This is a genomic window from Streptomyces kunmingensis, assembly GCF_039533535.1.
Lineage (GTDB): Bacteria > Actinomycetota > Actinomycetes > Streptomycetales > Streptomycetaceae > Streptomyces > Streptomyces kunmingensis.
On the sequence record NZ_BAAATS010000027.1, the window covers coordinates 67,626 to 125,296 of the forward strand.

General features: G+C 72.0%; 44 protein-coding genes (1 of these 44 only partly in view). 22 read left to right on the forward strand and 22 right to left on the reverse strand.

From position 1 onward, the window contains the following. The 5 genes from ABD366_RS28670 to ABD366_RS28690 all read right to left on the reverse strand — a co-directional run. Positions 1–340 (reverse strand): XdhC family protein (locus tag ABD366_RS28670; RefSeq protein ID WP_425576980.1); only part of this gene is annotated, 340 nt, incomplete at its 3' end. Between the two features lie 103 nt (positions 341–443). Then, positions 444–1,901 carry an NCS2 family permease gene (locus tag ABD366_RS28675; RefSeq protein ID WP_324767936.1) on the reverse strand — a complete coding sequence of 486 codons (1,458 nt, stop codon included), beginning with the start codon at positions 1,899–1,901 and terminating at the stop codon, positions 444–446. A 161-nt stretch (positions 1,902–2,062) separates the two neighbouring features. Then, a complete protein-coding gene (locus ABD366_RS28680; protein ID WP_324767935.1) occupies positions 2,063–4,465 on the reverse strand; it encodes a xanthine dehydrogenase family protein molybdopterin-binding subunit in 2,403 nt (800 codons plus the stop codon). A gap of 5 nt (positions 4,466–4,470) precedes the next feature. Then, the gene (locus tag ABD366_RS28685) at positions 4,471–5,061 is read right to left on the reverse strand and encodes a (2Fe-2S)-binding protein (protein WP_324767934.1); all 591 of its coding nucleotides are present in this window, start codon (positions 5,059–5,061) and stop codon (positions 4,471–4,473) included. Next, positions 5,061–5,960, reverse strand: coding sequence for an FAD binding domain-containing protein (locus tag ABD366_RS28690; protein ID WP_324767933.1), 900 nt, complete (start codon positions 5,958–5,960; stop codon positions 5,061–5,063). The genes ABD366_RS28685 and ABD366_RS28690 overlap by 1 nt, the downstream gene beginning before the upstream one ends. A gap of 272 nt (positions 5,961–6,232) precedes the next feature. On the opposite strand from ABD366_RS28690, the gene ABD366_RS28695 reads away from it, so the two are divergent. Further along, positions 6,233–7,909 (forward strand): PucR family transcriptional regulator, encoded by a 1,677-nt coding sequence (locus ABD366_RS28695; protein WP_324767932.1) that lies wholly within the window; start codon positions 6,233–6,235, stop codon positions 7,907–7,909. Between the two features lie 138 nt (positions 7,910–8,047). After that, a complete protein-coding gene (locus tag ABD366_RS28700) occupies positions 8,048–8,830 on the forward strand; it encodes a hypothetical protein (protein ID WP_324767931.1) in 783 nt (260 codons plus the stop codon). A 93-nt stretch (positions 8,831–8,923) separates the two neighbouring features. On the opposite strand, the gene ABD366_RS28705 is transcribed toward ABD366_RS28700, so the two are convergent. Then, positions 8,924–9,700, reverse strand: coding sequence for a GntR family transcriptional regulator (locus tag ABD366_RS28705; protein ID WP_411293671.1), 777 nt, complete (start codon positions 9,698–9,700; stop codon positions 8,924–8,926). Between the two features lie 146 nt (positions 9,701–9,846). Here ABD366_RS28705 and ABD366_RS28710 point away from each other — a divergent pair, with 146 nt between their 5' ends. Further along, positions 9,847–10,701, forward strand: a complete 855-nt coding sequence (locus ABD366_RS28710) for a (2Fe-2S)-binding protein (protein ID WP_324767929.1) — start codon at positions 9,847–9,849, stop codon at positions 10,699–10,701. A 208-nt stretch (positions 10,702–10,909) separates the two neighbouring features. Beyond that, on the forward strand, positions 10,910–12,001 hold the full coding sequence (locus ABD366_RS28715; protein ID WP_324767928.1) for a DUF2637 domain-containing protein: 1,092 nt from the start codon (positions 10,910–10,912) through the stop codon (positions 11,999–12,001). 51 nt (positions 12,002–12,052) lie between these two features. Here the strand turns inward: ABD366_RS28715 and ABD366_RS28720 are convergent, their stop codons facing one another. Beyond that, on the reverse strand, positions 12,053–12,499 hold the full coding sequence (locus ABD366_RS28720; protein WP_324767926.1) for an ATP-binding protein: 447 nt from the start codon (positions 12,497–12,499) through the stop codon (positions 12,053–12,055). A 254-nt stretch (positions 12,500–12,753) separates the two neighbouring features. Here ABD366_RS28720 and ABD366_RS28725 point away from each other — a divergent pair, with 254 nt between their 5' ends. Beyond that, entirely contained in the window at positions 12,754–15,816 is a 3,063-nt protein-coding gene (locus ABD366_RS28725) for an alpha-mannosidase (RefSeq protein ID WP_324767925.1), read from the forward strand. A 46-nt stretch (positions 15,817–15,862) separates the two neighbouring features. Here ABD366_RS28725 and ABD366_RS28730 read toward each other — a convergent pair whose 3' ends face one another. The 3 genes from ABD366_RS28730 to ABD366_RS28740 form a co-directional block, all read right to left on the reverse strand. Then, complete coding sequence (locus ABD366_RS28730; RefSeq protein WP_324767924.1) at positions 15,863–17,608, reverse strand: pyruvate dehydrogenase; 1,746 nt, start codon at positions 17,606–17,608, stop codon at positions 15,863–15,865. Positions 17,609–17,672: 64 nt separating this feature from the next. Continuing rightward, the gene (locus tag ABD366_RS28735) at positions 17,673–19,490 is read right to left on the reverse strand and encodes a protein phosphatase 2C domain-containing protein (protein WP_425576984.1); all 1,818 of its coding nucleotides are present in this window, start codon (positions 19,488–19,490) and stop codon (positions 17,673–17,675) included. A gap of 266 nt (positions 19,491–19,756) precedes the next feature. Then, the gene (locus ABD366_RS28740) at positions 19,757–23,521 is read right to left on the reverse strand and encodes a S8 family peptidase (RefSeq protein WP_324769709.1); all 3,765 of its coding nucleotides are present in this window, start codon (positions 23,519–23,521) and stop codon (positions 19,757–19,759) included. A 211-nt stretch (positions 23,522–23,732) separates the two neighbouring features. Between ABD366_RS28740 and ABD366_RS28745 the strand changes: the two genes are divergently transcribed. From ABD366_RS28745 to ABD366_RS28770, 6 genes are all read left to right on the forward strand, one after another. Next, positions 23,733–24,713: a helix-turn-helix transcriptional regulator gene (locus tag ABD366_RS28745; protein ID WP_324769710.1), complete on the forward strand. Its 981-nt coding sequence runs from the start codon at positions 23,733–23,735 to the stop codon at positions 24,711–24,713. A 145-nt stretch (positions 24,714–24,858) separates the two neighbouring features. Then, positions 24,859–25,341: a DUF456 domain-containing protein gene (locus ABD366_RS28750; protein ID WP_324769712.1), complete on the forward strand. Its 483-nt coding sequence runs from the start codon at positions 24,859–24,861 to the stop codon at positions 25,339–25,341. Between the two features lie 173 nt (positions 25,342–25,514). Continuing rightward, positions 25,515–26,198 carry a DedA family protein gene (locus tag ABD366_RS28755; protein WP_324769713.1) on the forward strand — a complete coding sequence of 228 codons (684 nt, stop codon included), beginning with the start codon at positions 25,515–25,517 and terminating at the stop codon, positions 26,196–26,198. Between the two features lie 11 nt (positions 26,199–26,209). Then, entirely contained in the window at positions 26,210–27,355 is a 1,146-nt protein-coding gene (locus ABD366_RS28760; RefSeq protein WP_324769715.1) for a sensor histidine kinase, read from the forward strand. Then, entirely contained in the window at positions 27,346–27,990 is a 645-nt protein-coding gene (locus ABD366_RS28765) for a response regulator transcription factor (RefSeq protein WP_324769716.1), read from the forward strand. The genes ABD366_RS28760 and ABD366_RS28765 overlap by 10 nt, the downstream gene beginning before the upstream one ends. 3 nt (positions 27,991–27,993) lie before the next feature. Then, positions 27,994–28,665: a 4'-phosphopantetheinyl transferase family protein gene (locus ABD366_RS28770; RefSeq protein WP_324769718.1), complete on the forward strand. Its 672-nt coding sequence runs from the start codon at positions 27,994–27,996 to the stop codon at positions 28,663–28,665. Positions 28,666–28,696: 31 nt separating this feature from the next. Here ABD366_RS28770 and ABD366_RS28775 read toward each other — a convergent pair whose 3' ends face one another. The 5 genes from ABD366_RS28775 to ABD366_RS28795 all read right to left on the reverse strand — a co-directional run bounded on the left by ABD366_RS28775 (position 28,697) and on the right by ABD366_RS28795 (position 33,892). Then, positions 28,697–29,224, reverse strand: a complete 528-nt coding sequence (locus ABD366_RS28775; RefSeq protein ID WP_324769719.1) for a methylated-DNA--[protein]-cysteine S-methyltransferase — start codon at positions 29,222–29,224, stop codon at positions 28,697–28,699. Next, a complete protein-coding gene (locus tag ABD366_RS28780; RefSeq protein WP_324769794.1) occupies positions 29,221–30,648 on the reverse strand; it encodes an Ada metal-binding domain-containing protein in 1,428 nt (475 codons plus the stop codon). Before ABD366_RS28780 ends, ABD366_RS28775 begins: the two co-directional genes overlap by 4 nt. 504 nt (positions 30,649–31,152) lie before the next feature. After that, positions 31,153–32,262: a ribosome small subunit-dependent GTPase A gene (gene rsgA, locus ABD366_RS28785; protein ID WP_324769720.1), complete on the reverse strand. Its 1,110-nt coding sequence runs from the start codon at positions 32,260–32,262 to the stop codon at positions 31,153–31,155. A 277-nt stretch (positions 32,263–32,539) separates the two neighbouring features. Continuing rightward, a complete protein-coding gene (locus ABD366_RS28790; RefSeq protein ID WP_324769722.1) occupies positions 32,540–33,346 on the reverse strand; it encodes an SDR family NAD(P)-dependent oxidoreductase in 807 nt (268 codons plus the stop codon). Positions 33,347–33,442: 96 nt separating this feature from the next. Further along, positions 33,443–33,892, reverse strand: a complete 450-nt coding sequence (locus ABD366_RS28795) for an Lrp/AsnC family transcriptional regulator (protein ID WP_324769724.1) — start codon at positions 33,890–33,892, stop codon at positions 33,443–33,445. Positions 33,893–34,042: 150 nt separating this feature from the next. Here ABD366_RS28795 and ABD366_RS28800 point away from each other — a divergent pair, with 150 nt between their 5' ends. Then, the gene (locus ABD366_RS28800) at positions 34,043–35,080 is read left to right on the forward strand and encodes an asparaginase (protein WP_324769725.1); all 1,038 of its coding nucleotides are present in this window, start codon (positions 34,043–34,045) and stop codon (positions 35,078–35,080) included. Positions 35,081–35,163: 83 nt separating this feature from the next. Here ABD366_RS28800 and ABD366_RS28805 read toward each other — a convergent pair whose 3' ends face one another. After that, the gene (locus tag ABD366_RS28805) at positions 35,164–36,486 is read right to left on the reverse strand and encodes a radical SAM protein (RefSeq protein ID WP_324769726.1); all 1,323 of its coding nucleotides are present in this window, start codon (positions 36,484–36,486) and stop codon (positions 35,164–35,166) included. Between the two features lie 102 nt (positions 36,487–36,588). Continuing rightward, the gene (locus tag ABD366_RS28810) at positions 36,589–36,762 is read right to left on the reverse strand and encodes a hypothetical protein (protein ID WP_411293726.1); all 174 of its coding nucleotides are present in this window, start codon (positions 36,760–36,762) and stop codon (positions 36,589–36,591) included. 439 nt (positions 36,763–37,201) lie between these two features. Between ABD366_RS28810 and ABD366_RS28815 the strand changes: the two genes are divergently transcribed. The 4 genes from ABD366_RS28815 (at position 37,202) to ABD366_RS28830 (ending at position 44,609) form a co-directional block, all read left to right on the forward strand. Next, positions 37,202–38,449, forward strand: coding sequence for an FAD-binding protein (locus ABD366_RS28815; protein ID WP_324769727.1), 1,248 nt, complete (start codon positions 37,202–37,204; stop codon positions 38,447–38,449). A gap of 163 nt (positions 38,450–38,612) precedes the next feature. Then, complete coding sequence (locus ABD366_RS28820) at positions 38,613–41,441, forward strand: glycoside hydrolase family 2 TIM barrel-domain containing protein (protein ID WP_324769729.1); 2,829 nt, start codon at positions 38,613–38,615, stop codon at positions 41,439–41,441. Between the two features lie 44 nt (positions 41,442–41,485). Then, positions 41,486–42,475 (forward strand): aminoglycoside phosphotransferase family protein, encoded by a 990-nt coding sequence (locus ABD366_RS28825; RefSeq protein WP_324769730.1) that lies wholly within the window; start codon positions 41,486–41,488, stop codon positions 42,473–42,475. Positions 42,476–42,560: 85 nt separating this feature from the next. Next, positions 42,561–44,609, forward strand: a complete 2,049-nt coding sequence (locus ABD366_RS28830) for an NAD(+) synthase (RefSeq protein ID WP_324769731.1) — start codon at positions 42,561–42,563, stop codon at positions 44,607–44,609. A gap of 21 nt (positions 44,610–44,630) precedes the next feature. On the opposite strand, the gene ABD366_RS28835 is transcribed toward ABD366_RS28830, so the two are convergent. After that, on the reverse strand, positions 44,631–45,611 hold the full coding sequence (locus ABD366_RS28835) for a GlxA family transcriptional regulator (protein WP_324769732.1): 981 nt from the start codon (positions 45,609–45,611) through the stop codon (positions 44,631–44,633). 69 nt (positions 45,612–45,680) lie between these two features. Here ABD366_RS28835 and ABD366_RS28840 point away from each other — a divergent pair, with 69 nt between their 5' ends. Both ABD366_RS28840 and ABD366_RS28845 read left to right on the forward strand, forming a co-directional pair. Next, positions 45,681–46,631, forward strand: a complete 951-nt coding sequence (locus ABD366_RS28840) for an NADP-dependent oxidoreductase (protein ID WP_324769733.1) — start codon at positions 45,681–45,683, stop codon at positions 46,629–46,631. A gap of 124 nt (positions 46,632–46,755) precedes the next feature. Further along, positions 46,756–47,625 (forward strand): SAM-dependent methyltransferase, encoded by an 870-nt coding sequence (locus ABD366_RS28845; RefSeq protein ID WP_324769734.1) that lies wholly within the window; start codon positions 46,756–46,758, stop codon positions 47,623–47,625. A 39-nt stretch (positions 47,626–47,664) separates the two neighbouring features. On the opposite strand, the gene ABD366_RS28850 is transcribed toward ABD366_RS28845, so the two are convergent. After that, positions 47,665–49,083 (reverse strand): RICIN domain-containing protein, encoded by a 1,419-nt coding sequence (locus tag ABD366_RS28850; RefSeq protein ID WP_324769736.1) that lies wholly within the window; start codon positions 49,081–49,083, stop codon positions 47,665–47,667. 153 nt (positions 49,084–49,236) lie between these two features. Here ABD366_RS28850 and mmuM point away from each other — a divergent pair, with 153 nt between their 5' ends. Then, entirely contained in the window at positions 49,237–50,136 is a 900-nt protein-coding gene (mmuM, locus tag ABD366_RS28855; RefSeq protein WP_324769737.1) for a homocysteine S-methyltransferase, read from the forward strand. 9 nt (positions 50,137–50,145) lie between these two features. Here the strand turns inward: mmuM and ABD366_RS28860 are convergent, their stop codons facing one another. Next, positions 50,146–50,274 (reverse strand): hypothetical protein, encoded by a 129-nt coding sequence (locus ABD366_RS28860; RefSeq protein WP_324769738.1) that lies wholly within the window; start codon positions 50,272–50,274, stop codon positions 50,146–50,148. Between the two features lie 97 nt (positions 50,275–50,371). Between ABD366_RS28860 and ABD366_RS28865 the strand changes: the two genes are divergently transcribed. Beyond that, positions 50,372–50,740 carry a VOC family protein gene (locus ABD366_RS28865; RefSeq protein WP_324769739.1) on the forward strand — a complete coding sequence of 123 codons (369 nt, stop codon included), beginning with the start codon at positions 50,372–50,374 and terminating at the stop codon, positions 50,738–50,740. A gap of 27 nt (positions 50,741–50,767) precedes the next feature. On the opposite strand, the gene ABD366_RS28870 is transcribed toward ABD366_RS28865, so the two are convergent. Continuing rightward, positions 50,768–51,463 (reverse strand): helix-turn-helix transcriptional regulator, encoded by a 696-nt coding sequence (locus tag ABD366_RS28870; protein WP_324769740.1) that lies wholly within the window; start codon positions 51,461–51,463, stop codon positions 50,768–50,770. A 35-nt stretch (positions 51,464–51,498) separates the two neighbouring features. Then, positions 51,499–52,653 carry a YihY/virulence factor BrkB family protein gene (locus ABD366_RS28875; protein ID WP_324769741.1) on the reverse strand — a complete coding sequence of 385 codons (1,155 nt, stop codon included), beginning with the start codon at positions 52,651–52,653 and terminating at the stop codon, positions 51,499–51,501. Between the two features lie 593 nt (positions 52,654–53,246). On the opposite strand from ABD366_RS28875, the gene ABD366_RS28880 reads away from it, so the two are divergent. Both ABD366_RS28880 and ABD366_RS28885 read left to right on the forward strand, forming a co-directional pair. Beyond that, positions 53,247–55,652, forward strand: a complete 2,406-nt coding sequence (locus ABD366_RS28880) for a Pls/PosA family non-ribosomal peptide synthetase (protein ID WP_324769743.1) — start codon at positions 53,247–53,249, stop codon at positions 55,650–55,652. A 4-nt stretch (positions 55,653–55,656) separates the two neighbouring features. Further along, positions 55,657–57,671 carry the 5' portion of a non-ribosomal peptide synthetase gene (locus tag ABD366_RS28885; protein ID WP_324769745.1) on the forward strand. The gene runs 55 nt beyond the window's last position, so only the first 2,015 of its 2,070 coding nucleotides appear in the window; its start codon is at positions 55,657–55,659; its stop codon lies off the right edge, out of view.

Below are 57,671 nucleotides of genomic sequence, written 5' to 3' on the forward strand. Positions count from 1 at the left end.
CCAGCACGCCGCGTACGGCCTCGTCCGAGGCGCGTACCGGCGTGACGAGGATGTCGATGACGCCGCCGCAGGTGAGACCCACGGCGAAGGCGTCGTCGTCGCTGTACCCGAAGCGTTCGAGGACGGGGGTGCCGTTCTCGAGCGCCTCGCGGCACAGTTCGTAGACCGCGCCCTCCACGCAGCCGCCGGAGACCGAGCCGATCGCGGTGCCCTCGCCGTCGACGGCGAGCGCCGCGCCCGGCTGGCGTGGCGCGCTGCCGCCTACGGCCACCACGGTGGCCACGGCGAAGTCGCGCCCCTGCTCGACCCACCGGTTGAGCTCTTCGGCGATGTCCAGCATGGGTCGGTCTCCTTAGCGGTTACGAGGGACGAGTCAGCGGTCACGAGGGACGAAGTCAGCGGTACGAGGGACGAGGGCCTTCGAGAGGCGAAGATCCGCCGCCTCAGTGGACGCCGAGCCAGCTCTCGATCGGGTTGAGGGCGAAGTACACCAGGAAGATCACCGTCAGGCCCCACATGAAGGCCCCGATCTCCCGCGCCTTGCCCTGGGCGATCTTGATGGCGGCCCAGGAGATGACACCCGCCGCGACACCGGTGGTGATGGTGTACGTGAAGGGCATCAGGACCACGGTCAGGAAGACCGGGATCGCGGTGGCGCGGTCGGCCCAGTCGACGTGCCGGGCGTTCATCATCATCATGGCGCCGATGACGACGAGCGCGGCGGACGCGACCTCCTGCGGGACGATCGCGGTGACCGGCGTGAAGAACAGGCAGGCCGCGAAGAACAGGCCGGTGACGGCGGAGGCGAGACCCGTGCGGGCTCCCTCCCCCACCCCGGTCGCCGACTCGACGAAGACGGTCTGGCCGGAGCCGCCCGCCACGCCGCCGATCGCGCCGCCCGCGCCGTCGATGAACAGCGCCTTGGACAGGCCCGGCATCCGGCCCTTGTCGTCGGCGAGCTTCGCCTCGGTGCCGACGCCGATGATGGTGGCCATCGCGTCGAAGAAGCCGGCGAGCACGAGCGTGAAGACGATCATGCCGACGGTCATCGCGCCGACCTCGCCCCAGCCGCCGAACTCGACGTGGCCGAAGAGCGAGAAGTCCGGCGTGGAGACCGCGCTGCCGTGCAGTTCGGGGGCGCCGTTCGCCCACTGCTTCGGGTCGATCACGTCGAGCGCGTTGAGGATCATCGCGGCGGCCGTGCCGGTGATGATGCCGATCAGGATCGCGCCGGGGGTGTTGCGCGCCTGGAGCATGAAGATCAGGAGGAGCGTGCCCGCGAAGAGCAGCACCGGCCAGCCGGCCAGTTCACCCGTAGCACCGAGCGCCAGCGGGGTCGCCTTGCCCACCTGCACGAAGCCGGACTTGTAGAGGCCGATCAACGCGATGAACAGGCCGATGCCCATGGTGATGCCGTGCTTGAGCGCCAGCGGGATCGCGTTCATGATCATTTCGCGGAGCCCGGTGACGACGAGCAGCATGATCACGACGCCGTACATCACGCACATGCCCATGGCCTGCGGCCAGGTCATCGTGGGGGCGACCTGCGAGGAGATCACACCGGAGACGGAGAGACCGGCAGCGAGGGCGAGCGGGACCTTGCCGACGAAGCCCATCAGGAGCGTGGTGAACGCGGCGGCGAAGGCGGTCGCGGTGATCAGGGCCTTCTGGCCCAGGGTGTCACCGGCGGCGTCCTTGCCGGACAGGATCAGGGGGTTGAGCAGGAGGATGTACGCCATGGCCATGAAGGTCGTGACGCCGCCGCGCACTTCACGCGCGACGGTCGATCCCCGGTCGGATATGTGGAAGTACCTGTCGAGCCAGGACCGGCCGGCCGGCTGACGCGAACCCGCGCCCGCGTCGTCGGCGGTGGTCCTGGGCTCCACGGACTGCTGGGTCATGGTGCCTCGTTTCCCAAGGTTCATAGGGGCACCCGCGAACTGCCTCTGCGCGTGCGGGTTTTGGGATGGCTGCACGACCCGGGGGACGGCCCGAGACGGACGGCGGTGAAGGGCGGGGGACGACGTCCAAGCGGCGTCCCCCGCGCCTGATCGAGCAAGGGCTACGCCGAAGCGGCCGTGCCCGTCAGGTGCTCGGGCCGGACAGGAGTCCGGTCGAGCGCCAGACCCGTCGCGTTGCGGACCGCCGCGAGGACGGCCGGGGTGGACGACAGGGTGGGGGCCTCGCCGATGCCGCGCAGCCCGTACGGGGCGTGCTCGTCGGCGAGTTCGAGCACGTCGACCGGGATGGTCGGCGTGTCGAGAATGGTGGGGAGCAGGTAGTCGGTGAAGGAGGGGTTCCTGACCTTCGCCGTCTTCGGGTCGACGACGATCTCCTCCATCACGGCGATACCCATGCCCTGGATGGTGCCGCCCTGGATCTGGCCGATCACGGAGAGCGGGTTGAGCGCCTTGCCGACGTCCTGCGCGCAGGCCAGTTCGATGACCTTGACCAGGCCGAGCTCGGTGTCGACCTCGACGACGGCGCGGTGCGCGGCGAACGAGTACTGCACGTGCCCGTTGCCCTGGCCCGTACGCAGGTCGAAGGGTTCGGTGGGCCGGTGGCGCCACTCCTCCTCGACCTCGACGGCCTCGCCTTCGAGGACGTCGACGAGGTCGCCGAGGACCTCGCCGCCGTCGGTGACGACCTTGCCGCCTTCGAGCAGCAGCTCGGCCGTCGCCCACGCCGGGTGGTAGGTGCCCATCTTGCGGCGCCCGATCTCCAGGACCTTCTCGCGCACCAGCTCACAGGCGTTCTTGACGGCGCCACCGGTGACGTATGTCTGGCGAGAAGCGGACGTCGAACCCGCCGATCCCACCTGCGTGTCGGCGGGCTGGATGGTGACCTGTGTGACGCCCAGCTCGGTGCGGGCGATCTGCGCGTGGACGGTGATGCCGCCCTGGCCGACCTCCGCCATGGCGGTGTGCACGGTGACCACGGGTTCGCCGTTGATGACCTCCATGCGCACCTTGGCGGTGGAGTAGTCGTCGAAGCCCTCGGAGAAGCCGACGTTCTTGATGCCGACCGCGTAGCCGACGCCGCGTACGACGCCTTCGCCGTGTGTGGTGTTGGAGAGTCCGCCGGGCAACTGGCGCACGTCGGAGCCCTCGCTGGACTCCCACTGGCGCTCGGGCGGCATCGGCATCGCCTTGATGCGGCGCAGCAGTTCGGCGACCGGGGCCGGCGAGTCGACCGGCTGCCCCGTCGGCATGAGCGTGCCCTGCTCCATGGCGTTGAGCTGGCGGAACTCGACCCGGTCCATGCCCAGCGCGTCGGCCACCTTGTCCATCTGCGCCTCGTAGGCGAAGCACGCCTGGACCGCGCCGAAGCCGCGCATGGCGCCGCAGGGCGGGTTGTTCGAGTAGAGCGCGATGGCCTCGATGTCGACGTCGTCGATCACGTACGGGCCGACCGCGAGGGACGAGGCGTTGCCGACGACGGCCGGGGACGCGGAGGCGTAGGCGCCGCCGTCGAGCACGATCCGGCACGACATGTGCGTGATCTTGCCGTCCTTGGTCGCCCCGTGCTCGTAGTGGAGCTTGGCGGGGTGGCGGTGGACGTGGCCGAAGAACGACTCGAACCGGTTGTAGACGATCTTGACCGGCTTGCCGGTGCGCAGCGCGAGCAGGCAGGCGTGGATCTGCATCGACAGGTCCTCGCGGCCGCCGAACGCGCCGCCGACACCGGACAGCGTCATGCGCACCTTGTCCTCGGGCAGGCCGAGGACGGGGGCGATCTGCTTGAGGTCCGAGTGCAGCCACTGGGTGGCGACGTAGAGGTCGACGCCGCCGTCCTCGGCCGGTACGGCGAGACCCGACTCGGGGCCGAGGAACGCCTGGTCCTGCATGCCGAAGTAGTAGTCGCCCTCGACGATGACGTCCGCGCGCTTGCGGGCCTCTTCGACATTGCCGCGCACGATCGGCTGGCGGTGCACGATGTTCGGGTGCGGGGCGTGGCCGATGTGGTGGTCGTCGCGGTTCTCGTGGACGAGGATCGCGCCGGGCGCGGTCGCGGACGTCTCGTCGGTGATGACGGGCAGTTCGCGGTAGTCGACCTTGATCTTGGCGGCGGCGCGGCGCGCGGTCTCCGGGTGGTCGGCGGCGACCAGCGCGACGGGTTCACCGTGGTGGCGGACCTTGCCGTGTGCGAGGACCGGCGTGTCCTGGATCTCCAGGCCGTAGTTCTTCACGTCGGTGGGCAGGTCGTCGTAGGTGAGGACCGCGTAGACGCCGGGCGTCGCGAGAGCCTCGCCGGTGTCGATGGAGACGATCTCGGCGTGCGCGACCGGGGAGCGCAGGATCTGGCCCCACAGCATGTCCTCGTGCCACATGTCGGAGGAGTACGCGAACTCGCCGGTGACCTTGAGGGTGCCGTCCGGGCGGAGCGTGGACTCGCCGATGCCGCCCTTGGTCTGGGAGCGCTGCGTGACATTGAACGGGATGCCGGTGGTACGTGTGTCGGCCATCTTCGTCAGACCCCCTGACCGGAAACGGGTGCGGACTGCCGCGCGGCGGCGAGCCGTACCGCGTCCATGATCTTCTCGTAGCCCGTGCAGCGGCACAGGTTGCCGGAGAGGGCCTCGCGGATGTCCGCGTCGGACGGGTTCGGGGTGCGCTCCAGCATCTCGTCGGCGGCGACCAGCAGACCCGGCGTGCAGAAGCCGCACTGGACGGCGCCGGCGTCGATGAACGCCTGCTGGATCGGGGCGAGTTCGGTGCCCTCGCCGGTCTGCGAGTCGGTACCCTCGGCGGCCTGCCAGCCCTGCGCGGACTGCAAAGAGGTCCCGCTCTCGTGACCGCCGCAGGCACGGTTCTTCGCGAAGTCGGCGAGGCCCTCGACGGTGACGACCTCGCGGCCCTCGACCTGTCCGGCGGCCACCAGACACGAACACACCGGCACACCGTCGAGCCGGACGGTGCAGGACCCGCACTCGCCCTGCTCACAGGCGTTCTTGGAACCGGGCAGGCCCATCCGCTCGCGCAGCACGTACAGCAGGGACTCGCCCTCCCACACGTCGTCGGCTTCCTGCTGACGGCCGTTGACCGTGAAATTGACGCGCATTACGCGACTCCCTCCGAATGAGCGGCGGTGCCGCGGTACGACTCCCAGGCCCAGGTCAGCGTGCGGCGGGCCATGATGCCGACCGCGTGGCGGCGGTACGAGGCGGTACCGCGCACATCGTCGATCGGGTTGCAGGCGGCGGCGCACAGGTCCGCGAACTGCTTGGCGACCGACGGGGTGATGATCTTGCCGTTGTCCCAGAACCCGCCCTCGTCGAGCGCGGCGTTGAGGAACTCCTCGGCCTCCTTGGCGCGGATCGGGGTCGGCGCGGCCGAGCCGATGCCGGTGCGCACGGTGCGCGTCTCGGGGTGGACCGCGAGGCCGAAGGCGCACACGGCGATCACCATGGCGTTGCGGGTGCCGACCTTGGAGTACTGCTGCGGTCCGTCGGCCTTCGGCAGATGGACGGCGCGGATCAGCTCGTCCGGGGCGAGCGCGTTGCGCTTCACGCCGGTGTAGAACTCGTCGATCGGGATGCGCCGGGAACCGCGTACGGATTCGGCCTCGACCTCGCAGCCGGAGGCGAGCAGCGCCGGGTGGGCGTCGCCGGCCGGTGAGGCCGTGCCGAGGTTGCCGCCGACGCCGCCGCGGTTGCGGATCTGCGGCGAGGCGACGGTGTGCGAGGCGAGCGCCAGACCCGGCAGCTCGGTCCGCAGGTTCTCCATGATCGCGGTGTACGGGACGGAGGCGCCGAGCCGGACCGTGCCCGCGGGACCCTCGCCCACCTCCCACTCGCTCAGCTCGCTGATGCGGTTGAGGTCGAGAAGGTACTCGGGTCGCCGGTGGTCGAAGTTGATCTCGACCATGACATCGGTGCCACCCGCAATCGGCACAGCTGTGGGGTGCTCGGCCTTGGCGGCGAGCGCCTCCTCCCAGCTGGCGGGGCGAAGGAAGTCCATGAGCGGCTCTCTTCTTCGTCGTTCGTGGTTCGTTCGATCAGTTCGAGCCACGGATGTGCGGATCACGAGGGCTCGTTCATGTGCTGTTAACGCGGAGTGGGCTCAGTACACCGCCCGGTGCTCCACCAGGGTCAGTCACGGAAACCATGAAGGAGTTGGCTGGCCGACACGGGTGTCTTGTAGATTCGTATGAACGGAGGACATCAGTAACCTCTCCGTTTTCCTGCTGACACTCAGGAAACAGTTCGAGACAGATCGGCGGCGACGACGACATGCGGCTGCGCGCATTGCTGGACACGGACGCGCTGGGCCTCAGGCTCCTCGGCGGCGAGGACGAGCTGGACCGCACGGTCCGTGGCGTGATGACCACGGACCTGCGGGACCCCAGCCGTTATCTGTCCGGGGGTGAGCTGGTCCTGACGGGCCTCGCCTGGCGCCGGGACGCCGCCGACTCCGAACCGTTCGTACGGATCCTGTCCACGGCGGGCGTCGCGGCCCTCGCGGCCGGCGAGGCCGAGCTGGGCGCGGTCCCAGAGGACCTGGTGGAGGCCTGCGTCCGGCACCGCCTGCCGCTGTTCGCGGTGAACGAGTCGGTGGCGTTCGCGACGATCACCGAGCACGTCGTCCGCCAGGTCTCGGGCGAGCGCGCCGGTGACCTGGCCGCCGTCGTGGACCGGCACCGGCGCCTGATGACGTCGGGCCCCGCGGGTGGCGGCCCGGACGTGGTCCTCGATCTGCTCGGCAGCGACCTGGACCTGCGGGCGTGGGTGCTCTCCCCCGCCGGCCGCGCCATCGCCGGCTCGAACGCGTCGGGGCCCGACCTGCCCGCCGACGTCTGCGCCCGCCTCGCCGCCGAGCACCTCGCGGCGGCCCGCGCCGGGCGCCGGGCCCCGCACCGGGTGAGGATCGACTCCACGACGTACTCCGTCTTCGGGATCCGCTCGGGTGGCCGGAACGCGGTGATCGCGTCCCGTGATGTCCGCGAGACGGTTCTGTCGGACTGGCTGCTCGCCGTCGAGGCCGACGCGAGCGACTGGCCCGAGGAGCGGCTCGACCTGCTTCAGGGCGTGACCCAGCTGATCTCGGTGGAGCGCGACCGGCGCGACGCGGCCCGTACGGTACGCCGCCGGCTCGCCCAGGAGGTCCTGGAGCTGGTCCAGACGGGCGCGGCCCCGGCCGAGATCGCCGCGCGGCTGCGTGTGACGGCCCCCGTCCTGCTGCCAGGGCTTGGCGCGGCCCCGCACTGGCAGGTCGTCGTGGCCCGCGTCGAGTGGGAGGGCGGGGAGATCGAGGGCGGCCCGGTCGCCCAGTCCCTCCTCGAGGAGATCCTGGTCGATCCGCTGGCGGCCGGGTCCGAGCCGTCCGACCGGATCGCGGTGGCCCACACCGGCGACGAGGCCGTCGCGCTCGTCCCGCTGCCCGCCGTCTCCGCCGAGCACGACGGTTCCGAGCAGGGCCTGATCGCGGACTCGCTCCTCGCGACCGTACGGGACCCGCTGGCGGCGGGGCTCTCGGACGACGGGCGCCTGACGATCGGCGTCAGCGCCGCCGTGCACTCGGCGGAGGGGCTGCGCGGCGCCCTGGAGGAGGCCCGGCACGCCCGCCGGGTGGCGGCCGCCCGCACGGGCCGGGTCTGCGCCGCCGGCCATCAGGAGCTGGCCTCGCACGTGCTGCTGCTGCCGTTCGTTCCGGACGATGTGCGCCGCGCGTTCACGGCCCGGCTCCTGGACCCGCTGCGCGAGTACGACCGCAAGCACCGGGCCGAGCTGATCCCGACCCTGGAGGCGTTCCTCGACTGCGACGGTTCGTGGACCCGCTGCGCGGCCCGGCTCCACCTGCACGTCAACACGTTGCGTTACCGCGTCGGCCGGATCGAGCAGCTGACGAACCGTGATCTCTCGCGCCTGGAAGACAAGTTGGACTTCTTCCTGGCCCTGCGCATGAGCTGACGCGACGGCGGCCGCGGGCCGGGGCCGGAACCCCATCCCTTTGTGAAATCTTTCACCCACCCTCTTGGCCGGGCGCCGCGATCCGTGCTGAGATGCCCCACGACAACTCGGCTCGATGGCGTGCTCGGGGAGGGCAACGTGGCGCATACCGCCATGTCTGGTACGGGAACGAACGCAGGGGACGATCCACTCCAGACCGCGGTATGGCGGCTGCGCTCGCGCGGCTGCTGGGCGGACGCGGCCGCACTGCTCGATCCCCATGCGGCCACGGATCCCGCCGCCGCGCTGCAGCGCGCGGCGCTGCTCGGCGAGCGGTGCCTCTACACGGAGCAGGGCTGGGCCGAGGCGGAGGACGCGCTGCGCGCCGCGGAGGCCGTCGCCCACACGGACGAGGAGCGCGGCGCGGCTGCCTGTGAGCGCGGCCAACTCGCTTACGCCTCTACGTTGTTGAGGGTCCGGGACCGGGTCGACGAGGCCCGCTCGGCGTTCGGCCGCGCGGCGGCGCTCATCGCGCCCGGCGCGGCGGGCCGGGCGCTGCTCGACTTCCGCCGGGGGCTGTTGGCGGAGGACCTGGCCGACTCCCCGCAGGCGGCGCGGGCGGCTTACCGCCGGGCGCATGCGGGGGCCACGGCGCACGGGGACGCGCTGCTTGTCTCCTTCACCTGGCGGCAGCTGGCCGGACTGGCGCTGCGGGACGGGGAGTTGGCGGAGGCGCGGCACGGGTTCGCGGAGTCGCTGCGGTTGCGGGAGGAGCTGGGGTATTTGGTGGGGACCGCTCCGGCGCTGGTTTCTTTGGCGGAGGCGGAGGCGGAGGCTGAGCCGGAGACCGCGGCGCGGCTTCGTGCCGAGGCCGGGCGGTTGTTTCGGTTGCTCGGGGGTGTGCCTACGTGGTTGGCCGGGGCGTTGCCTGCCGCCGCTTGAGGGGTGGGCCCGCGTCTGGGCTCGGGGCTCTGCCCCGGACCCCGCTCCTCAAGCGCCGGAGGGGCTTATTCTTGGCCGACGGAGAGGCTCGAACTAGGCGAAGTGCTGGTGGACCGCCGTGTTTATCGCTGCCATGTCCTGCGCCTCCAGGGCGTCCAGGAGTGCCACGTGCTGTGCCGCGTCCGCGCGGAGGTCGCAGCCTGTCCAGACCATGCGGCGGCGCAGGTCGTCGGCGATGCGGACCAGTTGTTCGTTCCCGGCGAGGGCCAGGACGGCACGGTGGAAGGCCCGGTCGGCGTCGGCGTAGCGCGCCAGGTCGCCGCAGGCCGCCGCGGCGACGGTGTCCTCGGCGCTGGGCCTGAGCGCGGCCCAGCGGTCCGCCGGCAGGGTCCGGGCGAGGCGCAGCACGATGGGCGCCTCGACCAGGCCGCGTACCTCGGCCAGCTCCGCCCGCTCCCGGGCGGTGCGCTCGGCGACCCGGAAGCCCCGGTTCGGCACGACCTCCACGGCGCCTTCGCGGGCCAACTGCTGCATCGCCTCGCGCACGGGCGTCGCCGAGACGCCGAACCGCTCGCCCAGGACGGGCGCCGAGTAGACCTCGCCGGGCGCCAGCTCGCCGGACAGGAGAGCGGCCCGCAGCGCGTCCAGGACCTGCCCGCGGACCGAGGTCCGCTCGACCGTGCCGCGCCCGGCGAAGCGCGGCGTGGGCGGCTCGCTGTGGGTGTGCTCGCCCCGGCTCCGCCCGGGCGCCGGTACCGGCGCCGCGGCCCATGCCGTGGCGGACCGCTGCTCGGGTACGCCGAAAGCGCTCGCGGAGCCGCGCGCCGGACGCGGTCCGGTCTGCTCTCCGACCTGCTTCACCCCGGTCATCCCTTCGCCGCCGTTCCTGGCCCCGGCCGGCCGTTCGTACCGGACTCAACCAAGAACGATAGGCCGCCGGGGCCACAGTTCAAACCCCGGATCCGTCGGGTAAGGTAAGGCTTACCTGCAAACGCCTGTGATTCGGTGGTCACTACATGCCCCTCGTCACCACGGCGCCTGCCGCGACACAGAGCGCGGTCACGGCCGCCTACGCCCGCCTCACCGAGGTGTTCCCGAGCCTGCGCATCGACGAGCTCGGCCCCGGTCGGCCGCTGCCCGAGGACGCGGGCTGGGTCGGTGCGCGGCAGCTCGCCGAGGGCGGCGCCGCGCTGGACGCCTTCCTCGCCTGGGACAACGCGCAGGTCCTCAAGGACTACGGGCAGCAGGCCCGGCCCGATGTCGTGGCCAGCTTCGGTCTGCACCGTTACGCGTGGCCCGCCTGCCTGCTCATCACGGTCCCGTGGTTCCTGCACCGCCGGGTGCCGCGTTTTCCCGTCGCGAACGTCTCGCTCCAGCGGGCGCTGGGCCGGATGGCCGTACGCGTCACCGATTTCGCCTGCCTGCCCGACGACCCGGCGGCCGCTCTGCCCGGCGCGCACGTCGTGCCGGACGAGGAGGCTCTGCGCGGTGAGCTGCGGGCAGCCGTCGCCGAACACCTGGAGCCCGTCCTCACCGGGTTCGGGCCCCGGATGCGGCGCGGCCCGCGCGCCCTGTGGGGCATGGCCACGGACGAGATCGTCGAGGGCCTCTGGTACATCGGCCACCTGTTCGGCGAGGAGCGCCGTGCGATGACCGAGCTGGAGGAGCTGCTGCCCGGCACGACGAAGCCGTACGTCGGGAAGGCCGCGTTCCGCGAGCTGACCGGGCCCGCCGGGGAGTCGCTGCCGACCCGGGACCGCGCGAGCTGCTGCTTCTTCTACACGCTGCGTCCGGAGGACACCTGCGTGACCTGTCCGCGTACCTGTGACGCGGACCGCATCGCACGCCTTTCGGCCGCCGCCGCGGTCTGAGCACCACCCGCACCCGTCCGAACCACCCGTCCGGGTGACGTAAATCGAACTCGACTTCCCTTTCTCCAGCGGGAGTTCGAGCGTACGGCCACTTTGCACGCCCCCTTGCACTCCAATGGCGTTGTCTTGTCCCGAAACCCCCTGCGGGCTCATGCGGCTGGGCCAATATGGCGCCCCGTACGCCCTATCGCTACGCAAGGGACCCCAGATGAGACTGACCGACATATCGCTGGACTGGCTGCTTCCGGGCGCCGTGCTGCTCCTGGGCCTGCTGGCGGCGGTGGCGGTGCTCGCGCGCGGCAAGCGCGCCGGGGACAACGGGAAGAAAGGCGCATCGTCGTCCGACGAGTCGTGGGAGCGCAGCGAGGAGCGTCGCAGGCGCAAGGAGGCCGTCTACGGCTCCGCCTCGTACGTGCTGCTGTTCTGCTGTGCCGCTGTCGCCGCCGCTCTCTCCTTCCACGGGCTCGTCGGCTTCGGCCGGCAGAACCTGAACCTGTCCGGGGGCTGGGAGTACCTCGTCCCGTTCGGGCTCGACGGCGCCGCGATGTTCTGCTCGGTGCTCGCGGTGCGCGAGGCGAGCCACGGCGACGCCGCGCTCGGCTCGCGCATACTCGTGTGGACGTTCGCGGGCGCCGCCGCCTGGTTCAACTGGGTGCACGCGCCGCGCGGGCTCGACCACGCGGGCGCCCCGCACTTCTTCGCGGGCATGTCCCTGTCGGCGGCGGTGCTCTTCGACCGTGCCCTGAAGCAGACGCGCCGCGCGGCGCTGCGTGAGCAGGGCCTGGTGCCGCGGCCGTTGCCGCAGATCCGGATGGTGCGGTGGCTGCGCGCGCCGCGGGAGACGTACTGCGCCTGGTCGCTGATGCTCCTGGAGGGCGTACGGACGCTGGACGAGGCCGTCGACGAGGTGCGCGAGGACAAGCGGCTCAAGACGCAGGACCGGATGCGGCGGCGCGAGCACGGGAAGCTGGAGCGCGCGCAGTTGCGCGCGCTCAGCCGTGGTCACCGCTCCTTCAGCGGGCGCGGCGGGCGCCAGGTGGAGGTGCCGGCCGTGACGGCCTCGGCGGGCTCCGCCCAGGGCGGCGCGGAGCCTGCCATATCGCCTGGGAGCACGCCCCCAGAGCTCTCGCAGGACCAGCTTCCCCTGCGCGCCCGCCCCTCGCTCCAGGCCGTCAGGAGTGGGACTGAACCGCCGCCGCCCGCCACCGTCGATCTGACGGCGGAGGACGACACTCAGGCGTTGCCCCGGCTCGACACCCTTGAGCGCAAGCTCAAGGACCTTGAGCAGCAGTTCGGCTGACGCTTCGTCAGCCGGTGCGCAGGGTGCGGCGGCACTGTCGTGACGTGCAGGTCACGCGGTGCCGCCGTCCAGTTCGAACCACACCACCTTTCCGGTAGCGCCCGCGCCGAGCATCACGACGCCCCAGGCGTCCGCGAGGGACTGGACCAGGAGCAGGCCTCTGCCGTTCGTACCGTCGTCGGCGATCGGTACGCGCAGTCTCGGCCGGCGGTCCGTGTCGTCCCGGACCTCGACCCGCAGGCCGCTCGGGCCCACCGTCGCCGTGAGTTCCGCGTCGCGGTCCGTGTGCACCAGCGCGTTGGTGACGAGCTCGCTGGTGAGCAGTTCGGCGATCTCCGATCTGCCCGGCCTGCCCCAGTGACGGAGCAGTTCGCGTAGTGCGCGCCTGGTCTCCGGTACAGCCCTCAGGTCCGCCTTGCCCAGCATGCGCTTGAGCTGTTTCTGCGGTCCGTCCCCCGGTGCGACCCCGTCGACCCTTTCTTTCTCCGGATGCTTCATGGGGACTCCGGCCTCTGCCGGACCACCCCCTGGTACCTGCCGTCTCATGACCCCCGCCCACACGCCGATCCCGATGCCTTCCTCGCTCTGGACTCGTGATGCTCGGCCTGTCTGTCGAACGCGTACACGGGGATGCATGCCCATTGGGCATGTCGGCACTCATGTTGATTCGTCCACCTCCCACGGGTGTCCACAGGCCGTGCGGGGAAGGAAGCGTGGGATTCCCGCAGGACGAGTACCGACAAGGAGCCGCCGTGCACGACGACCGACACCTCGTGGAGGGCCGACTCGAACGGGCAATGCGCCAGTTCGTACGACCGGCGCAGTACGCCGCGCGCACACCGCTGACGCTGAGCGTCTGGCACGCCCCCGGTGAGCCGGTGCCCGTGGCCGAGGCGCTGGCAGGAACGTACGAACCCTTCGAGCCCGGCACCGCGTGGGGCGCACCCTGGTCGACCAGTTGGTTCCGCATCGAGGGGCAGGTCCCCGCCGAATGGGCGGGGCGCCACGTAGAGGTCGTGGTGGACCCCGGATTCTCCGGGCAGGGGCCCGGATTCCAGGCGGAGGGGCTGCTGTACGACGCCGAGGGCGTACCCCTGAAGGGCATCCATCCGCGCAACCGGCACCTCACGGTCGCGGCGCCCGCGGCCGGAGGTGAGCCGGTGAATCTGCTGCTGGAGGCGGCGGCCAACCCGGCGGTGCTGCGGGACTTCGAGCCCACCCCGCTCGGCGATGTGCTGACCGCCGGGGATCGCCCCATCTACCGATTCCGCTCTGCCGACTTGGCCGTACTCGACGAGGCCGTCTGGCATCTGGTGCTCGATGTCGAGGTGCTCTCGGAGCTGATGCACGAGCTGGACGCGGAGCGCGCCGGGCGCCACGACATCCTGCGAGCGCTCGAGCGGATGCTGGACGTACTGGATCTGCACGACGTGTCCGGCACGGCGGCGGCGGCCCGAGCGGAACTCGCCGACGTCCTGTCCCGTCCGGCACACACGAGCGCGCACCGCGTCTCGGCGACCGGGCACGCGCACATCGACTCGGCGTGGCTGTGGCCGCTGCGCGAGACGGTCCGCAAGGCGTCGCGCACGTTCGCCAACGTCACGGCGCTCGCCAGGGACTACCCGGAGCTGGTCTTCGCGTGTTCGCAGGCACAGCAGTACGCGTGGGTGAAGGAGCACCAGCCGCACATCTGGGACCGGATCAAGAAGGCGGTGGCGGACGGGAACTGGGCGCCGGTCGGCTCGATGTGGGTGGAGTCGGACGCGAACATGCCGGGCGGTGAGGCGCTCGCCCGGCAGCTGGTGCACGGCAAGCGGTTCTTCCGGGACGAGCTGGGCGTGGAGACGGAGGAGATCTGGCTGCCCGACTCCTTCGGATACACCGCCGCTTTTCCGCAGTTGGCGAAGCTGGCGGGTGCCCGGTGGTTCCTGACGCAGAAGCTGAGCTGGAACCAGACGAACAAGATGCCGCACCACACGTTCTGGTGGGAGGGCATCGACGGCACACGTGTCTTCACGCATTTCCCGCCGGTGGACACCTACAACGCGCAGTTCCACGCCCGTGAACTCGCGCACGCCGAGCGGAACTTCGCGGAGAAGGGCGGCGCCTCGCGCTCCCTCGTCCCCTTCGGCTGGGGCGACGGCGGGGGCGGTCCGACCCGGGAGATGCTGGAGAAGGCCCGCCGGCTGCGCTCCCTGGAGGGCTCACCGCGCGTCGAGATCGAGAAGCCGTCGGCGTTCTTCCAGGCGGCGTACGAGGAGTACGGGGCGAAGGCGCCCGTCTGGTCCGGCGAACTGTATCTGGAGATGCACCGGGCGACGTACACGACGCAGGCGAAGACGAAGCAGGGCAACCGTCGCTCCGAACACGCGCTGCGCGAGGCCGAGTTGTGGTGCACGGCCGCCGCTCTGCACGACGCGTCGTACGCCTACCCGTACGACGCTCTCGACCGGCTGTGGAAGACGGTTCTGCTGCACCAGTTCCACGACATCCTGCCCGGATCGTCGATCGCCTGGGTGCACCGGGAGGCCCGCGACACCTATGCCCAGGTGCTGGCCGAGCTGGACGGGATCACGAGCGAGGCGGTACGCCACCTCGGCGCGGGCGGAGCCTCGGCATTCAACGCCTCCCCCTACGCGCGCAATGAAGTGGTCGCCCACGATGGCCAGTTGATTCATGTGAACGTCGACGGGCTCGGCACCCGGAGCCTGGCCGAGGCCGCCGAACACACCCGCGGGCCGGGCGCCCACGCCGCGGCGACCCAAGAGACCGACGCGATCGTGCTGGCGAACGAGCACCTGACCGTCACCGTCGACAGCGACGGACTCCTCACCTCAGTACGGGACTTGAACCACGGCGGCCGCGAGGTCCTGGCCCCCGGCACCCGCGGCAACCTCCTCCAGCTGCATCCCGACCACCCCACCCAGTACGACGCCTGGGACCTGGACGCGCACTACCGGCACACCCGCACCGATCTCACGGACGCCGAGTCGGTGGAGCTGGTCGAGGACGGGCCGCTGCGGGTCGCCGTTCGAGTGACCCGCGCCTTCGGGGCGTCCCGCGTCACGCAGGAGTACCAACTCGCCGCGGGCAGCCGCCGCCTCGACGTCATCACCGACATCGACTGGCAGGAGTCGGAGAAGGTGCTGAAGGCGGCGTTCCCGCTGGACGTGCACGCGGAGCGGTCCGCGGCCGAGATCCAGTTCGGGCACGTGCACCGGCCCACGCACGCCAACACCGGCTGGGACGCGGCCCGTTACGAGATCTGCGCGCACCGCTGGCTGCGGGTGGCCGAGGAGGAGTACGGCGTCGCCCTGCTCAACGACTCGACGTACGGGCACGACGTGACCCGCACCCCGCACGAGCAGGGGCTCGGCACCACCGTCCGGCTCACGCTGCTGCGTGCCCCGCACAGCCCCGACCCGGAGACCGACCTCGGCACGCACCGTTTCACATACGCGCTGCTGCCGGGGGCGGCGACCGGGGACGCGGTGGCCGAGGGGCTCGCGCTGAACCTGCCGCTGCGGGTGGCGGAGGCGGGCGCGGGCGCGCCGCTCGTCACGGTCGACGATCCCGCGGTGACGATCGAGTCGGTGAAGCTCGCCGAGGACCGCAGCGGTGATGTGGTGGTGCGGCTCTACGAGTCGCGGGGCGGGCGTGCGACGGCGACACTGACGGCGTCGTTCCCGGTCGCGGGCGCCGACGAGACGGACCTCCTGGAGCGTCCGCTGAAGCCGGCGGACACCTCGGTCACCGGCCTCGCCCTGTCCCTGCGGCCGTTCCAGATCCTGACGCTGCGGCTGCGGCCCGTGTGAGCGACGTGCGTCCTGCCGCCCGGGGCCACCGGGCGGCAGGACGCGGTCACGGGCGCGGCACGTTGCGCAGGTTCGAGCGGGCCATCTGGACCATGCGGCCCACGCCGCCGTCGAGCACGATCTTCGAGGCGGACAGCGCGAAGCCCGTCACCATGTCGGCGCTGATCTTCGGCGGGATGGACAGGGCGTTCGGATCGGTGACGATGTCGACGAGGGCCGGGCCCTTGTGCTTGAAGGCGTCCTTGAGGGCGCCCGCGAGCTGCTTGGGCTTCTCGACGCGGACGCCGTACGCGCCCGCGGCCCGGGCGACGGCCGCGAAGTCGGGGTTCTTGTTCGTGGTCCCGTAGGAGGGCAGGCCGCCGACCAGCATCTCCAACTCCACCATTCCCAGTGCCGAGTTGTTGAAGAGGACGACCTTCACCGGCAGGTCGTACTGGACGAGGGTGAGGAAGTCGCCCATCAGCATCGAGAAGCCGCCGTCGCCCGACATGGAGACGACCTGGCGGTGGCGGTCGACGAACTGGGCGCCGATGGCCATCGGCAGCGCGTTCGCCATGGAGCCGTGCGAGAACGAGCCGATGACGCGGCGCCGCCCGTTCGGCGAGATGTAGCGCGCCGCCCATACGTTGCACATACCGGTGTCGACGGTGAACACGGCGTCATCGGCGGCGAGTTCGTCGAGGACGGAGGCGACGTACTCGGGGTGGATCGGCACGTGCTTGTCGACCTTGCGCGTGTACGCCTTCACGACGCCTTCGAGGGCGTCGGCGTGCTTCTTCAGCATCTTGTCGAGGAAGCGGCGGTTGGTCTTCGGCTTCACGCGCGGGCTCAGACAGCGCAGCGTCTCCCGTACGTCGCCCCACACCGCGAGGTCCAGCTTCGAGCGCCTGCCCAGGTGTTCGGGCCGTACGTCGACCTGGACGATCTTGACGTCCTTCTGCGGCAGGAACGCGTTGTAGGGGAAGTCGGTCCCCAGCAGGATCAGCAGGTCGCACTCGTGCGTGGCCTCGTACGCGGCGCCGTAGCCGAGGAGCCCGCTCATCCCGACGTCGAAGGGGTTGTCGTACTGGATCCATTCCTTGCCGCGCAGGGCGTGCCCGACCGGTGCCTTGAGCTTCTCGGCGAACTCCATGACCTCGGCGTGCGCCCCCGCCGTGCCGCTGCCGCAGAACAGGGTGACCTTGCCGGCCTTGTCGATCAGCTCGACGAGCTTGTCGATCTCGGCGTCGCCGGGGCGGATGCTGGGCCGCGACGTGACCAGGGCGGTCTCGGTGCCCTGGTCGGGGGCCTCCTCGTCGGCGACGTCACCGGGCAGGGTGACGACGCTGACGCCGGAGCGGCCGACCGCGTTCTGGATGGCCGTGTGCAGGACGCGCGGCATCTGCTTCGGGCTGGAGATCATCTCGCTGTAGTGCGAGCACTCCTGGAAGAGGCGGTCGGGGTGGGTCTCCTGGAAGAAGCCGAGGCCGATCTCGCTGGACGGAATGTGGGAAGCGAGGGCGAGGACCGGGGCCATCGAGCGGTGGGCGTCGTAGAGCCCGTTGATCAGGTGCAGGTTGCCGGGGCCGCAGGAGCCGGCGCAGGCCGTCATCTTGCCGGTGATCTGCGCTTCGGCGCCCGCCGCGAAGGCCGCGGTCTCCTCGTGGCGTACGTGGACCCAGTCGATGGCGCTGTTGCGGCGGATCGCGTCGACGACCGGGTTCAGGCTGTCGCCGACGACTCCGTACATGCGCTGGACGCCCGCGCGGACGAGGATGTCGACGAACTGCTCGGCGACGTTCTGCTTGGCCATGACTCACGTGCCCCTTCGGAACCGATCGCTGCCTGTCGGTTCCATGAATTCACAAGGGGCGCCGTTACGCCTCCCAAACGGCCGCAGCCGTGCGGTCGTCGGCGTAGCCCTTGACCCGGACCTGGGTGTCCGCGAGGAACGCGGCGAGGCCCGGGGCCTCGTTCGCCTCCCATCGGCGCGCCAGGTGGCGGCCCAGGCCGGGCTCGCCGCGCAGGGGTTCGGCGAGGCCCGCCGTGCAGAGCAGGAGCGTGTCACCCGGCCGGGCTACGGAGGCGCGGAAGCGGAACGGGTCGCGGGGTGGTTCGGGAGCGGGCTCGTACGGGCTGGGCGGCGTGGTGATGCCCAGGTCCATGGTGAGCCGGTCGCCGTCCGTGGTCTCGGCCGGGGGCAGCGATCCGTACCCCACGACGGGGGCGCCGCTCTGCTCGGCGACGCCGGGCTCGATGTCCTGCCACTCGCCGCCGCGCAGCCGGAACAGGCCGCCGTCGCCGACGCCGAAGAACACCCGGGTCCGGCAGGCCGGGTCGGCGGGCACGAGCAGACAGCGCAGGCCGGCCGCGTACTCCTCGGGGCCCAGGCCCTGCTCGGCGGCGCCGGCCCGCAGCTTGCCGAGGCTGCGGTCGGTCAGCCGGTGCAGGCCCGACTTCAGGTCGCCGCGCCGGCCCGCCCGGATGTCCTCGGCCAGGCGGGCGTGGCTGAGCCCCACGGCACGGCCGATCCAGTCGCACGCCTCGGCGGCGGCCCGGTGCGCGCCCGGCGTCGCGCGGGCGCCGGTGGCCATGGCCACGAGGATCAGCGCGCCGGGGCCGCTGCCGAAGCGGGCGGTGAGCAGGCTGTCCCGGCGCGGCTCGCCCCGGTACCGCGCGGAGTCACCGCGCACGGAAGCGGCCCGCAGCGTGCAGCTGCCGTACCGCGCCCCGTCCAGCACGGTGTCGGCCACGAGGTCCTCGAGCTCGTCCGGATCGGCGGCGGGCAGCGCGGTGGGCTCGGCGTCATAGGTGGGCGGACCGTCCCCCACATAGGCCACGGAGAGGCCCGCGGCCCGCTCCCGCTCCGGCTCCGGCTCCGGCGGCAGAAAGGCGCGGGGTTCGGCCCCCGAGGGCTCAGGCAGAGAGGCCCGGAGCTCGACCGGCTCGGGGCTACCGGGCCCACCCGGACGGGGTGCGTCGGGGCCGGCGGACCCGCCCGGACGAGGCCCCTCGGTCATACCGGGCCGGTCCGGGCGGCCCGCGCCGGGCGCGGTCGCCTCGTCCGGGCGCCGGGTCCCAGGGCCCGCGGACTCGCCCTGGAGGGGTGCCGGCGGCCGGTTGGCGTCGGCGGTGGGCTCCCACGAGGGCCGGGCCGGGCCGTCCTGCCGGGGCAGCACCGCCCCGGCGGCATCGGCGGCGGGCCCCCACGAAGGCCCGGCCGAACCATCCTGAAGGGGCACCACCGGCCCAGTGCCCTCGGTCGTGGCTCCCGTAGGAGGCGGAGCAGAACCGTCCTGGCGGGGCACCACCGGCTCAGCAGCCTCGGCAGCAGGCCCCCACGAAGGCCCGGCCGAACCATCCTGAAGAGGCACCGCCGGCCCAGTGCCCTCGGTCGTGGCTCCCGTAGGAGGCGGAGCAGAACCGTCCTGCCGGGGCACCACCGCCCCAGCAGCCTCGGCAGCAGGCCCCCACGAAGGCCCGGCCGAACCATCCTGGCGGGGCAGCACCGGCCCAGCGGCCTCGGTCGTGGGCTCCCCTGGGGGCCCGGGCGAACCGTCCGGGCCCCAGGGAGCCGGCACAGGATCCGGCGGAGCCGCCACCGCTCCGGCCGAGGCGAAGCGGTCGTCCAGGGTGTCCGCGGTCGGGGCCGGCCCGGTGTCGTCGGCGACGTCGGCGGCGGCGTCTTCGTACAGCTGACTCCACCAGTCGTCCTCTTGGGCCGGGCGACGGGTGGGCCTCTCCCCCTGCTGGCTCATGTCCTCATTGTCCACGGCCCGGGCCATACGAAAACGGGGCATCGAGAAAATTCCCCGTACGAAAGGCCCGCCGAGAAGGCCGGCTAAAGGGGGCCAAGAGGTCTGGGAAGAGGTCTGCCAAGGGGTCTGCCAAGAGGTCCGCCGGGCGGCCCCACCCCCCACGGGAAGGACGCCCGGCGGACCGGTTCGGGTGATCGCTCGAACTAGCGCACGTCGTACGCCCGGGTGACCGTCTGGGTGACGGAGTTGCCCCTGGAGTCGGTCAGTTGGGCCTTCAGCGTGACCTGCTTGCCGGAGGCCCCGGCATGGTCCACCGTCGCGGTCCACGCACCACCGCGCCGCGCCGTCTCCGCCTCGGTCCAGGTCTCCCCGCCGTCGTACGAGTACGAGAGCACGACCTTCGTCAGCGCGCCCGGGGTGTACCCGGCGTGCCCCGTCACCGTCAGTCCGATCTTCTGGCCGTCGGCGGCGGCGAGGGTCTTGAACCCGTCCTCCGGCAGGGTCAGGTGCGGGAAGAGCAGCGGGATGCCCTGGGAGTAGACGTCCTCGTCGAGGTGGGAGCGGAACGACCACGTCGTCAGGGTCTCGGGCGAACGGTTCCAGACCTTGGAGCCGATCTTCGCGGTGCGCAGCGTCATCTCGTACGCCGCGTCGTCCGCCGGCACCTCGAAGACCCCGAACGGCCAGCCCGTGTCACCGACGATCTCGCCGTCCCGCTTGAGCCGCACCCCGCCGATGTCACCGAAACCGCCCTGGACGCCCAGGTGTTGGCCGTCGCCCCAGAAGCCGGGAGCGACACCGATGAGGTTGCCCTGCCGCTCGGCCGCGAGGCTCTGCGCACCGGAGTCGTCTAGCGGGGTGGTCGGGGCGAGGGCGCCCCCGTACCACTCCTCGGTGCGGTGCTCGCCCTTCTTGTACGTCCGCACCGGGTCGATCATGAACTCGCCCCACGGGAAGCCGCTGGACACCTGGTGGCCCCAGCCGGTGGCGCCCGCCGAGTAGTACTCGGTGCGCCGCGACGGGGCGGCGACGGTCTCGATGTCCCCGAAGGAGGCGGTGAGCCCGGAGGGCCGGGTGGCGGAGGGGAGGTCGACGTAGTCGGCGGCGGTGCCCATGGCACGGTAGGTCGCCTTGTTCTCGGCGAGCTGGGCGTCGCGGACGCGGTAGGTGCGGTCCGAGCGGAGCTGCCCGGCCTCGGGGAAGGCGAGGTTGTACATGTACGGGCTCTGCGCGGTGGCCTTCCAGCGCAGCGTGGTGGCACCGGCCGCGACCCGCTCGGCGAGCGCCGTTCCTTCCGCCGCCTCCAGGCCGATCATCGGGAGCGGGCCGCCGACGAACCCGACGGACGGGTACCAACGCCCGGGCGCGGCCCGGTGGATGACGACGCCCTTGGCCCCGGCCTTCGCGGCTGCGGTGGCGACGGTACCGGCGCTGCCGCCCTCCGGCAGCTCGACGAGGGCGAGCTTGTCCTCGACGCCGGCCGCGGCCAGTTCCTCGGCGGTGCCGGACTTCGCGTCGACGATCCGGGCGCTGCCGGTGCCGTCGAGGTTGGCCGAGCCGGTGGAGCCGGTCAGCGGGTGCAGCGCGGGGCCGCCCGCGACGGCGAACTCGGTGAACTGCGGGGCGGCGGCGCGCCAGAAGCTGTCGAACTCGAACGTGCCGTCGCTCGCCCGGCCGTCCACGTCGGCGTAGTAGGAGCGGATCGTGCGGCTGCCGGCCGCGGTGCCCGCGTGCAGCCAGCTCTCGTCCCAGCTGCGGGCGAACCCGAGGGTGACGCCGCGTACCTCGGAGGGCTTGTCGGTCTTGACGCTCAGCTTGTGCGCCTTGCGGGCGTCGAGTACGACCGTGGTGTCCCTGCGCAGGTCGAGCTGCGGACGGGCCATGTACGCAAGGGAGTTGATGAGTGTTCCGGTCGTCTCCGGGGTGCCGATGAAGCCGGAGAGGAAGTAGGCGCCGGGGCGCAGCCGGTACGTCTGGTCGGTGGCGCCCTCGTTGGCACGGCGTTCACCGGTGGCGGTGTCGGTGCCGATGACGTCGAGGGAGGACGGGCCGTCGGCCGGCTGTCCCTGACGGTCGATCAACTTGACGCGCAGCGTGACCGTTTCGGGTTCGACATAGAGCGAGAACGGGGTGGAGACGTGCAGGCCGCCGGGTCCGGTGGCGAGCACGCGGCCGGTGACGTCACCGTACTGGGCCGCCTTGAGGGAGGCCGTGGGGTCGAGCTTCAGCGGGACCTCGGCGGTGCCGCCCGACGGGACGGTGACCGTACGCGCGTCCAACCGGGCGACCGTGGAGCGGACAGCGGAGCCGTCGTTGCCGGTGACGCCGTCCACGGACAGGCGCAGCGTGACCGGCGCGGAGGTGGTGTTGGTGTACGGGACGGCGACCGTGGTGCGATCACTCCTGTCCTGCGGCCAGTTGAAGGTGCCGCCCTGGACAACGTCGGAGCCGAGCACCGTCTCGTCGATAGCGGCCTTCACGTCGAGCCGTCCGCCGCCGGTCTCGCGGACGTCACCGGGGATGTCGGCGTCGGCGGACGACACGAGAGCGGCCTTGATCCGCTGGGCGTCCCAGTCGGGGTGGCGCTGCTTGACGAGGGCGGCGGCGCCCGCGACGTGCGGGGTCGCCATCGACGTACCGCTCATGGACCGGTACGCGTACACGCCCCGGCCGCCCGCCGCCGCGGCCGAGATGTCGACGCCCGGGGCGGCGATCTCGGGCTTGAGGGTGTGGGTGCGCTGCACGGGGCTGCGGCTGGAGAAGGCCGCGGTGGAGTCGTCACGGTCGACGGCGCCGACGGTGAGGACGTCGGGGACGCAGCCGGGTGAGGAGACCGAGTTGAGGCTCGGTCCGGCGTTGCCCGCGGCGATCACGAAGAGGGTGTTCTTCGCCGAGCGGGCCAGCTCCTGCGTGGCCTGCGCCATCGGGTCGGAGCAGTCGAGTTCGCCCGGGTTGCCGAGGCTCATGGAGACGACGTCGGCGCCCTCGTCGACGGCCCACTGCATACCGGCGATGATCCACGAGGTGGCGCCGGAGCCGCTGTCGTTGAGGACCTTGCCGTGGAGCAGGGTGGTGCCTGGGGCGACGCCCCTCTTCTTGCCGCCGCTGGCCGCGCCGGTGCCGCCGACCGTGGACGTGGTGTGCGTGCCGTGACCCTGGTGGTCGCCGGCGTCGGCGGAGTCGGTGAAGTTCTTCGACTCGGCGACGCGGCCCTCGAGGTCGGGATGCTCGGTGTCGACGCCCGTGTCGAGGACGGCGACCTTGGTGCCCTTGCCGTCGTAGCCCGCGGCCCAGGCCTGGTCGGTGTGGACCTGCTTGGTCGACGTGTCGAGGAACGACTGCGCCTTCGCGTCGAGCCACACCTTCTTCAGGTCACCGGCGGCGCGGGAGCGGCGCGTGGTGATGTCGGCCCAGAAGTCGGCGGCCTGCTTCTTGTCGGCCTTCAGGGCGACGCCGTCGACCGGGTCGAGGACGAGGCCGCGGTCGGCGCCGCGCGGGGCGGCGGGCACGGAGCGCGCGACGTCGACGGAGGAGTCGTAGGTGGCGATGAGCGGCAGGGTCGGGCTGTGCGCGTCGTCGTAGCCCTGGCGGATCAGGCCGGTGACGTTGAAGAGCTGCTCGTCGACGCGGCCCGCGGCGATGGCCTGGAGCGCGCCGTCCGGGTAGACGTACAGGTCCTTTCCGGACTGGCGGGTCTGGAGCACTCCTGCGCCGCCCTGCGCGGTCGGCAGGGCGGTGGCCGTGCTGCGCCCCTCGGCGTCCGTGGTGACGACGACGCGGTCGCCCGTGACGAGGGTGACCGTGGCGGTGGCGCCTCCCGCTGCCGTGGTGCTGCCCGTCAGGGGGCGGCCGTCGGCCGGGGCACTCCCCTGTCGTGCCCCGGCCGGAGCGGCCGCTGTGACGGCAAGGACGACGGCTATCGCCGTGCCGCGGACGAGCCCCACGGCTGTGCGCGCTGTCGGGCGCATCGCTCTCCCCCAAGTGAAAGCGCAGGTGAATACGGCCCAAAGGGCGCATTTCCGGCGGGTGTTGGTGCTGCGGTGGCGCCACATTGGCAGAGTGATGGCCGGTACAGGGAAGATGGGCGCGGCGGGTTTGTGCCGTGGCCGGTTCCCGCCACCGGGGGACGGAACGGACTGGGCGGGACTGAACGGGCTTGGACGGGAGGGGCATCGCCGCATGCTGGGTGCTATAGGTCTGGATGAGGTGCACGAGTCGGCGTATCGCGCCCTGGTGTCGGTGGGCGCGGCCGATGTGTCCGACCTGGCCCGGCGCCTCGCCCTCGGCGAGTACGACGCCGAGGTCACCCTGCGGCTGCTGGAGCGGCACGGACTCGCCGCGCAGTCCTCGGCGCGGCCCGGCCGCTGGGTGGCCGCCCCGCCGGGTGTCGCCCTCGGCGCGCTGCTCACCCAGCGCCGGCACGACCTGGAGCAGGCCGAACTGGCCGCCGCGCTGCTCGCCGAGGAGTACCGGGCACAGGCCGCCGAACCCGCCGTGCACGATCTGGTCGAGGTCGTGACGGGGGCGGCGGCCGTCTCGCAGCGTTTTCTGCAGATCCAGCTGGGCGCGACCTCGGAGGTGTGCGCCCTGGTCACCGGCAACCCGATCGCCGTGACCGGCATGGAGAACGACGCGGAGCCGCAGGCCGTCAGCCGCGGGGTCGGCTACCGCGTCGTCATCGAGCGGGAGGTCCTCTCCCTGCCGTCCGGGCTGACCGAGCTGTCCGCGGCGATCGGGCGCGACGAGCAGGTCCGCGTCATGGACCGGGTGCCGACGAAGCTGGTGATCGCCGACGGCACGCTCGCCCTGGTCCCGCTGACCTCGCGCGCCTCGGAACCGGCCGCGCTCGTCGTGCACGCCAGCGGCCTGCTCGAATCCCTGTCCGGGCTCTTCGAGGCGGTCTGGCGCCAGGCGCTGCCGCTGCGGCTCGGGGAGGCCGGCCGGGTGGAGGAGGCTGGCGACGGTGGGCCCGACGGCACCGATCTGGAGATCCTGTCCCTGCTCCTTGCCGGGCTGACCGACGTGAGCGTGGCGAAGCAGCTGGACCTGGGCCTGCGGACAGTGCAGCGGCGGGTGAAGCGGCTGATGGAGCTGGCCGGCGTGACGACCCGGCTGCAGCTCGGCTGGCACGCGTACGAACGGGGCTGGGTGGCGCGCTGACGCCCGCGGGCCGGGTGGCGGGTGGTCCGCCGACGTCCGCGAGCCGGGTGGCGGGTGGTCCGCCGACGTCCGACTTCCGGTCCCCGCCTGCTTCCCCCGCTCCCCCTGAACTGCGCGTTCGCGGCATCTGGGGGACCCTTGGCCCATGGGAGCGTGGGAACTCCTGCTGGTCGGGGCCGTGCTGGCGCTCGGTCTGTGCGGGGTACTGGTGCCGGGCGTGCCCGGCTCGTGGCTCGTGTGGGCCGCGGTCGCCGTCTGGACGCTGCGCGATCCGGACGGCCTCGCCTGGGGCGTCCTGGTAGGCGCCACCATCGTCCTGCTCACCGCCCAGGTGGTGCGCTGGCAGTTGCCGCCGCGCCGGCTGCGGCAGGCCGGGGCGACCCGCAAGCTCGCGGTCTGGGCGGGCGTCGGCGCGCTCGTCGGGTTCTGCGTGCTCCCGGTGATCGGCACATTCCCCGGCTTCGTCGGCGGCATCTACGCGGCGGAGCGGCTCCGGCTCGGCAGCCACGGCGACGCCGCGTCCTCCACGCGGACGGCCATGCGGGCGGGCGGCTCCAGCATCCTGGCCGAGCTGTTCGCCTGCCTGCTGATCGTGGGCGCGTGGGCCGGGGCCGTGATCTGGGGCTGACCCTTGATCCGGCGGGTTTTTTTCGGGGTGCGGTTTTCCGCAGGGCACTTCGCGGGAACCCGCACTTTGCCGAACGGTTACCTTCGTTACGGCGCTGAGCTGCGGTTCCTAGCCTGGGTGGAGTCCGGGGCGGCCGCCTCGGACGCCACGACCGCCCTGCCTGGAGCCTTCGTATGCGCTACGTAGAACTGGCCGCCGCCTCGGAGCCGACCGGCGGCGTCGCGGGCTGGGCCGCCGACCTCGTCGATACGTTCGGCGGTCCCGGCGCCGGACTCGCGATCGCCCTGGAGAACCTGTTTCCGCCGCTGCCCAGCGAGGTCATCCTGCCGCTGACGGGCTTCGCGGCAGGTCAGGGCGCCATCTCACTCGTCTCGGCGCTGTTCTGGACGACCCTCGGCTCCGTCGTGGGCGCCGCTGTCCTCTACTGGATCGGCCGGGTCATCGGCCGCGACCGCATGTACGGGCTCTGGGCGCGCCTGCCCCTCGTGAAGGTCTCGGACCTGGAGCGCACGGAGGCCTGGTTCCAGCGGCACGGCACGAAGGCGGTCCTGCTGGGCCGGATGGTGCCGGTCTTCCGCAGCCTGATCTCGATACCGGCGGGCGTCGAGCGGATGCCGCTGCCGAGGTTCCTGGCCCTGACCGCGCTCGGCTCCCTGCTCTGGAACTCGGTCCTGGTCCTCGCCGGTTACTGGCTGGGCGACCAGTGGGACCTGGTGGAGACGTACGTCGGCGTGATCTCGAAGGTCGTGCTGGCGGTGGTGGCCGTCGCCGTCGTCTCCTACCTGGTCCTGCGTCTGCGGGGCCGTGGCCGGCACCGCGACGGCGACCACCGGCCGGCCGCCCGGCAGAGCCGGTAGGCTCGGCTGCCGTGGGGGTGACCAGGGTGGGGCGTGCGGGGGCCGGAGTGGTTCTCGGCTGTGCCACCGCGGTCGCCGGGCTCGGATACCTGACCGTCGCCGGTACGACCCTCGGGCCCTTTCTCCTGGTGCCGCGCACCCGCCCCGGCGCCCGGCGCGCGTTGACCGCCGGCGCCCGCCGCCTGTGCGCGCTCGACCGGCGCCGCCGCACCGTCCTCTTCGGCGACCGCTTCCCCGCCCTGTACGAGCCCGAGGGCGACAGGGCCCTGCGCCATGTCGCCGCGCAGACGTACGCGGGCCTCCTGACGGCGGTCGTCCTCGGGCTGTTCGCGCTCGGCGCGGTCCTCGCCGCGGTCCTGATCATCTCTTTGGTCCGCGGTGGTGTGAGCGTCCTGGAGCTCCTCGGCCAGAGCGCCCTCGGCGGAGTCTTCCTCTTCCTCGGGGTGCAGGGCTTCCTCTCCCTCTACGCCCTCGACACCCGGCTGGCCGCCACCGCCTTCGGCCCCTCCGAGCGGGAGCGGCTCCAGCAACGTATCGACGAACTCGCCGCGGGGCGCGCCGCGATCGTGCACGCCGTCGACGCGGAGCGCCGCCGTATCGAGCGGGATCTGCACGACGGCCTCCAGCAGCGCCTGGTGGCGCTCGCCATGCTGCTCGGCCGGGCCCGCCGCCCCGGTCGCACCCCCGAGCAGGCCGCGGAGCTGCTGCGCCAGGCCCACGAGGAGTCGGGGGCCGTACTCACCGAGCTGCGCGAGGTGGCCTGGCGGGTGTACCCGTCGGCGCTCGACGGGCTCGGTCTGCGGGAGGCGCTCGGCGGGGTGGCGGAGCGCAGCCCGGTGCCGCTGCGCCTCGCGTGCGACGTGCCGGACGCGCTGCCCGCCCCCGTCGAGGCCGCCGCCTACTTCGTCGTGTCCGAGGCCGTGACGAACGCCGCCAAGCACTCCCGGGCCACCGCCATCTCCGCTCGACTGGATGTGGCAGAAAGCGTGTTGACGGTGTCCGTACGGGACGACGGGTGCGGCGGCGCCACCACGGCGGGCCCCGGTACCGGTCTCGCCGGGCTGCGCGGCCGCGTCGAGGCGCTCGACGGCCGGCTGCGCGTCACCAGCCCCCTCGGGGGACCCACCGTCGTCACCGCGGAGCTGCCGTGCGCCTGATCATCGCCGAGGACTCGACCCTGCTGCGGGAGGGCCTGGTGCGGCTGCTCGCCGAGGAGGGGCACGAGGTCGTCGCCGCGTTCGGTGACGCCCGCACGCTGCCCGAGGCCGTCGAGAAGCACGCGCCCGACGTCGTGGTCGTCGACATCCGGATGCCCCCGACCCATACCGACGAAGGTCTGCGCGCGGCTCTGGAGATCCGGGAGCGGCGCCCGTCGACCGGGGTCCTGGTGCTGTCGCAGCATGTCGAGCGCCGCTACGCCACCCAGTTGCTCGCGGGCGGCGCCGAGGGCATCGGCTATCTGCTGAAGGACCGGGTGGCGCAGGTCGGGGAGTTCCTGGACGCGCTGGAGCGGATCCACGCGGGCAGCACGGTCATCGACCCGGACGTCGTACGGCAGTTGGTGGGCCGCTCCAGCCACACCGATCTGCTCGACCGGCTCACACCGCGGGAGCGTGACGTCCTCGAGGTGCTCGCGCAGGGCCATACGAACGCGGGGATCGCCGACCGCCTCCACCTCTCGCTCAGCGCCGTGGAGAAACATCTCAACACGGTCTTCGACAAACTCGACCTGCCGCGCACCGCCGCCCACAACCGCAGGATCCTGGCTGTCCTGCGCCATCTGGAAGCCTGATTCATGGACAATGTAAGGGAGTTGAGGTTGCCCGGCCCGGGCGGCGCCCGGCTGTGGCTGGTGCACACCGACGCCGGAACCGGCGACGGGGCGGGCGTCCTCGACGCGGACGAGCGGCGGCGCGCCGCGGCCTTCCGCTTCGACCGGCACCGGGTGCGGTACGTCGCCGCGCACGTAGCACTGCGCCACATCCTGGGCGACCGGCTGGGCCGCGCCCCGGAATCGCTGCGCTTCGTACGCCAACCCTGCCCGGGCTGCGGCGAGTTGCACGGACGTCCCGCGCTCGCGGAGGCTCCGGACGTGCACTTCTCCCTCTCCCACAGCGGCGATCTGGCCCTGGTGGCGCTCGCTGCCGCGCCCGTCGGCGCGGACGTGGAGGAGCTGACGGGTCCGTCGGTCGCCGACGAGCTGACGGCGGTGCTGCACCCTCGCGAGCGCGCCGAACTCGCCGCGTTGCAGAGCCCGTCGGAGCGTGCTCTCGCCATGGCCCGCACCTGGGTGCGCAAGGAGGCCTACCTCAAGGGGCTCGGCACGGGCCTCTCCCGCGCGACCGACCTCGACTACGTGGGAACGCTGACCGGCTCCCCCGGCGCGCCCGGCGGCTGGTCGCTGTGGGACGTCCCGGTGCCCGAGGGGTACGCGGCGGCGGTCGCGCTCAGCCCGCCGCAACCCTGAGGAGACCGGAACCCCGGGCAGACCCGGGCGCTCACTTCGGGAGGGAGCCCTCCAGCGTGAGCAGTCGTACCTTGCGTTCCAGGCCGCCCGCGTAACCGGTGAGCGATCCGTCGGCGCCGATCACCCGGTGGCAGGGGCGCACGATGAGCAGGGGGTTGGCGCCGACCGCGCCGCCGACGGCCCGCACGGCGACGCCCGAGGCGCCGATGCGTGCGGCGACGGCGCCGTAGGAGGTGGTCGCCCCGTACGGCACCTCGTCGAGCGCGTCCCACACGCGCCGCCGGAACTCCGTGCCCTTGGGCCTCAACTCCAGTTCGAAATACTCGAGTTCACCGGCGAAGTAGGCGGCGAGCTGCCGTGTCGCCTCGCCGAACCGCGCGGGGTCGTGCACCCCGCCGTCCCGGAGGTCCTCGACCGTCCGGCCACGCTTCTGCCCGGGCACGGACAGGGAGGTGAGGGCGCCGTCGGAGTCGGCGGTCAGCAGCAGTTCACCGAGGGGGCTCGCGACAGTGGTGTAGTAGACGGTGGTGCGATCGTCGGTCTCGCTGAGTGTGCTCACAACTGTCCTTCTACGATGAGGTGTTGACGGGCGTACGACCGCCAGGGCCGCCAGGTGTCGGCGGCGATGCCGTCGCCGGGCACCGCCACGTCGGGGTCGCCGAGGGCGCGCAGCCGGATCAGTGCGGCGGTGCGGGCGTCCATGCCGGGCAGGGACCGCAGCGCCTCCTCGGCGTCGTCGCGGTCGGCGCCCGGGTCCAGGGCCAGGGTGCCGTCGGCGAGGGCGCGGGCCAGCGCGCCGAGGGTGCCGGGCTCGTCGGCGAGGGCGTCCGGCGTGGGAAAGAGCCGGTGCAGCTCGCCGCAGGGCGCGTCGAGCCGCTTGCCGTACCGCGCGACGAGCCGCGCGGACTCCTCCGGCCCGGCGAGCAGCCGCACCGCCAGCTCCTCGGGGTCGGCGGCGCCCGGCGAGCGCAGGCCGGGCCGGGCGGCGACCAGCGGGGCCAGCAGCGGATCGCCGCCGAGCCGCTCGTCGATCGCGTACGGGTCGGAATCCAGGTCGAACAGGCGGCGCAGCCGGCCCACGGCCGTGGTCAGGTCCCGCAGATCGGTCAGGTGGATCCGGGCGTCAAGCCAGCCGCCACGGTGCTCGGCGTGCGTCCCGGGTTGCTCGTGCCCCGCCTCGTCGACCGAGACGATGCCCGTGCCGTACGGCAGCCGCAGTGTCCGCCGGAACATGCGCGAGCCCTGCTCACCGGTCAACTCCTCGATGCTGTTGAGGAGTTCGCGCCCGAGCAGATCGAAGACGGGCTCCGCCCGGTAGGCACCGCGGTGGGCCAGGCGCAGCGGGATGCCGGCGGTGGCGGCGACGGCGCGCCGTTCCTCGGCACGGCCGGGTGCGTCGGCACGCAGTTGCGTGGGCGTGCGGGCGTAGACCTCGCGGATGGTGTCGTTGAACTGCCGGACGCTGGCGAAGCCGGCCGCGAACGCGATCTCCGTGACCGGCAGCGGGGTCGTCTGCAGCAGCACCCGTGCGGTGTGGGCGCGCTGGGCGCGGGCGAGCGCGACGGGACCTGCGCCCACCTCCGCGGTGAGCTGCCGCTGGACCTGGCGCGCGCTGTAGCCGAGCCGCACGGCGAGCCCGCCCACGCCCTCCCGGTCGACGATGCCGTCCCCGATGAGCCGCATCGCCCGGCCGACGACGTCCGCCCGCACGTTCCACGCGGCGGAGCCGGGCACGGCGTCCGGGCGGCACCGGCGGCAGGCCCGGAATCCGGAGCTCTGCGCGGCGGCGGCCGAGGCGTAGTACCGCACGTTCTGCCGCTTCGGGGTGACCGCGGGGCAGCTCGGGCGGCAGTAGATGCCGGTGGTTTCGACGGCGAAGAAGAACTCCCCGTCGAACCGGGCGTCCCGGCTGCGGACGGCTTCGTAGCGGGTGTCTTCGTCTGTGCCCTTGTCCGTGCCCTTGTCCGTGTCCTGGTCGGTCATCACGCATCCAGTGTGCGCTTGCGCTCCGCTGGGGGCTGGCGGGTTTCGGACGCGGCGTTCTTTGGGGGCGGGATGGCTGGCTGCGGGCCGGTAGGGCTGGTTGCGCAGTTCCCCGCACCCCTGGGAAGTTTTCCGTCCGCGGCCCGGTGGGGCTTCTCGCGCAGTTCCCCGCGCCCCTGAGAGGCACACTTCGTGCGCCATCTTCAGGGCCGCCCCTGGGGCGCGGGGAACTGCGCGAGCAACCACGCCGACGCGGCACCCGCAAACCCTTGGGGCTGCGGCGCAGCCGCATGCTCCAGGGGCGCGGGGAACTGCGCGAACAACCACGACGGCGCTGCAGCCGCAGAACAACCCCTCAAGGGGCGCGGGGAACTGCGCGAACAACCACAACGGCGGGACAGCCACAGAACAACCCCCCAAGGGGCGCGGGGAACTGCGCGAACAACCACGACGGTGGGGCAGACGCATCCGCCCCGCACCCCTACGGCGAGTAGAACCGTCCCCCTACATGGACCGCCCCCTCTTGGCCTCGAGCGCCGCCCGCCCGGCGACCCCGCGCTGCTTCCAGACCTTCCGCAACTCCCCCCGCAACCTCGCATCCGTCCGGGCGGCAAGCCGCTGGTTCTCGCGCAGCAGCTTGCGGTAACTGTCCAGCCGCCGCTGATGAAGCGTCCCGTCGGCAAGAGCGGAAAGCACCGCGCAGCCCGGCTCGACGGTGTGCGAGCAGTCCTGGAAGCGGCAGTCCTGGGCGAGCACCTGGATCTCGGAGAAGACCTGCTCGACGCCGGACTCCGCGTCGTAGAGGCCGACGCCGCGCAGCCCCGGCGTGTCGATGAGGACACCCCCGTCGGGGAGGACGAAAAGGTTGCGGGTGGTCGTCGTGTGCCGTCCCTTGCCGTCGATGTCGCGGACGGCCTGGACCTCCATCAGGTCGGCGCCGAGCAGCGCGTTGGCCAGCGTGGACTTCCCGGCGCCTGACTGGCCGAGCAGCACGGAGGTGCCGCCGGCCACGACGGCCCGCAGGACGTCGGTGCCGTCACCGTCGTGGGCGCTGACGGGCAGCACCTGGACGCCGGGCGCGGCGGTCTCGACGTCGGAGACCAGGTAGGACAGTGTCACGGGGTCGGACACGAGGTCCGCCTTGGTGAGGACGACCAGCGGCTGCGCGCCGGATTCCCAGGCGAGCGCCAGGAACCGTTCGATGCGGCCGAGGTCGAGCTCGTCGGCGAGGGAGACGGCGATGATCGCGTGGTCCACGTTCGCGGCGAGGATCTGCCCCTCGGACCGCTTGGAGGACGTGGACCGCACGAAGGCGGTGCGGCGCGGCAGATACGCCTGGACGTAGCGCGGATCGCGGTCGCCCGGGTCGACGGCGGCCCAGTCACCGGTGCAGATGACCTTCATGGGGTCGCGCGGTACGACGTACTCGGTGTCGGCGTGCACGGTCCCGTCGGGCGTGATGAGGTCGCACCGCCCGCGGTCGACGCGCAGCACCCGGCCGGGCACGAGTCCGCGCTCGGCGTACGGGGCGAACTCGGCGTCCCAGTGGGTGTCCCAGCCGTAAGGGGCGAGGAGGGATCGGTCGGAGCTGGAGGACTCGGAGCTGGAAGACAAGGGGTGACCCTTCGAGGGGCGGCCCCGGCGAAAGAAAGCGAGCGGATCGGCTCAGCCGGTGGCCACGGAGGTGGACTGAATGAACTTCCGGATGCGGGCAGCGCCCGTCGCCATGACAGTCATCGGTCTCCACCTCCCTGATCTCAGCTCTCGGTTCCCCGGCCCGGGCGGCGGACCGCCCGGGAACGAGACGACCGTAGCCGCGAACGCCCACGGCACGCCACACCTTTTTTCGCGTGCGGCTCAGCCCTCTCCCGCAGGCCGCTCAGGTCCCTGCTCAGGTCCCTGCTTTGGCCTGGGCCGAGATGCCGCCGTCCACGGGCATCGCGGTGCCCGTGACGAACGAGGCGCGGTCGCTGCACAGCCAGAGCGCCGCCTCCGCGATCTCGCTGGGCGCCGCCATCCGCTTCTGGATCTGCGGGGCGATGAACGCGGTCTCGAGCACCGGCATCTGCCGTACGACGTCGTCGATCATCTCGCTGCGCGTCGTGCCCACGACGAGCGCGTTGACGCGGATGCCGTGCTCCCCGTACTCGGCGGCGGCGCCGCGGGTGATGCCGAGGACGGCGTGCTTGGCGGCGACGTAGGCCACGGACGCGCCGGTGGCGTAACGCCCGGCCGTGCTACTGGTGTTGACGATGGAGCCGCCCCCGCCGGCCAGCATGACCGGGAGCTGCTGCTTCATGCAGTTCCACACGCCGCCGACGTTCACGTCCATCGTGCGGGTGAACACCTCGTCGTCCATCTCGTGCAGGGACTTCTCCACCGTGGCGTACCCGGCGTTGTTGAACGCGCAGTGGAGCCCGCCGAAGCGGTCGACGGCCGTCTCGACCGCGCGGCGCGCGTCGTCCGGCCGGGTCACGTCGCCCACGGCCGCCGCCGCCCGGCCTCCGTCCGCCTCGATCTCCGCCACGAGTTCCGCGAGCCGGTCGCCGCGCCGCGCCATGAGGACGACGGCGGCGCCCTCGCGCGCGAACAGGCGGGCGGCAGCGGCCCCGATCCCGCTCGACGCTCCGGTGATCATCGCCACCCGGCCCGCGAGCAGGCCCTGGTGTCGTTCTTCCGTGCTCTCCCGTTCGGTCATCGTCCGAGCATACGAGGAGAACGGCGACCGGCCACGGCAGCCCCAAATACCCTGGGCGGCACATGCGTTGAAATCCCCCTCACCGGCCGGTGGCCGTCAGACGGGCAGCCCCCGCGGCTCCTTCACGCGCTTCATGATGATCTGCGAGTTCACCTCGGTGACCCCGTCGAGCGTGGTGAGGCGCTCGATCCACAGCCGTTCGTACGCGGCCAGGTCGGCGACCGCGATGCGCAGCAGACAGCCGGGGCTGCCGAAGAGGCGGTAGGCCTCGATGACGTCCGGGATGTCCTGGAGCGCGCGCTCGAAGGCCTCGACGGCCGCGCGGTCGCGGCGCACCTCGATCGAGACGAGGACCTCGAAGCCGCGGCCGACGGCCGCCGGGTCCACGATCGCCCGGTACCCCTGGATCACGCCGTCCTGCTCCAGCTGGCGGACCCGGCGCATACAGGGCGACGGGCTCAGACCGACCCGCTGGGCCAGCTCCTGATTGCTGAGACGGCCGTCGCTCTGAAGCTCGCGCAAGATATGCAAATCAATCCGGTCCATGACGCAATTGTGCGCCATGGAATCCGCGATCATCAGCCATGATTCGCAATCCGATTGCGCCCTGGTCGCATTATCCTTGCTGAAGATCGAACGTGCATACGCTCTCCGCCCGGGCGTCGCACCCACACCCCCTTCGCGAGGCAGCCCCCCATGGAACGCATCCGCGCGCCCAAGCGCATCACCCTCATCAGCACCGGCGGCACCATCGCCAGCCGCTGGCAGGGCACCGGCTACGCCGCCGACGCCGGCGGGGACACGGTCCTGGCCAGCGCCGCCGTGCCGGACGGGGTGGCGGTCGAGGTCGTCGACCTGTTCAACGTGAACAGCTCGCGGATGACCAGCGAGCGTCAGCTCACCCTGCTGCGCACCGTGCGCGAGGTCCTCGCGGACCCGGCGGTGGACGGCATCGTCGTCACGCACGGCACGGACACCCTTGAGGAGTCCGCGTTCCTGCTGGACCTGCACCACGACGATCCGCGCCCGGTGGTGTTCACGGGCGCCCAGAAGCCGCTCGGCGCCGCCGACGGCGACGGCCCGGGCAATATGTACGACGCGCTCCAAGTCGCCGCCTCCGTAAGTGACTTGGGTGTTCTGGTCGTCTTCGACGGGCGGGTGCACGCCGCTCGCGGCACCGTGAAGACGCAGACCCTCGCCGCGAACGCGTTCGCCGATCCGTCGGCCGGGCCGCTCGGCCGCCTGGGCTTCGGCCGGGTGGACATCCGCAGCGCCCCGCAGCGCCCGGCCCCGCTGCCGGTACCGGCGGACGGGGCCCTGATACCGCGCGTCGACGTCGTCATGCACCACAGCGACGCCGACCCGGCGCTCTTCGAGGCCGCGCTCGCCGCGGGCGCGCAGGGCATCGTGCTCGTCGCCACCGGCGCGGGCAACGCGACCCCGGAGTTCGTCGACGCGGTCTCGGCCGCCGTCCGCCGGGGTGTCCTGGTCGCCGTCAGCACCCGGGTCCAGGCGGGGCCCCTCGCCGAGATCTACACGGGTGGCGGCGCCGTCGACCTCGTAGCCGCCGGAGCGGTGCTCTCGGGCACCCTGCGCGCGGGCCAGACCCGGATCGCCGTACTGGCCGCGCTCCTGTCGGACGCCGCGCCCGCCGCCCGCCCCGACCTGCTGCGCCGGCTGATCGCCGCGCCGCTCCCCCAGGACGACGCGGCCGACGCCGACAAGGCGGCCTGAGACACACCCACAGGCCCCGCAGGCCCACAGGCCCCGCAGGCCCACAGGCCCCGTAGGCCCGCGGGCCCCGTAAGCAGGGTCTCTCAGACCTCCACGGCCTCTTGGTTCGGCGCGAGGCTGTCCATGAAGGAGCTGACCGAGAAGACGGCGCGGCCCGCACCGGACGGGCCGTAGCCGGGCGGGGACGACAGACCGAACTCGTCCATCGTCGACCGGTACGCGTCGAGCAGCCGGATGTGGTACTCCAGCGGGGCGCCGTTCGGGTTCTCCTTGCCGAGCGGCGTCGTCGGCTCGGGGCACCACGTGGTGAAGCGCGGCGTGATGCCGTTCGACATGAAGAAGCGCAGGCCCTCGGTGGTGGAGGCGATGGCCTCGTCGACCGTCTTGAAGCCGAACGGCTCGGCCATCTCGACGCCCGCCACGAAGTTCGGGATCACGTTGCGCGCGCCGAACACGTCACGCGAGTCGAGGATGCGCTTGTGCCACTCGTCGCGGCCGACGTAGCGCTCCTTGCCGGGGCAGTACATCTTGAACAGGTACTCGTCCCACACCTCGTAATTGGGGTGGTAGATCTGCACGCCGTAGTCCTTGAACCGCTGGACGTCGTCCTTGGGCAGCGCCTGGGCGACGACCTTGCCGATCCAGCGGCCGGGGAAGTACTCCTCGATGGCCTTGGCGTACCGCCCGTAGAAGTCCGCCTCGTCCAGGCCCTGGACCTTCGACGTGATCGCGCCGCCGGTCAGCGTGTACGCGGTGGACGTCTTCGCGGTGTCGTACTTGTCGATGATCTCCAGCGCCTCGAGGACCTCGTCGACGTCCTTCACGCCCGTGTACGGACGCCCGGCCGCCTTGTGCTGGCGCCAGTTGTGGTTGATGTCGCAGTACTGGCACTCCTCCTTGGCGCCGAAGTACTGGCAGACGCGGAACGCGGTCAGGTAGATCAGGTAGCCCCACTGGATCGTCGGGGCCACCTCCATGACCGACTTCCCGTTGGAGAGCTTGTGCCGGTAGTACTCCGGCATGGGGGGCACGCCGACGTCGGCGATGCGCTTGCCGTCGAGGTAGAGGCCGAGCATGCCGTCCTCGGAGGAGGCCACACGGTACGGGGACGACGGGTTCACGCGGACCGAGACGACCGTGCGCCGCAGGTCGTAGGGGCCGCCGGTGAGGACGATCTCCTCGGGCGGGCGGCGCAGCGCGGCCTCGCCCAGCTCGGGCAGGGTGCCGTGGTCGAAGGAGAAGATGAAGTACGACTTCGGCTTGACGTCACCGTCCTCGTTGTCGCTCAGAGCCGAGGGGTCGAAGGCCAGCCCGCCACGCAGCAGGTCCTCCTTGAAGACAGCCTCTTTCGGAACGTGCGGGAAGCGCTCCATCAGGTCCTCTACCAGCGCCGTACGGCTCTGCATCCCGTTTCTCCTTGCTTCCAACGACTTGCTTCCTACGACTTGCTTTCCCAGGACATGCTGCGAGGGTCCTACGCCTTTCCACGGTATGCCCCCGCTTGTCACTCAACCTTGCCGGGTCCCCGCTCGGGCCCGGACGTGCGCCGGTGCGGTGATGCCGGGCGGCAGCAGCGGGTCGGCGGTGGGGGCGCCCCAGCGGGAGGTCAGCGGGAGGGTGCCGGCCCAGCGGCCGAGCTCGGCGTCCGGGGAGCGGCCGTCGTCCGGCGGGCGTAGTCCCACTGGCCCGGGGCCGCGTGGTGGGTGAGGACGCGCGGCGCCTCGGGTGGGGGCCGGGTGTGCGTCACGCGGCTGCGCCGGGCCTCATGGTTCTTGTCCGCGGGCCCGTGGGGCTTCTCGCGCAGTTCCCCGCGCCCCTGGGGCTTGCGGCTGCGCCGCAGCCCCATAGGGGCGCCCCCTTGGGATGGCGCACGAAGTGTGCCTCTCAGGGGCGCGGGCAACGGCGCGACCAGCCACGACGGTGCCGCACCCGCAAACGCTTACAAGGGCGCGGGGAACTGCGCGACCAGCCACGACGATGCCGCGCCCGCAAACGATCCCCCGCCCCTACGGCGCACAGGTCACCCCCACCAGGCCGCAACCGCAGAGGTACCCGCACGCACCCCGCGCCGTGATCCAATCGAAAAAGACGTCGCACCCGCATCACCAGAGAGGCCGCCCCGTGTCGGAAGCCGTGTTCAATTGGGCCCGTAACATCACCTTCTCCGCCTCCGAGCTGCACCGCCCGGCCTCCCTGGAGGAGCTGCGCGCGCTGGTCGCCAAGAGCGCGCACATACGGGTCCTCGGCAGCGGCCACTCCTTCAACCGGATCGCAGACGTGGACGCGGACCGCGAGGGCGTCCTCGTATCGCTGGCGGGGCTGCCGGGCGGCATCGAGGTCGACGCCGCGGCGCGGACCGTACGGGTCGGCGGCGGCGTCCGCTACGCCGAGCTGGCGGCCGAGCTGCACGCGAAGGGCCTCGCGCTGCCCAACATGGCGTCCCTTCCGCACATCTCCGTAGCCGGATCCGTGGCGACCGGCACCCACGGCTCGGGCGTCGGCAACCGGTCCCTGGCGGAGGCCGTGCGCGCCGTGGAGATCCTCACCGGCGACGGGGAGACGGTCACGCTCGCGCGCGGCGACGCCGGGTTCGAAGGCGCCGTCGTCTCGCTCGGGGCCCTCGGGATCGTGCTGTCGCTGACCCTCGACGTGGAGCCCACCTTCGAGGTGGCCCAGCATGTGTTCGGTGAACTGCCCTTCCAGGGCCTCGACTTCACGGCCGTCTCCTCGGCGGCGTACAGCGTGAGCATGTTCACCAAGTGGCGCGGGCCGCACTTCGACCAGGTGTGGGTGAAGCAGCGGATGCCCGAGCCCGTCCGCTTCCCGTGGGCCGAGCCCGCCACGGAAGCACAGCACCCGGTGCCCGGGATGCCCGCCGTCCACTGCACGGAGCAGTTCGGTGTGCCCGGCCCCTGGCACGAGCGGCTGCCGCACTTCCGCGCCGCGTTCACGCCCAGCAGCGGGGAGGAGCTGCAGTCGGAGTACCTGCTGCCGCGCGAGCACGCCGTGGCGGCGCTGCACGCGCTGGACGCGGCGCGCGAGCACATCTCGCCGGTGCTCCAGGTGTGCGAGGTACGTACAGTGGCCGCCGACACGCAGTGGCTGAGCCCCGCGTACGGCCGGGACACGGTCGCCTTCCACTTCACGTGGGTGGCGGACACGCCCCGCGTGCTGCCCGTGGTGTCGCTCGTCGAGGACCGGTTGAGGGACTTCGCACCGCGCCCGCACTGGGGAAAGGTCTTCACGGCCGCGCCGGAGCGGGTCGCCGAGCGCTATCCGCACGCCGCCGACTTCGCCGCGCTCGTCCGGCGCCTCGACCCGCGGGGCACGTTCGGCAACGCGTTCGTTCGCGCACTGCTGCCCCGCTGAAGCACGCGCGGCAGGGCCCCGGGGGCAGGACTTTCGTGGCTCGTCTTGGACGCGCCACGAGGACTTCCGCGCCAGTTGTTGGACTTTCGTCACCCTTTGTGGCCGCGCCCGGGGTCGCTGGGTAACGCTTCCCACAGACCCCGTCCCCGCCGCTAGGAGACCCATGTCCTTCTCGTACGTCGAGGATGTCCTGCCCGGCCACGGAGCGCTGCCGCCGCGTGCCTGGTACGCCGGCTCGTCCGCCGCGTCCCTTTCCCTGAACGGCGACTGGCGGTTCCGGCTGTCGCCGACGGCCGACGCGCACGACGAGTCCTTCGCCGCGCAGGGGTACGACGCCGGGGCCTGGTCCGAGGTGGCGGTGCCGGGCCACTGGGTGTTGCAGGGGCACGGCGCGCCGATCTACACGAACCACCTCTACCCCTTCCCGGTCGACCCGCCGCACGTGCCGACCGAGAACCCGACCGGCGACCATCTGAGGACGTTCGACCTGCCGGACGGCTGGCCGGCGGAGGGCGGCGCCACGCTGCGGTTCGACGGTGTGGAGTCCTGTGCGCGGGTGTGGCTGAACGGCACCGACCTCGGCGAGTTCAAGGGCAGCCGCCTGCCGCACGAGTTCACGGTCGGGCATCTGCTGAAGCCGGCGGGGAACGTGCTCGCCGTCCGGGTCCACCAGTGGTCGGCGGGCTCGTACCTGGAGGACCAGGACCAGTGGTGGCTGCCGGGCATCTTCCGTGACGTGACGCTGCTGCACAGGCCGGCCGACTGCGCCCTCGACTTCTTCGTGCACGCCTCGTACGACCACACGGCCGGTACGGGCGCACTCCGCGTGGACAGCGACGCCGACGGCCGGATCACCGTGCCGGAGCTGGGAGTCGACGCGGCGACGGGTGAGACGGTCACCGTCCCCGTCGAACCCTGGACGGCGGAGACGCCGCGCCTCTACACGGGCACCCTGGACACCGGCGGCGAGCGCGTCCCGCTGCGCGTCGGGTTCCGTACGGTGGAGCTCTCGGACGGCCTGATCAAGGTGAACGGCACGCCCGTCCTCTTCAAGGGTGTCAACCGGCACGAGTGGCATCCGGAGCACGGCCGCGCCCTCGACCCCGCCACCATGCGCCGCGACGTCGAGCTGATGAAGCGGCACCACATCAACGCCGTCCGCACCTCGCACTATCCGCCGCACCCGGCCTTCCTGGACCTGTGCGACGAGTACGGGCTGTGGGTGATCGACGAGTGCGATCTGGAGACGCACGGCTTCGTCGAACAGGGCTGGCGCGACAACCCCGTCGACGACGACCGCTGGACCCCGGCCCTGCTCGACCGTGCCGCGCGCATGGTGGAGCGCGACAAGAACCACCCGTCGGTGGTGCTGTGGTCGCTGGGCAACGAGGCGGGCACCGGCCGCGGCCTCACCGCGATGGCCGAGTGGATCCGGGGCCGCGACCCCGAGCGCCTCGTCCACTACGAGGGCGACCTCGACTGCCGTGACACGGACGTCTACTCGCGGATGTACGCGGACCACGCCGAGGTCGAGCGGATCGGCCGGGGCCTGGACGGCGGCCCGGCCCGGCGCCGCGCGCTCCCCTTCATCCTGTGCGAGTACGCGCACGCGATGGGCAACGGGCCCGGCGGACTCGCCGACTACCAGCGGCTGTTCGAGACCCACGACCGGCTCCAGGGCGCGTTCGTCTGGGAGTGGATCGACCACGGGATCGCCGACGAACGGTACGGGTACGCGTACGGCGGCGACTTCGGGGAGGAGCTGCACGACGGCAACTTCGTCTGCGACGGACTCGTCTTCCCCGACCGGACACCGTCGCCGGGCCTGACCGAGTTCAAGAAGGTGATCGAGCCGGTCCGCATCGACGTCGACGCCCCGGCGGGCACGGTGCGGATCACCAACCGTTACGACTTCCGCGACCTCTCCGGGCTGGCCTTCTCGTGGGCGTACGAGGTCGAGGGCGAGGCGGTCGAGGCGGGTTCGCTCGTCGTGCCGCCGCTCGCGCCGGGCGAGCACGCGGAGGTGAAGCTGCCGGCCACGCCTGCCGACGGGCGCGGCAAGGAGACGCAGTGGACGGTGCGGGCTATTGACGCGGACGACCACGAGGTGGCCTGGGGTCAGGCGGTCGCCGATCCAGCCACCGTGCGCACAGAAGCGTTTGGGGGTCGGCCGGTTCGCGGGCAGGGCTCGATCGCGCTCGGTCCGGCCGAGTTCGACGCGCGCACCGGCGAGCTGCGCAGGCTCGGCGGGGTCGAGGTGGTCTCGCCGCTGCTCGACGTATGGCGGGCGCCGACCGACAACGACAACGGCGCGAGCTGGCAGGGCGGCGAGCGGCTCGGTCTGCTGTGGCGCCAGTTCGGGCTGCACCGGATGCGGCACCGTCTGGTGGGTGTGGAGCCGGGTGACGACGCGCTGACCGTCCGCACCCGGGTGGCCCCGGCGGGCCGGGACATCGGGCTGCGGGCGGTTTACCGCTGGATCGCGGACGCGGACCGGCTCCGGCTGACCGTCTCTGTGCGCCCCGAGGGCGACTGGCGGCTTCCGCTGCCGCGCCTCGGGATACGGCTCGGGCTGCCCGGCGGCGCGGACGCGGTGCGCTGGTTCGGCGGCGGACCGGGTGAGGCGTACCCCGACACCCGGGCCGCGTCCCGGGTCGGCCTGTGGCACTCCGACGTGGACGCGCTGCAGACCCCGTACGTGCGGCCGCAGGAGAACGGGGCCCGGGCGGACGTCCGGTGGGCGGAGACCGGCGGCCTGCGCATCGACGGCGAACCGGACTTCTCGCTCACCGCCCGGCGTTGGACCTCGGAGCAGCTCGACGCGGCCGAGCACCTCACGGACCTGACGCCCACCGGCACGGTATGGCTGAACCTGGACCACGCCCAGCAGGGCATCGGCTCCCAGTCGTGCGGGCCGGGGGTGCTGCCGCAGTACCGTCTGACGCCGGGCCCGGCGGAATTCTCGTTCACCTTCCGGGAGTTGACCAGCTGATCGGACGGCTTGTCCGGCCGCCTGGAGCGACTGCGAGGAGCGCGATGAGCAGCACCGACACACCGTCCTGGTCCGGGAGCGGCTCCGTACGGGACCGGCTCGCCGCGGCGCTGGCCGCGGCGGGCGTCGCCTGGAGCGAGGTGGACGCGTACGAGGAGCTCGACGGCGGCACCTTCAACACCGTGTTCCGTGTGCGGAGTTCGGTCCGCGCCGGGCTCGTGGTGAAGCTGGCGCCCGGGGCGGATGTCCCGGTACTGCGGTACGAGGAGGGGATCCTGGGGACCGAGGCGTGGTTCTACGGGATGGTGCGGGACAGGGCGCCCGAGGTGCCCTGCCCTGTCGCGCCGGCACCGGCGGCCGACGGCCACCTCGTGATGTCGGAGTGCGCGGGCAGGCCCTGGCCCGACCTCGCGGACGAGTTGGACGACTCCGAACGCCGCGCATTGAGGGCCGAGTTGGGGCGCCACGTCGCCGCGCTGCACGCCCTGAAAGGCGACGGTTTCGGCTACCCGGCGCGTCCTCTGCTGAGCACCTGGCGGGACGCCTTCCTGGGCATGGTCGACGCCATCTTGCTGGATGCGGGGCGTTTCGATGTGCCGCTCCCCCGGCCCGCCGACGAGATCCGTGCACTGTTCGCCGCGCAGGGCGGGTTGCTGGACGAGGTGACCGTCCCGCGGCTCGTCCACTTCGATCTCTGGGACGGCAACATCCTCGTCGAGGAAGGCCGTATCAGCGCGCTGATCGATGCCGAACGGGCTTTCTGGGGCGATCCGTTGGCGGAGTTCGTCTCGCTCGCCCTCTTCGGCGACATCGAGCGGGACGCGGACTTCCTGGCCGGGTACCGGGAGGCGGGCGGCCCGGCGGTCATCGACGAGGGCGGACGCCGACGGCTCGCGCTGTACCAGGCGTATCTCCACCTGATCATGTGGGTGGAGGCGGTGCCGCGCCGGTTCGACGCGGGACGGATCGACTGGCTTCGGCGGCGGGTGGTGGAACCGTTGGGCGCGATGCTCGACGAGTGGGCCGGGCGATGACGTGACCTGCCGCGCCGGCCGGGTCGGGAGTGGATCATCCGGGTCCCGGCGCGCAGCGCTCCGAGGCGGTTGTCATGATGGTGGCGTGAACTTCCGGTCGATCTATGCCCAAGGTTTCGCGCGTGTGGCCGCCTGCACCGGCCAGACCGCCCTCGCCGACCCGCCCGCCAACGCCGAGGCGATCCTGCGCCAGGGACGCAGGTGCGCCGAGGAGGGGGTGGCCGTCGCGGTCTTCCCCGAGCTCGGCCTGACCGGCTACTCCATCGAGGACCTCGTGCTCCAGGACGCGGTGCTCGACGAGGTCGAGCGAGGCCTCGCCACGGTGGTCGCCGGTTCGGCGGAGCTGCTGACGGTGCTCGTCGTCGGCGCCCCGCTGCGGCACAGGGGCCGCGTCTACAACTGCGCCGTCGTCGTGCACCGCGGCCGGATCCTCGGCGTCGCCCCCAAGTCGTACCTGCCGAACTACCGGGAGTTCTACGAGCGCCGGCAGCTGGCCCCGGGTGACGACGAGCGCGGCGGCACGATCCGGGTGGGCGGCACGGACGTCCCGTTCGGCGTGGATCTGCTGTTCGCGGCCGAGGACGTGCCAGGGCTCGTCGTGCACGTGGAGATCTGCGAGGACATGTGGCTGCCGGTGCCGCCGAGCGCCGAGGCGGCTTTGGCCGGGGCGAGTGTCGTGCTCAACCTGTCGGGCAGCCCGATCACCGTGGGCCGCGCCGACGACCGCACGATGCTGTGCCGCTCGGCGTCCTCCCGTTACCTGGCCGCGTACGTCTACGCGGCGGCCGGGCTCGGTGAGTCGACGACCGATCTGTCCTGGGACGGACAGACCATGATCTTCGAGAACGGGGTGCTGCTCGCGGAGACCGAGCGGTTCCCGGACGGCGACCGGGCCGCGGTCGCCGATGTCGATCTGGACCTGCTGCGCCAGGAGCGCCAGCGCATGGGCACCTTCGACGAGAACCGCCGCACCCACGCCGCGCGCACCGGTGACTTCCGCACGGTGACGTTCCGGCTCGACCCGCCGGCCGGCTCCGACCTGGGCCTGCGCCGCCGTGTCGAGCGGTACCCGTTCGTGCCCGCCGACGCGGAGCGGCTCGCCCAGGACTGCTATGAGGCGTACAGCATCCAGGTCGCGGGGTTGCAGCAGCGTCTCGGCGCGATCGGCGACCCGAAGATCGTCATCGGGGTGTCGGGCGGCCTCGACTCCACGCACGCGCTGATCGTCGCCGCCCGGGCGATGGACCGGGCGGGCCGGCCGCGCAGCGACATCCTCGCGTTCACGATGCCGGGCTTCGCGACGGGTGATCACACCAAGAGCAACGCCCACAAGCTGATGAAGTCGCTCGGCGTCACGGCGGCCGAGCTGGACATCACGGACACGGCGCGGCTGATGCTGAAGGAGATGGACCACCCGTTCTCGGCGGGCGAGCCGCTGTACGACGTCACGTTCGAGAACGTGCAGGCGGGTCTGCGTACCGACTACCTCTTCCGGCTCGCCAACCAGCGCGGCGGCATCGTCCTCGGCACCGGTGACCTCTCCGAGCTGGCGCTCGGCTGGTGCACGTACGGCGTCGGCGACCAGATGAGTCACTACAACGTGAACTCGGGCGTGCCGAAGACGCTGATCCAGCATCTGATCCGGTGGGTCGTCAGCAGTGACCTGTTCGGCGACGAGGCCGGTGAGACGCTGACCGCGATCCTCGACACGGAGATCAGCCCCGAGCTGGTGCCGGGCGAGGAGTTGCAGTCGACCGAGTCGAAGATCGGCCCGTACGCGCTGCACGACTTCACCCTCTTCTACGTGCTGCGGTACGGGTTCCGGCCCTCGAAGATCGCGTTCATGGCCTGGCACGCGTGGCGCGACCAGGACGCCGGCGAGTGGCCGCCCGGCTTCCCCGAGTCCGACCGCGGCGCCTACGGCCTGGCGGAGATCCGGCACTGGCTGGAGTACTTCTGCAAGCGCTTCTTCGGCTTCGCGCAGTTCAAGCGGTCCGCGATGCCGAACGGCCCGAAGGTCTCCGCGGGCGGTTCGCTCTCGCCGCGCGGGGAGTGGCGCGCGCCGTCCGACGGCAACGCGCGGGCGTGGCTGGCGGACCTGGAGCGCTGGGAGTGGCCCGCCGACGCCGAGTGACCCGGACAGCTCAATGAGGCCTCAGACACCTGCGCCGAGGCTTCGGAACGTCCGCCGGTACGCCCGCGGCGACACTCCTATCGCCGCCTGGAGGTGCTGGCGCAGCGACGTGCCCGTGGCGAATCCGACCTCCGCCGCGATCCGGTCCACCGGCAGATCGGTGGACTCCAGGAGGTGCCGGGCCCGGTGCACGCGCTGCTGGATCAGCCAGCGGCCCGGGCTCGTGCCGGTCTCCTCCTGGAAGCGGCGGGCGAAGGTGCGCTGACTCATCCGGGCGTGGTCCGCCAGCTCCCGCAGGGCGAGCGGCCGGTCCAGGTGTTCCAGGGCCCAGGCGCGGGTGGCGGCCGTACCGGCGGTGCCCTCCTCGGGCATCGGCTGCTCGATGTACTGGGCCTGCCCGCCGTCGCGCCACGGCGGCACGACACAGTGGCGGGCCACCCGGTTGGCGACCGCGCTGCCGTGGTCGGAGCGCACCACGTGCAGGCACGCGTCGACGCCGGACGCGGCGCCCGCCGAGGTCAGTACGGTGCCGTCGTCGATGAACAGGACGTCCGGGTCCAGGTCGACCGCCGGGAACATCCGGCGGAACGCGTCGGCCAGGGCCCAGTGCGTCGTCGCGGGCCGCCCGTCCAGGAGACCGGCCGCGGCCAGCGTGAACGCGCCGGTGCAGATGGAGACCAGGCGGGCCCCCGGGCGGATCCGGGCCAGCGCGGCGCGCACCTCGTCGGGCAGCTCCGGCGAGATGCGCCGCAGGTCGTAGGGCGGGATCACCACCGTGTCGGCGCTCTCCAGCGCCTCGGGCCCGTGCCCGACGGTGATCGTGAAGTCGGCGTCGGTCGCCACCGTGCGCTCGTCCGTCGCCGCGCAGGTGAGCACCTCGTAGGCACCCGGCACCAGCGGGAAGACCCGGTTCGGGATGCCGAGCTCGAAGGGGTAGACGCCGTCGAGCGCGAGAGTGACGACGCGGTGGGGCCGGCCGGCCCGGGGATCGTGGAAGCCCATGGCATGATGTTATCGGTAGCTGGCAATCTTGCCATTGCCCAGGTCAGCGGGGCGGGGCAGGCTGATCGCATGACCAAGAACACGATGAACGCCCTGACCCAGGACACCCTCGGCGACCCCGGCGTCCTGTACGAGGCCGAGGTCGCCCGCCCGGAGCCGGGCATCGGCCAGATCCTCGTCGCCGTCCACGCGGCCGGGCTCAATCCGACCGACTGGAAGCACCGCGAGTCCGGCCTCTTTCTCGGCGAGCCGCCGTTCACCCTCGGCTGGGACGTGTCCGGGGTCGTCGAGGCGGTCGGCCTCGGCGTCTCCCTGTTCGTCCCCGGCGACGAGGTCTTCGGCATGCTGCCGTATCCGTACGGCGCCGGTTCGCACGCCGAGTACGTGGCAGGGCCGGCCCGCGCCTTCGTGCCCAAGCCCGCCGCCCTCGACCATGTGGAGGCGGGCGCGCTGCCGCTCGCGGCCCTGACCGCCTGGCAGGCCCTCGTCGACAACGCCCAAGTGGCGCCCGGTCAGCGGGTGTTGGTGCACTCCGCGGCCGGTGGCGTCGGGCATCTCGCGGTGCAGATCGCGAAGGCACGCGGCGCGTACGTCATCGGCACGGCCAGCGCCGCCAAGCACGACTTCGTCCGCGGTCTGGGCGCCGACGAGGTCATCGACTACCGCACGGCCGACTTCGTGGCCGAGACGCAGGACATCGACGTGGTGCTCGACTCCCTGGGCGGCGACAACTGCCTGCGCTCGCTCGAGGTGCTGAAGCCCGGCGGCATCCTGGTGTCGATCCTGCCCGAGAAGTGGGACGTGGTGCCGGGCCGGGCGCGGGAGCTGGGGGTGCGGGCCCGGTTCATGCTGGTCGAGCACGACCAGGCGGGCATGGCGGGGGTCGCGGCGCTCGCCGCGTCGGGGCAACTGCGGGCGCACGTCTCCGGTACGTACTCCCTCGCCGAGGCGGCCAAGGCCCACGCGGAGGGCGAGACGGGCCGCGTCACGGGCAAGCTGGTGTTCACCGTCCGCCCGTAGCGGCGGGGGTTCCCTCTTGCGGGCAACACGCCGACGCGGGGCGGGAGTTGAGATCACAGGTCACCGGGATACCTTGTGCCCCGCGCACCCCGCGCGGACGGCGCCGACACGACAGGGGGTCCCCGTGACCGACCGAGAGATCCGCGAGCGCATCGACACCTCGCGGCCGCATCCGGCCCGGGTCTACGACGCGCTGCTCGGCGGCAAGAACCACTACCCCGTCGACCGGGCCGCGGCCGAGGGCTCCCTGCGGCTCAACCCGCGCGGCTACCTCGACGTACGGCACAACCGGGACTTCATGCGGCGCGCGGTGCTGCACCTGACGCGGGACGTGGGCCTGCGCCAGTTCCTCGACATCGGCACGGGCCTGCCCACCCAGCCGAACGTGCACGAGATCGCGCAGTCCGTCGCGCCCACGACCCGGGTCGTCTACGTCGACCACGACCCGGTGGTCCTGGCGCACGCGCGCGCCCTGCTGGCCAGCGGCCCGCAGGGGCGCACCGCGTACCTCGACGCGGATCTGCGCGCACCCGACACGATCCTGGCGGGCGCCCGCGCCACCCTCGACCCGGACCGGCCGGTGGGGCTGGGCCTCGGGGCGATCCTGCACTTCGTGGAGGACCCGGCGGCCGGGGACATCCTGGCCGCGCTGGTCGACGCCCTGCCGTCCGGCAGCGCCGTCTTCCTCAGCCATCTCACCGCCGACCTCAACCCGGAGACGATCGTGCCGGGCCTGAAGGCGACGGGCCTGCCGTTCACGCTGCGCTCCCGCGCCGAGTTCCTGCGGTTCTTCACGGACAACGGCCTGGAGCTCGCCGACCCGGGTGTCGTGCCGGTCCACACGTGGCGACCCGACGGGACCTGGCACGAGACGCCCGTGGAGCCGGAGGACCTGGCGGACCTCGACGCCCTGGACCGGGCGGCTCTGCGCGGCATCGGTGGCGTACGGGACGAGGACATCAACATCTACGGGGCGGTCGCGCTCAAGCCCTGAGAGCCTGTCTTTGAACACGACCGCCGGGCGCGCCGAGGGTCAACCGGCGCGCTGCCACTGCTGGTTGGTCGCGCCGTTGCAGGTGTAGGTGATGACGGCGGCGGAGTTGGCGGTGGACGCCCCGTTCACGTCGAGGCACTCCCCGGTGGCGCGGGCCCTGAGGGTCGTGTAGCCGCCGGAGGTGGTGGCGCTCCACTGCTGGGTGGTGGCGCCCGAGCAGTTCTCCTGGGTCACGTTCGCGGCGTTCTCCGTCAGGCACAGCGAGCTGCCCCGCCCGACGAGCGCGTAGTAGCCGCCGCCGACGGACTTGAACCAGAACTTCTGGTTGCCGCCGCCGTTGCAGGTGTACTGCGTGACGGCGACGCCCGTGCGGAGCGACTGGTCCGGCACGTCGACGCACTTGGCGCTGTGCCGGGCGGTCAGCGTCTCGTAGGTCGCGCCGGTGGCGCCGATCGTGCCGGCGGCCGTGTCGACGGTGATCTCCGGGGTCCAGCTCATGCTCATCGTGGTGGTGCTGGGGAAGGTGAGCGGCAGCCACACGTAGCGGGAGTCGTTGACGGTGCCGCCGAAGGAGTTGCCCCAGCGGTCCCCCATATAGAGGTACGAGGTGCCCGCGCTTCCCTGGACGGGGAGGACGTACGCGGTCTGTGAGCCGTACGCCGTGGAGTCGCCGACGTTCTTCATCGCGGTCCAGGGTCCGGCAGGCGAGGTGGCGGTGGCGTACTGCTGCTGGTTGGGGCCCCAGCCGGTGGCGCCGGACGTCAGCATGAAGTAGACGCCGCCTCGCTTGAAGAGGGCCGGGGCCTCGCGGTGGCCGCCGGGCCACGGGTTGGCGACCAGGCTCGCGATGCCGGTGTAGTCGGCGGTGAGCCGGTAGAGGTGCAGGTCGTAGTTCTCGTTGGCGGCGGAGACCATGTAGCCGGTGCCGTCGGTGTCCGTGAACACGGTGATGTCGCGGGACATGTGTGTTCCGAGCGGCCGGAAGCTGCCCTGGTAGGTGTAGGTGCCGTCCACGGTGTCGGAGACGGCGACGGCGGCCCGCGCCTGGCTGTAGTCGGTGGCGCTCTCCTTGTGCATCCACATGACGTACTTGCCGGTGGCGGCGTTGTACATGACCTTGGGGCGCTCGATGTTGGCCGTGGCGAGTTCACCGGCTCCGGACTGGGTCAGGACGTGGTTCCTGAACTCCCAGTTCTTCAGGTCGGTGGAGCGGTACGCGTCGACGTAGCGGAAGGTGTTGTCGTCGCCCCGGTGTTCGCCGAACCAGTAGTAGTACGCGCCGACCTTGATGACACCTCCGCCGTGCGCGTGCACCGGGCCGCCCGAACTCGCTGTGAACTGCGTGCCGTTGGCGACGGTCTGCGGCGCCGCCTGAGCCGGCGCGGCGGTCAGGAACGCCGCGGCCAGGGCGCAGCACAGGGCCAGCAGCATCGCGTACGTACGTCTCGCGCCTCGCATGTCAGCCACTCTCCTCGGAGGGGTAGGAACCGCGCGTCGTCCGGAGTTTCGAACACTCATCGTGATGACGAACACGGAGAAGGTAGAGGGGTGGTACGAGGAGGTCAACGGGTCGGACGGGAATGGCCGTGGCCGGTCGGTTAGCGTCCTTTCATGACCCTCACCGACGCCCTGAGCCGCCGCACCCTCGTCCTCGACGGCGGGATGTCCAACCAGCTCGAGTCCGCCGGGCACGATCTGCGGGACGAGCTGTGGTCGGCGCGGCTGCTGGCCGAGGAGCCGGAGGCCGTGACCGCGGCGCACCTCGCCTACTTCGAGGCCGGTGCGGACATCGCCATCACCGCCAGCTACCAGGCGACGTTCGAGGGGTTCGGAAAGAAGGGCTTCAGCCGGGAGAGGACAGCGGAACTGCTGTCCCTGAGCGTGGAGCTGGGGCGGGAAGCGGCCCGGCGGGCGGATGCCGGGCGGCCGCTGTGGGTGGCCGCGTCGGTCGGGCCGTACGGGGCGATGCTCGCGGACGGTTCCGAGTACCGGGGGCGGTACGGGCTGAGCGTGGCGGAGCTCGAACGTTTCCACCGGCCGCGGATCGAGGCGCTGGCCGCGGCCGGGCCCGATGTCCTCGCCCTGGAGACCGTGCCGGACGCCGACGAGGCGCGGGCGCTGCTGCGGGCGGTCCGCGGGCTCGGGGTGCCGGCCTGGCTGTCGTTCAGCGCCGCCGGGGAGCGGACGCGGGCCGGACAGCCGCTGGAGGAGGCGTTCGCCCTGGCCGCCGACGCCGAGGAGGTCATCGCGGTCGGCGTCAACTGCTGCGCCCCGCAGGACGTGGAGTACGCGGTCGAGGCGGCGGCCCGCGTGACCGGCAAGCCCGTCGTGGTCTACCCGAACAGCGGCGAGGAGTGGGACGCGGCGGCCCGTGCCTGGCGGGGCCGGTCCACGTTCACCGCGGAGCAGGTCGCCGGGTGGCGGCGGGCCGGAGCCGGGATCGTCGGCGGCTGCTGCCGGGTGGGTCCGGCGGCCGTGACGGGGATCGCGGCGGCGGTACGGGAGGCCTGACCGGGGGTCTCAGACGAGCCCGGCGAGCAGCCACTTCACCAGCCACAGCCAGCGCGAGAGCACGGGTTCGTAGTCGGCTTCCAGGGTGACCGGGCTCGCCGGACCCGTGCTCCCGGCGGTCGCCGTCGCAGTGGACATGACTCCCGTGTACGACCGCGGGGTGGCGCGCACAAGGAGACGCGGACCGTCCGTTTCGTACAAGACCGGGCGGCGTACGCGTGCCTACGGTGGGGTCATGACTGACAGCACCGTCCGTATGGACGCCATCGGAATCAGCGCCACCGATCTCACCGCCTCGCTCGCGTTCTACCGTCTCCTGGGGCTCACTTTCCCCGAAGGGGCCAATCAACTCCCGCATGTGGAGGCCCGGTTGCCCGGCGGCATCCGGCTCATGTTCGACCCGGACAGCAGCGGCGCGGACCACGGCCGGGGCCGGATCGCGCTCGCCTTCCACTGCGGTGACGCGGCCGGGGTCGACGCCACGTACGCGGCACTGACGGACGCCGGGCACCATGGCGAGAGCAAGCCGTGGGACGCGGTGTGGGGGCAGCGCTACGCCGTCGTGCACGACCCGGACGGGAACCAGGTCGACCTGTTCGCGTGACGCCGCCGTCCGGCGTGGGCGAGACCCTCAGACCAGCCGGCCGAGCGTGGTTCCCGTCAACTCCCTTACGTCGCGCGCCAGATGGGCCTGGTCCGCATAGCCGGCCCGGACGGCCGTCTCCGCGAAGGGGATGCCCGCGCGGGCCAGCGCAAGGGCCCGCTGCAGCCGCAGCACCCGGGCGAGCGTCTTGGGACCGTAGCCGAACGCGGCGAGCGAACGGCGGTGCAGCAGACGGGTGTTGAGGCCTGCCGCGGCGGCCGTGTCGGTGACGGTGCGGCCCGCGTCCAGGTCCGCCACGACCTGGGCGAGCAGCGGGTCGGGTGGTTCGGCGGCGGCCGCAAGCCGGACGGCGGTCCGCTCCAGCTCCGCCACGGGGTCCTCGGCCGTGTCCAGGCGCTCGGTGAGGCGGCGGGCCTCGGCGCCCCGCCAGAGGTCGGCCAGGTCGACGCGCGAGTTGAGCAGTTCGTGTGCCGGTACGCCGAGGTAGGCGGGCGCGGCGCCGGGGGCGAAGCGGATGCCCGCGTAGCGGCGGCCCGCGCCGGCCTCGGAGGTGTAGGCGCACGAGTCGGGTCCGGCGACGAACAGCCTGCCCTCGCTCCAGATCAGGTCCATGCAGCCGTCGGGCAGCACGGGATGCGCCCCCGCGGGACCGGCGGCGGCGGTCCGCGTCCAGAGCACAGCGCCGGGCACCCTGCTCGCCCGCTCCGCGTACTCCCCGGTCACGGGCGGTACCCCTGCGGGCCGGCCCCGCACACCCGCTACTCGTCCTCGTCCTCGTGCGGCAGGTCCCCGTGCTTGCGTACGTGCGTGCGCAGGCGGGACGTCACGTCCTCCGGGGGCAGGAACTTCGACCAGCGCTCCGGGAACTCCGACGGCATGTCGGGGTCCTCGGGGTCGGGGTCCTGCGCGTCCGGCTCCGGCCGAACGGCGGCGCGGGCCATGTAGTGCGCGGCGGCCGCCGTCCGTACCCGGTCGTTGGAGGCGCGGGCCGCGGCGGTGGCGACCGACGGCCAGACCCGGTCGATCGCGGCGTTCATCGCGGCGCCGACGAGGACCGCGAACGCCGAGACACCGATCCAGAGCAGCACCGCGACGGGCGCCGCGAGGGAGCCGTAGATCGTGGGCCCCTCGATGGTGTTGGTGAGGTAGAGGCGGAGCAGGAAGCTGCCGGGGATCCACATGGCGAGGGCGACGAGCGCCCCGGGCACGTCCTCGATCCACGGTGAGCGCACGGGCACGGACACGTGGTAGAGCGTCGTCAGGAAGGCGACGGACAGGATGAGGACCACGGGCCAGTACAGGATCTGGACGAGCGTCTCCGACCAGGGGACGAGGCCGATCACCGCGTCTGGTCCCGCGATCATCAGCGGCAGCGCCACCGAGCCGACGACGAGGCCGATGAGGAAGAGCAGGAACGCGAGCAGCCGGGTCTTCACGATGCCGCGCACCCCGTCCAGGCCGTACATCACGGTCACCGTGTCGACGAACGTCGACACGGCCCGCGAGCCGGACCACAGCGAGATGAGGAACCCGATGGAGATGACGTCGGGGCGGCCGCCCTTGATCACGTCGTCGAGAATCGGTTCTGCGATCTCCTTCACGCCCTGGTCGGTCAGGACCGTGCGGGAGGCCTCCAGGATGTTGTCGCGGACGCCGGCGATCGTGTCGGCGCCGGTCCACGAGTCGACGTAGGCGAGCAGGCCGACCATGGACAGCAGCAACGGCGGGACGGACAACAGGGTGAAGAACGCCGCCTCGGCCGCGAGGCCCAGGATGCGGTACTCCATGCACGAGTTGACGGTGTCCTTGAGCAACAGCCAGGCGGTCCTGCGCTTGGAGACGTTCTCGTAGAGAACGCGGGCCCGGTGGAGACGGCCGGACGGCGGTGGGGGGGATTCACTTGCTGGCTGCACCCCCCAAAGGTATCCGCCACCGGCGGGTGTACCCATCCCCCGGGGCCCCTGCCTGCGCGTCTGTGCCCCCGGCGGCGCCGGCCGGGGCTCAGCGCTCCCATCGGTCCCGTCCGGTCGCGCAATGCGACAGACATGGTGCGGCAACTCATGAGAGAACTGTTGAAAAATAACTTTCCGATTTCTGTCATGACCGCGTTGGCCGAATAACGCAGGCGCCGAAAGCGGAAGCGGAACCGGTAAGTGCACTGTCTTTTGAGTGAGTTCCGAGGCACGCCGTCCGCTTCCGTCATGAAACAGACATGAGCGCGTCAGGCGGGAGCTGTCGGAAACCGCCAATGCTCGGAACGCACTTGAAGCGTTCATGAATGAGCCGAAAGAATCCCGATCGTATGCATTGCGCTCACCGGACGACCAACCGGAGGCGCACAGCACGGGGGGAAGCTCAACCCGGGGGGACATTCAGGGTCATCAACCGTGGCCCTGCATCCGCGTTGCTCCTCACGCTCACGACCCATCCAACCCACGCTCGATTTCGGCTCGTTCCGGCATTCGGGAAATAGCGCGAAACACGAGTAACAGCATGAGGAGCTCATGTGGCGAACGGCACCGAACGCGTTCTCGCGGAAGTCCTGGCCGGTGTCGTCCGAGTGGACCATGTACCACCAGACAGTCACTTCTTCGACGACTTGTGTGCCAACTCTCTTGTCATGGCTCACTTCTGCGCGCGGGTACGCAAGAACGCGGATCTGCCGGCTGTGTCGATGAAGGATGTCTACGGCCACCCGACGATACGCAGTCTGGCCGCCGCCCTCGACGAGGCGCCGGTCGTGAAGAAGGCCGAGGCGCAGCCGCCTCCGCCACCCGGCAGTACCGCCCGTTATGTCACGTGCGGGGCGTTGCAGCTGCTCGCCTTCGCCCTCTACTGCGTGGGCGCCGGGGTGCTCACCGCCCGGGGCGTCGCGTGGGTCTCCGCGGGCGCGGGCGTCGCCGACGTCTACGCGCGCTCGGTCCTGTTCGGCGGTGCCGTGTTCCTCGGCACGTGCCTGGTACCGGTGGCGGCGAAGTGGCTGCTGGTGGGCCGCTGGCGGGAGACCGAGTTCCCGGTGTGGAGCCTCGCCTACGTCCGCTTCTGGCTCGTGAAGTCGCTGCTGCACGCGAACCCGATGGCTCTCTTCGCCGGCAATCCGATCTTCGTGCTGTACCTGCGGATGCTCGGCGCGAAGATCGGCCCGCGGGTCACGATCCTCTCCCACTCCCTCCCGGTCTGCACCGATCTGCTGACGATCGGCGCGGACACGGTGATCCGCAAGGAGGCCTACTTCCTCGGCTACCGGGCCCACGCCGGCGCCATCCGCACCGGCCCGGTCACCATCGGCCGTGATGTCTTCATCGGCGAGAAGACGGTCCTCGACATCGGTACGTCGATGGGTGACGGCAGCCAGCTGGGCCACGCGTCCGCGCTGTACGACGGCGCCTCGGTGCCGGCCGGGCAGCGTTGGCACGGCTCCCCCGCCGAACGCACCGACGTCGACTACGTCCGGGTGCCGGCGGCCGACTGCTCCACCACGCGCCGGGCCCTGTACGCGCTGGGCAGTGTGCTCCAGACGCTGCTCGTGGTCGTTCCGCTGACGATCGGCGGAACCCGGCTGCTGCTGATCGAACTGCCCTCGATCGACACACTGCTGTCGCCCGACACCCACGATCTGGCCTCGCCCGCGTTCTACGTCGAGGCACTCGGCCTGTCGATCGCGGGCTTCCTGGCGTTCCTCGTCATCGGCCTCGCCGCCGTGACCCTCCTGCCGCGCGCGCTGGCGCCGATCCTGCGCCCGGACCGCACCTATCCGCTGTACGGCCTGCACTACTCGGTGCAGCGGACGATCGCCCGGATGACCAATCTCAAGTTCTTCAAATGGCTGAGCGGCGACAGTTCGTACATCGTCCACTACCTGCGCGCCCTCGGCTACGACCTCTCGCAGGTGGAGCAGACCGGCTCCAACTTCGGCACCGAGGTGCAGCACGAGACGCCCTACCTGGCCAAGGTCGGCAGCGGCACGATGGTCGCCGACGGACTCTCGATCGTGAACGCCGACTACTCCGCCACGTCGTTCCGGGTCGCGCGCGCCTCGATCGGGGCGCACAACTTCCTGGGCAACCACATCGCCTACCCGGCGGGCGGCCGCACCGGTGAGAACTGCCTGCTCGCGACGAAGGTGATGATCCCGCTGGACGGCCCGGTCCGCGAGGGCGTGGGGCTGCTCGGCTCGCCGCCCTTCGAGATCCCGCGCACCGTGGAGCGCGACACCCGCTTCGACCATCTGCGCGAGGGCGAGGAGCTGCGGCGCGGGCTGGCCGCGAAGAACCGCCACAACCTGCACACGATGGGCCTGTTCCTGTTCCTGCGCTGGCTGCACTGGTTCGCGCTGACCGTCATCGGGTTCGCCGCCGTCGACCTGTACGAGAGGGCGTGGGGGCTGCCCGTCGGGGCCGCGCTCGTCGCCATGCTGGCGTTCAGTACCGGCTACTACATCCTGGTGGAGCGGATCATCTGCCGCTTCAGGCCGCTCGTCCCGCAGCTCGTCTCGATCTACGACCCGTACTTCCGGTGGCACGAGCGGCTGTGGAAGACGCCCGACAACCACCTCGCGGTGTTCAACGGGACACCGTTCAAGAACGTCGTGTGGCACCTGCTCGGCGTCCGCCTCGGCCGCCGTGTCTTCGACGACGGCGCCTCGATCACCGAGCGGACGCTGGTGACGATCGGCGACGACGCCACCCTCGCCGCACACACCAAGGTGCAGGCCCACTCCCAGGAGGACGGCACCTTCAAGTCCGACCGCATCACGATCGGCGCGGGCGCCACCGTCGGCACCGGCGCGCTGGTGCACTACGGCGTCACGCTCGGCGACGGCGCGGTCCTCGCCCCCGACTCCTTCCTGATGAAGGGCGAACAGGTGCCGCCACGCGCGCTCTGGGGCGGCAATCCGGCGACAGGGAGGTAAGGACATGACGACGATCCCGATGTGGACCCGCACCCCGCGACCCGGCACGGCCGCGTACGAAGTACCGCTGCCCAAGGACCTGTTGGCGTCCGCGCCCGCGCTGTCGGCCGCGCACGAGCGGGTGCTCACCGAGCTGTCCGCCGAGCGGGACGAGGCCGCGCTCGGCGTGAGTGTCACGGGCCGCGTCCTGCGCCTGCGCTACCGCACCGATGTCCTCGACCAGGAGGCCGCGGCGCGGATCGCCGGCTACCACCTCGCCGCGCTCGCCGACCCCGCGCGCCGCAGCCTGCTCTCCAAGGACGAACTGGATTATCAGGTACAGGGGTTGGCGGGCCCGCACCGGCAGCTGCCGGACCGGCGCGTGCACGAGCTCTTCGAGGAGCGCGCCGCCGCACATCCGGACACGGTGGCCGCCGTGGCGCCGGACGGGCAGCTGACCTACGGGCAGCTCAACTCCCGCGCCAATCAGGTCAGCCGGGAGCTGCTCGCGCACGGGCTGCGGCCCGAGGGCGTCGTCGCGGTGGTGAGCGAGCGGACCCTGGACTGGCTCACCGCCGTCCTCGGCGTCCTGAAGGCGGGCGGCGTGTATCTGCCCGTCGAGCCGCACTTCCCCGCCGCGCGCATCGCCCGGACGCTCGACCGGGCGGGCTGCGAGCTCGTCATCGCCGAGGAGGGCACCTTCTCCGGTGGCACCTTCTCCGTGGCGGCGGCCTGTGCCGCCGGGCATGCGGACAGCGACCCCGGCGTGCCGGTCGGCGCGGACCAGCTCGCCTACATCTACTTCACGTCCGGCTCCACCGGCGAGCCCAAGGGCGCGATGTGCGAGCACGCCGGGTTCCTCAACCACGTACTCGCCAAGATCGACGACCTCGGCATCGATGCCGGCCACGTCGTGGCGCAGACGGCGCCCCAGTGCTTCGACATCTCCCTGTGGCAGCTGCTCTCCGCGCTGCTCGTGGGAGGGCGGACGCTCCTCGTGGAGCAGGAGGCGATCCTGGACGTGCCGCGGTTCGTCGACACGATCGAGCGCGGGCGGGTCAACGTGCTCCAGGTGGTGCCGTCCTATCTGGAGGCCGTCCTGGCCGAGCTGGACGCGCGCCCCCGCGCACTGCCCGATCTGCGCTGTGTGTCGGTGACCGGCGAGGCGGTGAAGAAGGAGCTGGTGCGGCGCTGGTTCGCGGCGCGGCCCGGGGTCCGGCTCGTCAACGCGTACGGCCTGACCGAGACCTCCGACGACACCAACCACGAGGTCATGGACCGGGTGCCGGAGCACGACCGGGTGCCGCTCGGCCGGCCCGTCGCCAACGTACGGATCTACGTCGTCGACGAGGACCTGGTGCCGGTGCCGCTCGGCGCGCCCGGCGAGATCGTCTTCTCCGGGGTCTGCGTCGGCCGCGGCTACGTCAACGACCCCGAGCGCACGAAGGCGGCGTTCGGCGAGGACCCCTACCGGCCCGGTGAGCGCCTGTACCGCAGCGGCGACCACGGGCGCTGGCTGCCCGACGGGAAGCTGGAGTTCCTCGGCCGCCGGGACGGCCAGGTGAAGATCCGCGGGTTCCGCGTCGAGCTCGGCGAGATCGAGAACGCCCTGCTGCGGGTGGACGGCGTCCGCGACGGCGCGGTGATCGTCGTACGGGGCGCGCAGCTCGCCGCGTTCTGTACCGGCCCCAGGCCGGTGGAGGCAGGGATCGTGCGGGAGCGGCTGGCCCGGTCGCTGCCCGCGTACATGGTCCCGGCCGTCGTGCACTGGCGTGCGGCGCTGCCGCTGACCGCCAACGGCAAGACCGACCGCCGGGCGCTCACCGCGCTCGCCGAACAGCTCGACGGCGGCACCGATCTGCCGCGCACGGACACCGAGCGCCGGCTCGCCGAGGCCTGGGCCGACGTGCTCGGCGTCCCGGCCGACCGGATCGGCCGCCGTGACCACTTCTTCGACCTCGGCGGCTCCTCGCTCTCCGCCGTGAAGCTGGTGATCGCCCTGGACCGGGCCGTGGCCCTCAAGGACGTCACCCACCATCC

Coding starts and splice junctions, on each gene's coding strand:
- ABD366_RS28675 (WP_324767936.1), bottom strand. CDS start 1,901: ATGACCCAGCAGTCCGTGGAGCCCAGGACCACCGCCGACGACGCGGGC.
- ABD366_RS28680 (WP_324767935.1), bottom strand. CDS start 4,465: ATGGCCGACACACGTACCACCGGCATCCCGTTCAATGTCACGCAGCGC.
- ABD366_RS28685 (WP_324767934.1), bottom strand. CDS start 5,061: ATGCGCGTCAATTTCACGGTCAACGGCCGTCAGCAGGAAGCCGACGAC.
- ABD366_RS28690 (WP_324767933.1), bottom strand. CDS start 5,960: ATGGACTTCCTTCGCCCCGCCAGCTGGGAGGAGGCGCTCGCCGCCAAG.
- ABD366_RS28695 (WP_324767932.1), top strand. CDS start 6,233: ATGCGGCTGCGCGCATTGCTGGACACGGACGCGCTGGGCCTCAGGCTC.
- ABD366_RS28705 (WP_411293671.1), bottom strand. CDS start 9,700: ATGACCGGGGTGAAGCAGGTCGGAGAGCAGACCGGACCGCGTCCGGCG.
- ABD366_RS28710 (WP_324767929.1), top strand. CDS start 9,847: ATGCCCCTCGTCACCACGGCGCCTGCCGCGACACAGAGCGCGGTCACG.
- ABD366_RS28715 (WP_324767928.1), top strand. CDS start 10,910: ATGAGACTGACCGACATATCGCTGGACTGGCTGCTTCCGGGCGCCGTG.
- ABD366_RS28720 (WP_324767926.1), bottom strand. CDS start 12,499: ATGAAGCATCCGGAGAAAGAAAGGGTCGACGGGGTCGCACCGGGGGAC.
- ABD366_RS28730 (WP_324767924.1), bottom strand. CDS start 17,608: ATGGCCAAGCAGAACGTCGCCGAGCAGTTCGTCGACATCCTCGTCCGC.
- ABD366_RS28740 (WP_324769709.1), bottom strand. CDS start 23,521: ATGCGCCCGACAGCGCGCACAGCCGTGGGGCTCGTCCGCGGCACGGCG.
- ABD366_RS28745 (WP_324769710.1), top strand. CDS start 23,733: ATGCTGGGTGCTATAGGTCTGGATGAGGTGCACGAGTCGGCGTATCGC.
- ABD366_RS28750 (WP_324769712.1), top strand. CDS start 24,859: ATGGGAGCGTGGGAACTCCTGCTGGTCGGGGCCGTGCTGGCGCTCGGT.
- ABD366_RS28755 (WP_324769713.1), top strand. CDS start 25,515: ATGCGCTACGTAGAACTGGCCGCCGCCTCGGAGCCGACCGGCGGCGTC.
- ABD366_RS28770 (WP_324769718.1), top strand. CDS start 27,994: ATGGACAATGTAAGGGAGTTGAGGTTGCCCGGCCCGGGCGGCGCCCGG.
- ABD366_RS28780 (WP_324769794.1), bottom strand. CDS start 30,648: ATGACCGACCAGGACACGGACAAGGGCACGGACAAGGGCACAGACGAA.
- ABD366_RS28790 (WP_324769722.1), bottom strand. CDS start 33,346: ATGACCGAACGGGAGAGCACGGAAGAACGACACCAGGGCCTGCTCGCG.
- ABD366_RS28795 (WP_324769724.1), bottom strand. CDS start 33,892: ATGGACCGGATTGATTTGCATATCTTGCGCGAGCTTCAGAGCGACGGC.
- ABD366_RS28800 (WP_324769725.1), top strand. CDS start 34,043: ATGGAACGCATCCGCGCGCCCAAGCGCATCACCCTCATCAGCACCGGC.
- ABD366_RS28805 (WP_324769726.1), bottom strand. CDS start 36,486: ATGCAGAGCCGTACGGCGCTGGTAGAGGACCTGATGGAGCGCTTCCCG.
- ABD366_RS28820 (WP_324769729.1), top strand. CDS start 38,613: ATGTCCTTCTCGTACGTCGAGGATGTCCTGCCCGGCCACGGAGCGCTG.
- ABD366_RS28825 (WP_324769730.1), top strand. CDS start 41,486: ATGAGCAGCACCGACACACCGTCCTGGTCCGGGAGCGGCTCCGTACGG.
- ABD366_RS28835 (WP_324769732.1), bottom strand. CDS start 45,611: ATGGGCTTCCACGATCCCCGGGCCGGCCGGCCCCACCGCGTCGTCACT.
- ABD366_RS28840 (WP_324769733.1), top strand. CDS start 45,681: ATGACCAAGAACACGATGAACGCCCTGACCCAGGACACCCTCGGCGAC.
- ABD366_RS28850 (WP_324769736.1), bottom strand. CDS start 49,083: ATGCGAGGCGCGAGACGTACGTACGCGATGCTGCTGGCCCTGTGCTGC.
- mmuM (WP_324769737.1), top strand. CDS start 49,237: ATGACCCTCACCGACGCCCTGAGCCGCCGCACCCTCGTCCTCGACGGC.
- ABD366_RS28860 (WP_324769738.1), bottom strand. CDS start 50,274: ATGTCCACTGCGACGGCGACCGCCGGGAGCACGGGTCCGGCGAGCCCG.
- ABD366_RS28865 (WP_324769739.1), top strand. CDS start 50,372: ATGACTGACAGCACCGTCCGTATGGACGCCATCGGAATCAGCGCCACC.